Origin of the sequence: Streptomyces sp. NPDC059957 (assembly GCF_042730015.1) — a bacterium.
Lineage (GTDB): Bacteria > Actinomycetota > Actinomycetes > Streptomycetales > Streptomycetaceae > Streptomyces.
Genome location: NZ_JBHWMB010000020.1, coordinates 24,809 through 80,136 on the forward strand (window position 1 = coordinate 24,809; position 55,328 = coordinate 80,136).

Annotated in this window: 53 protein-coding genes, 1 tRNA gene and 1 riboswitch (1 of these 55 cut by a window edge); of the genes, 22 read left to right on the plus strand and 32 right to left on the minus strand. The window is 72.8% G+C overall.

Going from position 1 to position 55,328, the window contains the following annotated elements; genetic code table 11:
- Positions 1–111: 111 nt before the first annotated feature.
- Positions 112–852: a Tellurium resistance gene (locus ACFWBW_RS15745; RefSeq protein WP_250745558.1), complete on the plus strand. Its 741-nt coding sequence runs from the start codon at positions 112–114 to the stop codon at positions 850–852.
- A 93-nt stretch (positions 853–945) separates the two neighbouring features.
- Here ACFWBW_RS15745 and ACFWBW_RS15750 read toward each other — a convergent pair whose 3' ends face one another.
- Positions 946–1,698 (minus strand): TerD family protein, encoded by a 753-nt coding sequence (locus ACFWBW_RS15750; protein ID WP_385372867.1) that lies wholly within the window; start codon positions 1,696–1,698, stop codon positions 946–948.
- A 193-nt stretch (positions 1,699–1,891) separates the two neighbouring features.
- On the opposite strand from ACFWBW_RS15750, the gene ACFWBW_RS15755 reads away from it, so the two are divergent.
- Genes ACFWBW_RS15755 through ACFWBW_RS15770 form a run of 4 tightly spaced genes read left to right on the plus strand, consistent with a single transcriptional unit; the run spans position 1,892 to position 7,137 of the window.
- The gene (locus ACFWBW_RS15755) at positions 1,892–3,058 is read left to right on the plus strand and encodes an HpcH/HpaI aldolase/citrate lyase family protein (protein ID WP_385372711.1); all 1,167 of its coding nucleotides are present in this window, start codon (positions 1,892–1,894) and stop codon (positions 3,056–3,058) included.
- A 32-nt stretch (positions 3,059–3,090) separates the two neighbouring features.
- On the plus strand, positions 3,091–5,616 hold the full coding sequence (locus ACFWBW_RS15760) for a phosphoribosyltransferase (protein WP_385372869.1): 2,526 nt from the start codon (positions 3,091–3,093) through the stop codon (positions 5,614–5,616).
- On the plus strand, positions 5,613–6,443 hold the full coding sequence (locus ACFWBW_RS15765) for an HAD family hydrolase (protein WP_385372713.1): 831 nt from the start codon (positions 5,613–5,615) through the stop codon (positions 6,441–6,443). Before ACFWBW_RS15760 ends, ACFWBW_RS15765 begins: the two co-directional genes overlap by 4 nt.
- A 19-nt stretch (positions 6,444–6,462) precedes the next feature.
- Positions 6,463–7,137, plus strand: a complete 675-nt coding sequence (locus ACFWBW_RS15770; protein ID WP_385372715.1) for an O-methyltransferase — start codon at positions 6,463–6,465, stop codon at positions 7,135–7,137.
- A gap of 161 nt (positions 7,138–7,298) precedes the next feature.
- Here the strand turns inward: ACFWBW_RS15770 and ACFWBW_RS15775 are convergent, their stop codons facing one another.
- The 3 genes from ACFWBW_RS15775 to ACFWBW_RS15785 all read right to left on the minus strand — a co-directional run bounded on the left by ACFWBW_RS15775 (position 7,299) and on the right by ACFWBW_RS15785 (position 9,893).
- Positions 7,299–7,508 carry a zinc ribbon domain-containing protein gene (locus tag ACFWBW_RS15775; RefSeq protein ID WP_385372717.1) on the minus strand — a complete coding sequence of 70 codons (210 nt, stop codon included), beginning with the start codon at positions 7,506–7,508 and terminating at the stop codon, positions 7,299–7,301.
- 308 nt (positions 7,509–7,816) lie between these two features.
- Complete coding sequence (locus ACFWBW_RS15780) at positions 7,817–8,359, minus strand: DUF4383 domain-containing protein (RefSeq protein WP_385372871.1); 543 nt, start codon at positions 8,357–8,359, stop codon at positions 7,817–7,819.
- 286 nt (positions 8,360–8,645) lie between these two features.
- Positions 8,646–9,893, minus strand: coding sequence for a hypothetical protein (locus ACFWBW_RS15785; RefSeq protein ID WP_385372718.1), 1,248 nt, complete (start codon positions 9,891–9,893; stop codon positions 8,646–8,648).
- Positions 9,894–10,009: 116 nt separating this feature from the next.
- Here ACFWBW_RS15785 and ACFWBW_RS15790 point away from each other — a divergent pair.
- Together ACFWBW_RS15790 and ACFWBW_RS15795 are read left to right on the plus strand one after the other, a co-directional pair.
- Positions 10,010–10,084, plus strand: a tRNA-Val gene (locus tag ACFWBW_RS15790).
- A 572-nt stretch (positions 10,085–10,656) separates the two neighbouring features.
- A complete protein-coding gene (locus ACFWBW_RS15795; protein ID WP_385372720.1) occupies positions 10,657–10,887 on the plus strand; it encodes a DUF2277 domain-containing protein in 231 nt (76 codons plus the stop codon).
- A gap of 31 nt (positions 10,888–10,918) precedes the next feature.
- Here the strand turns inward: ACFWBW_RS15795 and ACFWBW_RS15800 are convergent, their stop codons facing one another.
- The 6 genes from ACFWBW_RS15800 to ACFWBW_RS15825 form a co-directional block, all read right to left on the minus strand.
- Positions 10,919–11,821, minus strand: a complete 903-nt coding sequence (locus ACFWBW_RS15800) for a universal stress protein (protein WP_385372722.1) — start codon at positions 11,819–11,821, stop codon at positions 10,919–10,921.
- Positions 11,822–11,978: 157 nt separating this feature from the next.
- The gene (locus tag ACFWBW_RS15805; RefSeq protein WP_385372724.1) at positions 11,979–12,494 is read right to left on the minus strand and encodes a hypothetical protein; all 516 of its coding nucleotides are present in this window, start codon (positions 12,492–12,494) and stop codon (positions 11,979–11,981) included.
- Between the two features lie 533 nt (positions 12,495–13,027).
- Positions 13,028–13,654 (minus strand): DedA family protein, encoded by a 627-nt coding sequence (locus tag ACFWBW_RS15810; protein ID WP_385372726.1) that lies wholly within the window; start codon positions 13,652–13,654, stop codon positions 13,028–13,030.
- 159 nt (positions 13,655–13,813) lie between these two features.
- Positions 13,814–15,466 (minus strand): alkaline phosphatase D family protein, encoded by a 1,653-nt coding sequence (locus ACFWBW_RS15815; RefSeq protein WP_385372728.1) that lies wholly within the window; start codon positions 15,464–15,466, stop codon positions 13,814–13,816.
- 165 nt (positions 15,467–15,631) lie between these two features.
- Positions 15,632–16,297: an HNH endonuclease family protein gene (locus ACFWBW_RS15820; protein ID WP_385372730.1), complete on the minus strand. Its 666-nt coding sequence runs from the start codon at positions 16,295–16,297 to the stop codon at positions 15,632–15,634.
- Between the two features lie 344 nt (positions 16,298–16,641).
- On the minus strand, positions 16,642–16,848 hold the full coding sequence (locus ACFWBW_RS15825) for a hypothetical protein (RefSeq protein ID WP_385372732.1): 207 nt from the start codon (positions 16,846–16,848) through the stop codon (positions 16,642–16,644).
- Positions 16,849–16,953: 105 nt separating this feature from the next.
- Between ACFWBW_RS15825 and ACFWBW_RS15830 the strand changes: the two genes are divergently transcribed.
- Positions 16,954–17,406: a VOC family protein gene (locus tag ACFWBW_RS15830; protein WP_385372733.1), complete on the plus strand. Its 453-nt coding sequence runs from the start codon at positions 16,954–16,956 to the stop codon at positions 17,404–17,406.
- A 225-nt stretch (positions 17,407–17,631) separates the two neighbouring features.
- Here the strand turns inward: ACFWBW_RS15830 and ACFWBW_RS15835 are convergent, their stop codons facing one another.
- From ACFWBW_RS15835 to ACFWBW_RS15845, 3 genes are all read right to left on the minus strand, one after another.
- Positions 17,632–18,003, minus strand: coding sequence for a hypothetical protein (locus ACFWBW_RS15835; protein WP_385372735.1), 372 nt, complete (start codon positions 18,001–18,003; stop codon positions 17,632–17,634).
- A 293-nt stretch (positions 18,004–18,296) separates the two neighbouring features.
- Positions 18,297–18,977 carry an HAD-IA family hydrolase gene (locus tag ACFWBW_RS15840; RefSeq protein WP_385372737.1) on the minus strand — a complete coding sequence of 227 codons (681 nt, stop codon included), beginning with the start codon at positions 18,975–18,977 and terminating at the stop codon, positions 18,297–18,299.
- A gap of 132 nt (positions 18,978–19,109) precedes the next feature.
- Positions 19,110–19,838 (minus strand): peptidoglycan-binding protein, encoded by a 729-nt coding sequence (locus ACFWBW_RS15845; RefSeq protein WP_385372738.1) that lies wholly within the window; start codon positions 19,836–19,838, stop codon positions 19,110–19,112.
- Positions 19,839–20,911: 1,073 nt separating this feature from the next.
- Here ACFWBW_RS15845 and ACFWBW_RS15850 point away from each other — a divergent pair.
- The gene (locus ACFWBW_RS15850) at positions 20,912–22,972 is read left to right on the plus strand and encodes a DHA2 family efflux MFS transporter permease subunit (RefSeq protein ID WP_385372740.1); all 2,061 of its coding nucleotides are present in this window, start codon (positions 20,912–20,914) and stop codon (positions 22,970–22,972) included.
- Between the two features lie 21 nt (positions 22,973–22,993).
- Here ACFWBW_RS15850 and ACFWBW_RS15855 read toward each other — a convergent pair whose 3' ends face one another.
- The gene (locus ACFWBW_RS15855; RefSeq protein WP_385372873.1) at positions 22,994–23,512 is read right to left on the minus strand and encodes a GNAT family N-acetyltransferase; all 519 of its coding nucleotides are present in this window, start codon (positions 23,510–23,512) and stop codon (positions 22,994–22,996) included.
- A 191-nt stretch (positions 23,513–23,703) separates the two neighbouring features.
- Between ACFWBW_RS15855 and ACFWBW_RS15860 the strand changes: the two genes are divergently transcribed.
- Positions 23,704–24,099 (plus strand): nuclear transport factor 2 family protein, encoded by a 396-nt coding sequence (locus ACFWBW_RS15860; RefSeq protein ID WP_385372742.1) that lies wholly within the window; start codon positions 23,704–23,706, stop codon positions 24,097–24,099.
- Between the two features lie 61 nt (positions 24,100–24,160).
- Here ACFWBW_RS15860 and ACFWBW_RS15865 read toward each other — a convergent pair whose 3' ends face one another.
- Positions 24,161–24,520 (minus strand): antibiotic biosynthesis monooxygenase family protein, encoded by a 360-nt coding sequence (locus ACFWBW_RS15865; protein ID WP_385372744.1) that lies wholly within the window; start codon positions 24,518–24,520, stop codon positions 24,161–24,163.
- Positions 24,521–24,654: 134 nt separating this feature from the next.
- Here ACFWBW_RS15865 and ACFWBW_RS15870 point away from each other — a divergent pair, with 134 nt between their 5' ends.
- Complete coding sequence (locus tag ACFWBW_RS15870; protein WP_385372746.1) at positions 24,655–26,685, plus strand: bifunctional glycosyltransferase 87/phosphatase PAP2 family protein; 2,031 nt, start codon at positions 24,655–24,657, stop codon at positions 26,683–26,685.
- A gap of 619 nt (positions 26,686–27,304) precedes the next feature.
- Here ACFWBW_RS15870 and ACFWBW_RS15875 read toward each other — a convergent pair.
- Positions 27,305–27,655 (minus strand): DUF6193 family natural product biosynthesis protein, encoded by a 351-nt coding sequence (locus ACFWBW_RS15875; RefSeq protein ID WP_385372748.1) that lies wholly within the window; start codon positions 27,653–27,655, stop codon positions 27,305–27,307.
- 169 nt (positions 27,656–27,824) lie between these two features.
- Positions 27,825–29,069, minus strand: a complete 1,245-nt coding sequence (locus tag ACFWBW_RS15880) for a cytochrome P450 (RefSeq protein WP_385372750.1) — start codon at positions 29,067–29,069, stop codon at positions 27,825–27,827.
- A gap of 274 nt (positions 29,070–29,343) precedes the next feature.
- Between ACFWBW_RS15880 and ACFWBW_RS15885 the strand changes: the two genes are divergently transcribed.
- Positions 29,344–30,513 (plus strand): steroid 3-ketoacyl-CoA thiolase, encoded by a 1,170-nt coding sequence (locus ACFWBW_RS15885; RefSeq protein WP_266877343.1) that lies wholly within the window; start codon positions 29,344–29,346, stop codon positions 30,511–30,513.
- Positions 30,514–30,700: 187 nt separating this feature from the next.
- Here the strand turns inward: ACFWBW_RS15885 and ACFWBW_RS15890 are convergent, their stop codons facing one another.
- From ACFWBW_RS15890 to ACFWBW_RS15920, 7 genes are all read right to left on the minus strand, one after another.
- Positions 30,701–31,105, minus strand: coding sequence for a transglycosylase SLT domain-containing protein (locus tag ACFWBW_RS15890; RefSeq protein WP_385372752.1), 405 nt, complete (start codon positions 31,103–31,105; stop codon positions 30,701–30,703).
- A 333-nt stretch (positions 31,106–31,438) separates the two neighbouring features.
- Complete coding sequence (locus ACFWBW_RS15895) at positions 31,439–32,341, minus strand: ECF transporter S component (protein WP_385372754.1); 903 nt, start codon at positions 32,339–32,341, stop codon at positions 31,439–31,441.
- Positions 32,338–34,266 (minus strand): ATP-binding cassette domain-containing protein, encoded by a 1,929-nt coding sequence (locus tag ACFWBW_RS15900; RefSeq protein WP_385372756.1) that lies wholly within the window; start codon positions 34,264–34,266, stop codon positions 32,338–32,340. Before ACFWBW_RS15900 ends, ACFWBW_RS15895 begins: the two co-directional genes overlap by 4 nt.
- A 5-nt stretch (positions 34,267–34,271) precedes the next feature.
- The gene (locus ACFWBW_RS15905) at positions 34,272–35,588 is read right to left on the minus strand and encodes an energy-coupling factor transporter transmembrane component T (protein WP_385372757.1); all 1,317 of its coding nucleotides are present in this window, start codon (positions 35,586–35,588) and stop codon (positions 34,272–34,274) included.
- Complete coding sequence (locus ACFWBW_RS15910; RefSeq protein WP_385372759.1) at positions 35,585–36,256, minus strand: SCO2322 family protein; 672 nt, start codon at positions 36,254–36,256, stop codon at positions 35,585–35,587. Before ACFWBW_RS15910 ends, ACFWBW_RS15905 begins: the two co-directional genes overlap by 4 nt.
- Complete coding sequence (locus ACFWBW_RS15915) at positions 36,256–37,518, minus strand: prenyltransferase/squalene oxidase repeat-containing protein (protein WP_385372761.1); 1,263 nt, start codon at positions 37,516–37,518, stop codon at positions 36,256–36,258. Before ACFWBW_RS15915 ends, ACFWBW_RS15910 begins: the two co-directional genes overlap by 1 nt.
- A 142-nt stretch (positions 37,519–37,660) precedes the next feature.
- Positions 37,661–37,740, minus strand: a riboswitch (cobalamin riboswitch).
- A gap of 79 nt (positions 37,741–37,819) precedes the next feature.
- Complete coding sequence (locus tag ACFWBW_RS15920) at positions 37,820–38,884, minus strand: MBL fold metallo-hydrolase (RefSeq protein WP_385372763.1); 1,065 nt, start codon at positions 38,882–38,884, stop codon at positions 37,820–37,822.
- 202 nt (positions 38,885–39,086) lie between these two features.
- On the opposite strand from ACFWBW_RS15920, the gene ACFWBW_RS15925 reads away from it, so the two are divergent.
- The 3 genes from ACFWBW_RS15925 (at position 39,087) to ACFWBW_RS15935 (ending at position 41,315) form a co-directional block, all read left to right on the plus strand.
- Entirely contained in the window at positions 39,087–40,565 is a 1,479-nt protein-coding gene (locus ACFWBW_RS15925; protein ID WP_385372765.1) for an aldehyde dehydrogenase, read from the plus strand.
- Positions 40,565–40,798: a ferredoxin gene (locus ACFWBW_RS15930; RefSeq protein ID WP_385372766.1), complete on the plus strand. Its 234-nt coding sequence runs from the start codon at positions 40,565–40,567 to the stop codon at positions 40,796–40,798. The genes ACFWBW_RS15925 and ACFWBW_RS15930 overlap by 1 nt, the downstream gene beginning before the upstream one ends.
- A gap of 208 nt (positions 40,799–41,006) precedes the next feature.
- Positions 41,007–41,315: a hypothetical protein gene (locus ACFWBW_RS15935; protein WP_385372767.1), complete on the plus strand. Its 309-nt coding sequence runs from the start codon at positions 41,007–41,009 to the stop codon at positions 41,313–41,315.
- Between the two features lie 22 nt (positions 41,316–41,337).
- Here the strand turns inward: ACFWBW_RS15935 and ACFWBW_RS15940 are convergent, their stop codons facing one another.
- Positions 41,338–42,006: a TetR family transcriptional regulator gene (locus tag ACFWBW_RS15940; RefSeq protein ID WP_385372769.1), complete on the minus strand. Its 669-nt coding sequence runs from the start codon at positions 42,004–42,006 to the stop codon at positions 41,338–41,340.
- A gap of 247 nt (positions 42,007–42,253) precedes the next feature.
- Here ACFWBW_RS15940 and ACFWBW_RS15945 point away from each other — a divergent pair, with 247 nt between their 5' ends.
- From ACFWBW_RS15945 to ACFWBW_RS15955, 3 genes are all read left to right on the plus strand, one after another.
- A complete protein-coding gene (locus ACFWBW_RS15945; protein WP_385372771.1) occupies positions 42,254–43,657 on the plus strand; it encodes a glycosyltransferase family 4 protein in 1,404 nt (467 codons plus the stop codon).
- 61 nt (positions 43,658–43,718) lie between these two features.
- Positions 43,719–44,477, plus strand: a complete 759-nt coding sequence (locus tag ACFWBW_RS15950) for a class I SAM-dependent methyltransferase (protein WP_385372773.1) — start codon at positions 43,719–43,721, stop codon at positions 44,475–44,477.
- Positions 44,474–45,562, plus strand: coding sequence for a prenyltransferase (locus ACFWBW_RS15955; RefSeq protein WP_385372775.1), 1,089 nt, complete (start codon positions 44,474–44,476; stop codon positions 45,560–45,562). Before ACFWBW_RS15950 ends, ACFWBW_RS15955 begins: the two co-directional genes overlap by 4 nt.
- Positions 45,563–45,719: 157 nt before the next feature.
- On the opposite strand, the gene ACFWBW_RS15960 is transcribed toward ACFWBW_RS15955, so the two are convergent.
- Entirely contained in the window at positions 45,720–46,022 is a 303-nt protein-coding gene (locus ACFWBW_RS15960; RefSeq protein ID WP_385372777.1) for a hypothetical protein, read from the minus strand.
- 319 nt (positions 46,023–46,341) lie between these two features.
- Between ACFWBW_RS15960 and ACFWBW_RS15965 the strand changes: the two genes are divergently transcribed.
- Complete coding sequence (locus ACFWBW_RS15965; RefSeq protein ID WP_385372875.1) at positions 46,342–46,839, plus strand: hypothetical protein; 498 nt, start codon at positions 46,342–46,344, stop codon at positions 46,837–46,839.
- 106 nt (positions 46,840–46,945) lie between these two features.
- On the plus strand, positions 46,946–47,410 hold the full coding sequence (locus tag ACFWBW_RS15970; protein ID WP_385372779.1) for a hypothetical protein: 465 nt from the start codon (positions 46,946–46,948) through the stop codon (positions 47,408–47,410).
- Here ACFWBW_RS15970 and ACFWBW_RS15975 read toward each other — a convergent pair.
- A complete protein-coding gene (locus ACFWBW_RS15975) occupies positions 47,407–48,402 on the minus strand; it encodes an AraC family transcriptional regulator (protein ID WP_385372781.1) in 996 nt (331 codons plus the stop codon). The genes ACFWBW_RS15970 and ACFWBW_RS15975 overlap by 4 nt on opposite strands.
- A gap of 81 nt (positions 48,403–48,483) precedes the next feature.
- Between ACFWBW_RS15975 and ACFWBW_RS15980 the strand changes: the two genes are divergently transcribed.
- Complete coding sequence (locus ACFWBW_RS15980) at positions 48,484–49,416, plus strand: NADP-dependent oxidoreductase (RefSeq protein ID WP_385372783.1); 933 nt, start codon at positions 48,484–48,486, stop codon at positions 49,414–49,416.
- A gap of 14 nt (positions 49,417–49,430) precedes the next feature.
- Here the strand turns inward: ACFWBW_RS15980 and ACFWBW_RS15985 are convergent, their stop codons facing one another.
- The 4 genes from ACFWBW_RS15985 to ACFWBW_RS16000 all read right to left on the minus strand — a co-directional run bounded on the left by ACFWBW_RS15985 (position 49,431) and on the right by ACFWBW_RS16000 (position 53,722).
- Positions 49,431–50,441, minus strand: a complete 1,011-nt coding sequence (locus ACFWBW_RS15985) for an LLM class F420-dependent oxidoreductase (RefSeq protein WP_385372785.1) — start codon at positions 50,439–50,441, stop codon at positions 49,431–49,433.
- 152 nt (positions 50,442–50,593) lie between these two features.
- Positions 50,594–51,409, minus strand: coding sequence for a hypothetical protein (locus ACFWBW_RS15990; RefSeq protein WP_385372786.1), 816 nt, complete (start codon positions 51,407–51,409; stop codon positions 50,594–50,596).
- A gap of 149 nt (positions 51,410–51,558) precedes the next feature.
- Positions 51,559–52,575, minus strand: a complete 1,017-nt coding sequence (locus ACFWBW_RS15995; RefSeq protein WP_385372788.1) for an N-acetylmuramoyl-L-alanine amidase — start codon at positions 52,573–52,575, stop codon at positions 51,559–51,561.
- A 505-nt stretch (positions 52,576–53,080) separates the two neighbouring features.
- Positions 53,081–53,722, minus strand: a complete 642-nt coding sequence (locus ACFWBW_RS16000) for a class I SAM-dependent methyltransferase (protein ID WP_327252521.1) — start codon at positions 53,720–53,722, stop codon at positions 53,081–53,083.
- 218 nt (positions 53,723–53,940) lie between these two features.
- On the opposite strand from ACFWBW_RS16000, the gene ACFWBW_RS16005 reads away from it, so the two are divergent.
- Positions 53,941–54,564, plus strand: coding sequence for a hypothetical protein (locus ACFWBW_RS16005; protein WP_385372790.1), 624 nt, complete (start codon positions 53,941–53,943; stop codon positions 54,562–54,564).
- Positions 54,565–54,576: 12 nt separating this feature from the next.
- On the opposite strand, the gene ACFWBW_RS16010 is transcribed toward ACFWBW_RS16005, so the two are convergent.
- Positions 54,577–55,328, minus strand: partial view of a protein kinase gene (locus ACFWBW_RS16010; RefSeq protein ID WP_385372792.1) — the end only. Its footprint extends 1,087 nt past the window's final position; only the last 752 of its 1,839 coding nucleotides appear in the window; the start codon falls outside the window, past its right edge — the gene reads right to left on this strand; its stop codon occupies positions 54,577–54,579.

Below are 55,328 nucleotides of genomic sequence, written 5' to 3' on the forward strand. Positions count from 1 at the left end.
GGTCCACGGACCTTCCGGACCGCCCCGTCCGCATGTCGGGACACCGGCGTCCCGACATCGTCGCCGGGGGATCAAGGGCGCAGGGCGCCAAGGGATCAGGGGGTTGTGGGGATGGGATTCTTCGACGGCATCAGGGGCAGCCGCGGCACGCAGTTCCAGTCGGGCAGTGCCTCGTCGAACGCGATCGAGCTGACCAAACGCCATCCGACGGTGTCGCTCACCAAACAGGGGGCGGTGCACGGCAATCTGCGCGTGAACCTCTCCTGGCGGATGCGGACCTCGGACATCGGCGGCCGCAGCGCCGGCCAGAGCGGGCAGCTCTTCCGGCACCCGTTCAAACTGTTCAAGCCCGACATGGTGCAGGCGCACACCCAGGGCATGGTCAATGTCGACCTCGACATCGGCTGTCTCTACGAACTGACCGACGGCACCCGGGGAGTGGTCCAGCCCCTGGGGAACCTGCACGGGGACATCAACAGCCCGCCATACGTGAAGCTCAGCGGGGACGACCGGTTCGGGGCGCCCTCCGGCGAGACGATCTTCGTCAATCTCGACCACGCCGAGGAGATCAAGCGGCTGCTGGTCTTCGTCTACATCTACGACCAGACCCCGGCCTTCGACCGGACGCACGCCCTGGTCACCCTCTACCCGATCACCGGGCCGCGCATCGAGATCCCGCTGGAGGAGCGCCACCCGCACGCCCGCTCCTGCGCGGTCGTCTCCCTGGAGAACGTCAAGGGGGAGCTGATCGTGCGGCGCGAGGTCACCTTCGTGTACGGGTTCCAGGCCGAGCTGGACCGGCTGTACGGGTGGGGCCTCCAGTGGGGCCGGGGCTACAAGACGAAGACCTGACGGGGCCGACGGGGCCGGCGGGGCCGACCGAGCCGACCGGGCCGGTCAGCCCGGTAGGGCCCACAGGTCAGGTCAGGCCGGCCCGGCCGCCGCTCACCGGCGGATGAACTGCGGGCCCTGCACCGGCAGCCGGAAGGCCGCGTCCGGTGCCGGGGCCGGCACCGGGGCCTGCGACACCGGCTGCGGGTAGCCGTAGGCGGGCTGGGAGGCCGGCGGGGCCTGGGTGGGCGGCGCCGGGGTCGCGGGGGAGGCCGAGGGAGCCTGTCCCTGCGCCTGCGCCTGCCCCTGGGCCTCGGCGGCGTTCTCGTCCACGGAGATCCCGTGGTCGGTGGCCAGGCCGACGAGCCCGTTGGAGTAGCCCTCGCCGAGCGCGCGGAACTTCCACGCGTCGCCGCGCCGGTACAGCTCGCCGCAGATCAGCGCCGTCTCGGCGCCCGTCTCGGGCCGTACGTCGAAGTAGGCCAGCGGTTCGGAGCCGCCGGTCGCGGTGGCGTCGTAGAGCAGGATCCGCAGGTCGTGGACCCGCTCGAAGGGGACGTCCTCGGCGGAGGCGACGACGAGGATCCGGTCCACGGCCGGGGTGACGGCCCTCAGGTCCGCCTGGACGGCGTCGGTGATCCCGTCGCCGAGCTGCTTCTTCCCGAGCCGCCACACGGCCCCCGAGGGGTGCCGGGGCTGGTTGTAGAAGACGAAGTCCTCGTCCGAGCGCACGCGCCCGTCCGCCCCCACGAGCAGTGCGGAGGCGTCCACGTCGGGCACGTCGGGCCCCCCGGTCCAGCGCAGCACCGCGCGGACCGCCAAGGCGGCCACGGGGATGTTGGAGCCCTTCTGCATCGCGTGCGTCATGCCGGTCATCCTGCCCTCCCGGGCGGGACCGGGACAATGCGGCCCCCCGTAGACCTTGTCCGGATCGCGAGACCTGGGCATGGTGCAAGAGGGTTACCTGGATTTCATGTGCTTGAGGAACTCTTGACTCACGTTCGTACGTACTATTACCGGCCATGCCAGATCGGCCGCCGAGCCTGTACGGGGGAAGCACATGCGTCACTTCGGGCACGTATCACCCACTGTCCGCAAGGACCTCTTCCACCAGGAGCCGGCCGAGTTCACCGCCGCCTCCCCCTCCGCTACGCTCGCGGCCGCGCTGGGGGCCACGCTCTACAGCCCGGCCACCCGGCCCCAGCTCGCCCGTGACATCCGCAAGCAGGCCGGCCTCGGGGTCGTCTCGATGGTCCTCTGCCTGGAGGATTCCATCAGCGACGCGGACGTCGCGGGTGGCGAGGAGAACCTCGTCCGGCAGTTCGCCGCCCTCCACGAGGACCCGGCGGAGCTCCCGCTGCTCTTCATCCGCGTCCGGGAGCCCGAGCAGATTCCCGACCTCGTGCACCGGCTCGGCGGCTCGGTGGAGCGGCTGGCCGGATTCGTACTTCCCAAGTTCAGCGAGAGCCGGGGCGTCGCCTTCCTGGACGCCGTGGCCCAGGCGGAAGCCGCGAGCGGACGCTCCCGGCTGTACGCGATGCCCGTCCTGGAGACCCCCGAGCTGCTCCACCTGGAGACCCGGGTCGAGGCCCTCGCCGGGATCTCCCGCACGGTCAACAAGTACCGCGAGCGGGTCCTGGCGCTGCGCCTGGGCGTGACCGACTTCTGCTCCGCGTACGGGCTGCGGCGCACCCCCGACATGACCGCCTACGACGTGCAGATCGTCGCCGGGGTGATCGCCGACGTGGTCAACGTGCTCAGCCGCGCCGACGGCACCGGCTTCACCGTCACCGGACCCGTCTGGGAGTACTTCCGCAGCCAGCAGCGCCTCTTCAAGCCGCAGCTGCGCCGCAGCCCCTTCCTGGAGGAGGGCGTCGAGGAGCTGCGCACCGCGCTGATCGAGCACGACCTGGACGGGCTGCTGCGCGAGATCGAGCTCGACCGGGCCAACGGGCTGCTGGGCAAGACCTGCATCCACCCCGCCCACGTCACCCCGGTCCACGCGCTCTCGGTGGTGTCGCACGAGGAGTTCAGCGATGCTCAAGACATCCTGCGCCCCGAGAGCGGAGGCGGCGGAGTGATGCGTTCCGCCTACACGAACAAGATGAACGAAGTGAAGCCCCACCGGGCCTGGGCCGAGCGCACCATGCTGCGCGCCGAGGTCTTCGGTGTGGCGAAGGAGGAGGTCGGCTTCGTCGATCTCCTCACGGCCGGGCTCCAGGTGTGAGCGGGCCGTTGACTGCGAAGAAGGGCAAGAAGATCGAAGCGGTGTGGTCGGGAACGTGGGTCGCGGACCGGCTGGGCGTGAGCCTGGAAGAGGGTGCGGGCGACGGCCCGCGGCTGGACGAACTCCTCGGGCTGGCGCTGCGGCGCAACCCCAAGCGGGCCCACCTGCTGGTCTCGCGGGTGCTGGGCAAGCACGTCCCGCAGTCCCCGGCGGCCGTGTACGCCGCCGGGTACGGGCTCGGCGAGCGGGTCCGGGAGCTGCTGGGCGAGGCGGAGGCGGCCTCGGCCGTGGTCCTGGGGTACGCGGAGACCGCGACCGGGCTGGGCCACTGCGTGGCCGACGGCCTGGGCAGCGCCCCGTACCTGCACTCCACCCGCCGCCCCGTGCCTGGCGTGGAGGCCGCCGGCGGCTTCGAGGAGGCCCACTCGCACGCCACCTCGCACCTGCTGCTGCCCGAGGACCCGAAGCTGCTGGCGGGCTCGGGCCCGCTGGTCCTCGTCGACGACGAGTTCTCCACCGGCAACACCGTCCTGAACACCATCGCCGACCTCCACGCCCGCCACCCGCGCGGCCACTACGTGGTCGTCGCCCTGGTCGACATGCGCTCCCCGGCCGACCGCGACCGCCTGACGGCCTTCGCCGCCGAGCTGGGCGCCCGTGTGGACCTCATATCCCTGGCCTCGGGCACGGTCTCCCTCCCGGAGGGGGTCCTGGAGAAGGGCCAGGCCCTGGTGGAGCGCTACGAGGCCGAGGCCGCCTCAGCGGCTGCGGCCACTTTGGGCGAGGAGCAGGCCGAGACGCTCGCTGATGCGCAGCCCGGGGATGGGCAAATCCAGCCCCTGCGGCGTTTGAGCAGCGGGGTCCGGGGCGGCGCCCCGGCAGACGGCCCGCACCCGACCACCCGCGTGGAACTGGGCTGGCCGGCCGGCATACCCGACGGCGGACGCCACGGCTTCACCCCCGCGCACCGCGCGGCCCTGGACGCGGCGCTGCCCGCCATGGCAACCCGGCTCAAGTCCGCGCTCGGCGCGGACCCCGCCAGGGTCCTCGTACTCGGCAACGAGGAGCTGATGTACGCCCCGCTGCGCCTCGCGCAGGCCCTGGAGGCGTCCGGCGCCGCGGCCGAGGTCCGCTTCTCCACCACCACCCGCTCGCCGGTGCTCGCCGTGGACGACCCCGGCTACGCGATCCGCACCCGCCTCGTCTTCCCCGCCCACGACGACCCTGCCGACGGCCCCGGAGACCGGTACGCGTACAACGTGGCGGGCGCCGGCTTCGACGCCGTGGTCGCCGTCGTGGACTCGGCCGGGGACACCGCGGAGCTCCGTACCGGTCTGCTCGCGGCCCTCGAGCCGCACACCGGCCGGGTCGTGCTGGCGGTCATACCTTCGTACGTACCCGACCGGCAGGAGCCGATCATGACCGAGCCCCTGCGCGGGCCCGCCTTCTCCTCGTACGCCGCCGAGGACGTCGGCTGGCTGCTCCAGGACCTCTCCGACGTGGAGCTGGAAGCCCCGACCGAGGAGCGCGAGGAGGCCATCCAGGCGGGCGGCGCGCACTACGCGGAATCGCTTCCGGTGGAGTTCCAGCCGTCCCCGGAGTACCAGCAGCTCTACCAGAGCGCGCTGATCGCCTCCGCCGCCCGGATGGCCCGCGCCGTCGGCACCGTCACCGAGACGGTCCTCGCCGAACGCTCCCCGTCCCCGGTCCTGGTCTCCCTGGCCCGCGCCGGCACCCCCGTCGGCGTGCTCATGCGCCGCTGGGCGCAGGCCCGGCACGGCCTGGACCTGCCGCACTACGCCGTCTCCATCGTCCGCGGCCGCGGCATCGACGCCAACGCGCTGCGCTGGCTGGCCGCCCACCACGATCCGGCCGACGTCGTCTTCGTCGACGGCTGGACCGGCAAGGGTGCGATCACGCGCGAACTGCGCGAGGCGCTGGGCGAGTTCGAGGGCTTCAACCCGGAGATCGTGGTCCTCGCCGACCCCGGCTCGTGCGTGGAGACGTACGGCACGCGCGAGGACTTCCTGATCCCCTCCGCCTGTCTCAATTCCACTGTTTCCGGACTGGTCTCGCGTACGGTTCTCAGGTCCGACCTGGTCGGGCCCGCCGATTTCCACGGCGCGAAGTTCTACCGCGAGCTCGCCGGAGCCGATGTCTCCGTCGCGTTCGTCGACACCGTCTCCGCGCACTTCGAGGAGGTGGCCGAGGCCGTGGACGCCGAGGTCAAGGAGCTCCTCGCCGCAGACCGCACGCCGACCTGGGTGGGCTGGCGGGCGGTGGAGCGGATCAGCGAGGAGTACGGCATCCACGACGTGAACCTGGTGAAGCCCGGCGTCGGCGAGACCACGCGGGTGCTGCTGCGCCGGGTGCCGTGGAAGATCCTCGCGCAGCGCGGCGCCGGGGCCGACCTGGACCACGTACGACTCCTCGCGGAGCAGCGGGGGGTGCCGGTGGAAGAGGTCGACGGCCTGCCGTACAGCTGCGTAGGACTCATCCATCCCCGATTCACGCGCGGCGCCACGGGCGCCGACGGAAAGGCTGTGGCCACCAAGTGACCGTTCTCGTAGCCAGTGACCTCGACCGTACGCTCATCTACTCGGCGGCCGCCCTCGGCCTGACCATGCCCGACCCGGTGGCCCCTCGGCTGCTGTGCGTGGAGGTGCACGAGAGCAAGCCGCTGTCGTACATGACGGAGACGGCGGCGGGGCTGCTGGCGGAGCTGTCCGCCGACCCGGACGCGGTGTTCGTGCCGACCACCACCCGGACCCGCAAGCAGTACCAGCGCATCCGCTTCCCCGGACGGCCGGCGAAGTACGCGATCTGCGCCAACGGCGGCCAGCTCCTGGTGGACGGGGTCCCGGACCGGGACTGGCGCCGCCAGGTCGCGGCGCGGCTCGCCGCGGAGTCCGTCCCGCTGGAGGAGATGCACGCGCACCTGATGTCCGTCACCGACCCGGCGTGGCTGCGCAAGGCGCGGGTGGCGGAGGACCTGTTCGCCTACCTGGTCGTGGAGCGGGCGCTGGTCCCCGCGGAGTGGATCAAGACGCTGACGGAATGGTCCGAGGCGCGAGGCTGGACGGTCTCCCTCCAGGGCCGCAAGATCTACGCCGTCCCGCGGCCCCTGACCAAGAGCGCGGCCATGCACGAGGTGGCACGGCGCACGGAGGCCACGAGCACGCTGGCCGCCGGCGACTCGCTGCTCGACGCAGACCTGCTGCTCGCGGCGGACACGGCCTGGAGGCCGGGCCACGGGGAGCTGGCCGACGCCGGCTGGACGGCGCCGCACGTGACGTCGCTGGCGCAGGCGGGCGTGCTGGCCGGCGAGGAGATCGTGCGCGCGTTCACCCGCGAGGTGGCGCGACTGGGCACACCGGCCGCCTGATCTTGGGCACACTGGGCCCATGACCAAGGGCAACAGCACGAAGATCACGGACGAGCTCTACCAGTACATGCTCGCGCACAACCCCCCGCTGGACGAGGTCCAGCGGGGGCTGGTGGCGACGACGTACGAGGTGTTCCCGGACTCGGCCGGCATGCAGTCGGCGGAGGAACAGGGGCCGCTGCTGGCCTTCCTGGTCCGGCTGACCGGCGCGCGGCACATCGTGGAGATCGGCACCTTCACCGGCTTCTCCTCCCTGTCGATGGCCCAGGCCATGCCGGCGGACGGACGCCTCATCGCGTGCGACGTCTCGGAGGAGTGGACGGCGTACGCCCGCGAGGCCTGGGCCAAGGCCGGCGTCGCGGACCGCATCGACCTGCGGATCGCGCCCGCACTGGAGACGCTGCGCGCGATGCCGGCGGAGCCGCACATCGACATGGCGTACATGGACGCGGACAAGCAGAGCCAGGTCGCCTACTGGGAGGAGCTCGTACCGCGGCTGCGCCCGGGCGGTCTCCTCGTCACGGACAACACGCTCTACCACGGCCAGGTCCTGGACCCGGCGGCGACGGGTGGAGCTGCGGGGGTCCAGGCCTACAACGACCACGTCGCGGCGGACCCCCGCATGGAGTCGGTGCTGCTCGCCATCTCCGACGGCATCACCCTCTCCCGCAAGCGCCAGGCCACCTCGGCCTAGGTCGTCTCTTTCGGATCTTGCCGGGCCCGCGACGCCTGGCACCGCGCCTGGCCGCACTGCCGAGGCGACCACGTACGTCCAGTACGCGAGCGCCCCGACAGCACGCCCAGGCACGGCACCAGACGCCGCGGGCTCGGCCGACAAGATCCGAAAGAGACGACCTAGCCGCAGCCGCCCCCACCACAGCAGCCTCCGCCACCCATGGGCGCGGCGGGGGCTGCACTGGTGCCGCCGACGGCGACGGCGGAAAGCAGCCTGACGGTATCGGCGTGCCCGGAGGGGCAGTCGGCAGGGGCGGAGGACTCGGCCATGGGCCGGCTGACCTCGAAGGTGTCTTCGCAGGTCCGGCAGCGGAATTCGTAACGGGGCATGCGGACAGGCTACGCAGTGGGCACGCCTCACCGGAATCCCCCGCGTACGGGGTGCGCCGCCGCGGCCACATCCACCCCCGCCGGCGTTTGAGGCGCGGGGTCCGGCCTCCGCCGACGGCTCCGCCCAGGCCCGGGAGAAGGGCGCCTTCCGCCGGGACATGGACTTCCTGCTCCGCCGGCGCCGCATCTGGGGCGTCTTCCTCGGCCAGTTCGCCGTCGCCTCGACGCTGTACCTCTTCCTGACCTGGTTCCCGACCTCCGTCTCACCGTCTCACCGTCTCACCGCCTCACCGACCGCCTCACCGCGCCTACGCCGGCCGGCCGACGGGCCTCGCCCTCGGACCCGTACGCGCCCGCTGCTCCCGAGCCGCCTGCTCGGGGTGGCGGGCACGCCAGTACGGATTGTCGTGCGGCAGGGCGCTGCCCACCCGCCCGTACATCCCGAACCACATCAGCATCACGCCCACCACGAAGCTGAACAGCACGTTGGGCATGCGGAAGGCCAGGACGTTCAGCTCCGTGTCGAGCAGCGCGAGGTTCACGAACCCGCTCGCGATGAACAGCACGCCCAGCACGATGTTGAGCGTCGAGGCGAAACTGCCGCCAATGACCATCCCCGTGAACAGCAGCAGCCCGATGCAGATCGACAGCACGCTCAGCGCGCCGTTGGTGTTCAGCGCGAGCACGGTGTCCCCGCCGGTGTCGAAGAACCCGATCCGGTCGATGAGCCCCAGGATCCCGAAGGCCACCAGCAGCAGTCCGGTCAGGCCGGCACCGACCCGGTAGACCTTGCTGAGCCGGTGATCGCTGGGCAGATGCTCGTCGAGGCGCGCGTTGACGGGACGCATCATGCGGCGCAGGATCCCGGGGGAGTTCCCGGGCGGTGCGGCCGTCGCGTACGGCTCGTGGGCCACGTAGGGCGCGTAATGCTCATGGGGCTCGTGGCACCCGTAGAGCGCGTGGGGCGCGTACGACTCCTGCGACTCCTGCGGTGCGGGTGAAGCGTGGGCGGCCATGGCGCCCTCCTCTGCTCCGTTCCTGGCCCCTCCAGCATCCGCCGATGCCCCCGGGCGGACAAGTCTGGACCGGAGTCGCTCGGACGCGGCTGCTCAGACATGGCTGCTCGGACGCGGCTGCTCAGGGGTGGCCGCGCTCGGTCCGGATGTCCGTCACCACCCGCTGCACGGAGGACCGTACGGCCTCCATCTCCTGGAGGAAGGCCCAGTAGTCCGGGTGGCGGTCCTCCAGCGCGGCCAGCGCCCGGGTCACCCGGGCCACCGCATCGTCCAGCGGGCGGGCGTGCCGGTCCTCGGGGACCGTACGGCCCTCCATCGCCAGGCGCTGCGCGTCCCGGATCGCGAACCGGGTGCGCTGCACCTCCGCCTGCGGATCCCGCGCCACCGCCTCCAGCCGGGTCAGCCGGTCCTGCGCCGCCGACACCGCCTCGTCGGTGGCGTCCAGCGAAGCCCGTACCGCCTCGACCAGGGCCGCTACGACGGCCCACTGCTGCAGGTCGCGCGCCCGGCCGGCCTCCGCGAGCCGGTCCTCCGCCTGCGCCACGTCCCGTACCGCCTGCTCCGGCACCTGCTGGAGGTCCTGCCAGCAGGCCGCGCTGAAACGCCGGCGCAGCTCGCTGAGCACCGGATCCACCCGGTCTGCCCGGTTGCGCAGCGCCTGCGCCCGGGTCCGCAGGCTCACCAGCCGCCGGTCGATCTCCGCGGCCCGCTCCGGGAGCCGCGCCGCCTCGGCCCGTATCGCCTCGGCGTCGCGCAGGATCCGGTCGGCCCGCTGCACGGTCTCCTGCACCCCGTGCAGGCCGGCGCCCTGGTTCAGCTTGGTCAGCTCCGGCGCGAGCGCCGCCAGCCGGGCGGCCAGGTCGTCGGCCCGGATCCCCTTGCCGCGCACCTCGTCCAGCGCCGTGCTCGCCGCCAGCAGCGCGGCCCTGGCCCGCTCCCGGGCCGGCGCCACCCGCGCCAGCTGCGTCTCGGCCCGGTCCAGCAACGGCTGCAGCCCGAGCGCGAACCGGTCGAGCTCGGCCTTGACCCGTACCAGCTCGTCCTTGGCCCGCGTGAGCTCCTCCCGGGCCCGCGTCGCGGCGGACGCCTCCAACTCCACCCGATCGAGATCGTGCGCGTCGACGGCGTCGATGTAGACATGGCTCACCTGGTCGATGCGCTGCCCGAGCGCGACGAACCCCTCGCCCACCCGACGCGCCTCCGGAGAGCCGTCCGCGGCCGCGATCGTCTCGATCGAGATCCGCAGATCCCGCTGCGCGGTGTCCAGCTCGTAGAACGCCGCCGCGGCAGCGTCCTTCGCCGCCTGCGCATCCGCCCGCCGACCCTCGTCTCGCCCGCCGCCGAACCACCGCCGGGGTGCCGTCGTCACAGTCGCCTCTCCCGTACCCGGTCCGTCCGCAATTCCCCTGCCCCGGTCCATTCTCCCCCACGGGAACGGGTTTGCGTGGGGGGTGTGCCCTGCATGTAGGCTGTCCACTCATCCACGGGTGCGTAGCTCAGGGGTAGAGCGCTGCTCTTACAAAGCAGATGTCGGCGGTTCGAAACCGTCCGCGCCCACCAGTGGAAAGCCCCCAACCGATCATGGTTGGGGGCTTTTGCGTGCCCTGTCGGCGCCCCATGGACGCCGCATGGCATCGGTCGGGCAGCGAGGGCGGACATGGGTGCCGCTGAGCTCCTGGTGCGTTCCTGTGCGCCCTTCCTGCTCCTTGCTGTTTCCGGCACCGTGCAAGGGGCGCTCACGTCGGGTGGGCGAGGAGGGGGCGAGGTGACGCAACCCAAGTGCGGAGCGGTGACGAAGCGCGGGGGACGGTGCCGGAACAAGGCGATCGTCGGGAGCGGTCAGTGCGCCAGGCATCAGGGGCGCTGGACGCAAGGAGGGGCCGCGCAGGGGGAGATCAAGGAAGCTCAAGCCAAGTTGCGGGAGTTGCGGAAGAAGAAGTGGGCCTGGTGGTGAGCGGCCTCTGACGTCCGTGGCTGACTGCTTGAGCAGTGGATCCCGGAGGTTCGGAGCCGTTCGGGTCCGCCGGGGAGAAGACCCCCTCGCCGTTCACGGCGAGGGGGTCTTCTGCGTGGGTGGGGGGAGGGGGATGTGAGGCGGTGACGGGGCGTTCGTGGGGCGGGATAGTGGGGGTATGTGCCGATCGATTAAGACGTTGCGTCCGCCCGCCATTCCGGAGAAGGCGACCGAGGAGGAGATCCGGGCCGCCGCCTTGCAGTACGTGCGCAAGGTGTCCGGTTTCAGGGTGCCGGCCGCGCACAACCAGGAGGTCTTCGAGGCCGCCGTCGACGCGGTCGCGGAGGCTACGCGGGAGCTGCTGGACGGGATACACGTGAGGGGAGCGGGGGCGGCCGTGGCCGGGTGAGGGCCGGGTGGATGGGCGGTCGGGCGGGTGGTCAAGCCGCTGCCGGGACGGCGTCTTCCTCCAGGGGGACCACCGCGACCGGGCAGCCGGTGTGGAGCAGTACCGCGTTGGTGACGGAGCCCAGGCGCGGGGAGAGCGGGCGCTTGCGGTGGCGGCCGATGACGATCAGGTCCGCGGCCTGGGAGGCGGCGACCAGGTGGCCGGCCGCGTCGCCCGGCGCCGACAGCTGCTCGCTCTCCACCTTCGGGAACCGCTCGGCGTACGGGCGCAGGTGCGCGGCGGTCAGGGCCGTGACCTCGTGGGCGTTGGCCGTCTCCTCGTGCGGGGCCGCGGCGATGGCGCCGGCGGTGGTGAACGGCATGCCGGGCCAGGCGTGTGCGGCGACGACCTGGAGCCGGGCCCCGCGCCGGGCCGCCTCGCGGAAGGCGAAGTAGGTGGTGCTCGGGTCGGGGGCCGCGCTGTTGAGGCCGAGTACGACCTGCCCGTACGGGTCGTGCGCGGGCGGCTCGGCGCGCGGGACGACCACCACGGGGCAGGCGGCCTGGCGGGCGCAGGCTATGCCGTTCGAGCCGAGGAGGAGGCTGGCGAAGCCGCCGCGGCCGCGCGAGCCGAGGACCATCAGGTGGGCGTCCTCGCCCAGGCCCGGCAGCACGTCGTCCGGAGCGCCGGGGTGCGAGGCGTACTCGATCGGGGGGATTCCGGCGCGGCCTTCGAGGGCCTCTCGGACCCGGATCAGTACGGGGTCGTCGTCGAGGCCCGGTTCGTCGAAGCCTCCGGACAGGGCCGCGCCGATGCTGTTCATGTAGAGGCGGGCGTGGACGATGCGCAGCGGGGCTCCGGCCATCAGGGCCTGGGAGATGGCCCATTCCAGTGCCCGGTTTCCGTTCGCGGAACCGTCTACGGCGGCGATGACGGGGCGCGGGCTCTGGTCCATGGCGGGCTCCTCGGGGGGCAGCGGTGCGTGGACTCAGCCTTGCGGGAGGGGGCCCCGGGCGGGAGTGGGGAAAGTCCCGAACGGGGCGGGACCATCGGCCACTCCCGTGTGGAGGGGGGAGGGGGCGAGGTGGGTGGGTGGGCTTGGTCGGGGCGGCTCAGGAGGCGTGGCCCGTGCGGCGGCGCAGGATCCAGGCGCCTGCGCCCAGTGCACCGGCTACGAGGGCGCCGCCGATGGCGATCTGGCCGGGGCTCATGGAGTCGACGCTGCCGCCGAGTCCACCGCGGGCGGCGCCCGGGGTGATGTTCAGCGCCACGGTGACGCGCTCGCCGCCGGGGCCGCCGCACTCGAAGGTGACGGGGTGTGAGCCCGCGCTGATGTTCCGGGAGGTGGTGGCGGCGCCGAAGAGGTTGGTGGCCTCGGCGTTGCCGGGGGTCAGCCAGACGTCGCCGAAGGCGCGGGAGGTGGCCTTGCCGGTGCGGGTGCCGCAGCCGGTGACGTTCAGGCTGACCCGGCCCCCGGGGGCGACGTTGGTCGGGGAGACGCTGCCGGAGGGCTGGGCCTGGGCGAGGGTCGGTGGAGCGGCCGCGGCGAAGGCGACGGTCGCGGCGGCGACGGCCAGCAGGCGGGGGAGGGAGCGGTACCGGCGGGGGCTGTGGGGGGTGGCGGGCATGGAGAGGACTCCTCGGGCTCCGGGAACGGCGCGGCGCGGATTCGAGTACGCGCCGTCCTCTGGACGCTAGGAGCCCGGCGCGGCCGCGGCGATCGCTGCCGGGTGAACGGGTGAGCCACTGCTCCGCTCGGGGGAGGCGGGGGCGCCCTCGGCGCCGTGGGCCGGGGAGCGGGGAGCGGGGGCCGGGGACGTGCCCGGGTGGGCCCGAACCCTGTCCCTTCGCGGGCGCGGCCAGGAGGCCCGGCCTGGTGGGCTTCCCGAGCCCGGGGGCTTTTGGCCGGGAGAGGGGGGAGAGGAGGGGAGGGGGCGGGTTCGAGAGGGGGCCTGGCGCCGGTCGGATGCTCGGTGAAGGTCTCCGTGGGCCGGGATCGGAGGTTGGACCCCTGAGGGCCTGGCACAGGTGGCCGAAGCCGGACAGGGGCCGGGGGAGGCAGCTCGGGCTGGCCTGCCGGAGTTGTGGGTGACTCGAAGCGTGCTGGTGCTGCACCCTGCGGCCCCTGCGGCCCCGGCGGTGCAGGGGCGGCCGGTGGAGGTTACGTGGTCGGGGTGGGGGTGGGGCGGCGGACCACGAAGGCGGCCAGGGAGCCGGCGGCGAAGAGGGCGATCAGGGAGATCGCGGTGCCGAGCCAGGTGGTGCCCAGCCACTGGGTGCCGAAGTAGCCGAGGGCGATGCTGTAGCCGGCCCAGGCGATGGCGGCCAGAACCGACCAGGGCAGGAACTCCCTGACCTTGCGTTGGGTCTTGCCCGCGCCGAGGGAGACCACCGAGCGGCCGGCCGGGGCGAAGCGGGCGACCACGACCAGGGCGCCGCCGCCGCGTGCGAGGGCGGTGCCGAGGCGCTCGTGGGCCCGGGTGAGCCGGCGGGAACGGGCGATGGCCCGGTCGAGACGGGCCCCGCCCCGCCGGGCCAGCCGGTACGCGGCCATGTCGCCCAGTACCGAGGCGGTGACGGCCGTCACCAGCAGCGCCAGGATGTCCGGTACCCGGGACTGCACGGGCACGGGTCCCGCGGCCCCGGCTGCCGCCGCTGCGGCTGCCGCAGCCGTGACCACCAGTACCCCGCTCGGCAGCACCGGCAGGAACACGTCGAGCAGGATGGACAGCGCCACGAGGGCGTAGATCCATGGGCTCGAAGTCAGCGAGCCCAGAGTCTCAAGCAAAACGGGACTCCCCAGTCCGGTTGACGTGCCTCGGCGTGAGGCGCCGCGACGTCGCGGGGAGCGGCAGGGGCGGCTGACAGCGGAACAGCGTACGCCGGGTGTCCACGGACCGGACGCCCGGGGCGGTGCTCCGGCCTGACGGGTCGCCCCGCCGCCGCGTCAGCGGGGAGGTGTGAGGTCGCGGTCCAGGACCGTCACCAGGCGGGGGCCCTTGCGTGCCTGGTCCAGGCGCAGCCGCGCGGAGCGCCCCGACAGCGCGAGCGTCATGAGCTGGTTGCCGAACCAGGGGCCGCCCGTGTGCCGCCAGCTCAGCGGGGGCCGGCCCGTCCGGCCGTGCCGGGAGAAGCCCCGGCCCAGCCACCGGCCCAGCCGTGACCAGCCCAGTCGGAAGCCCCATTTCACGGCTGTGTGGATGGAGTTGTGGACTGGGGAACAGGTGAGCTGGAACACCTGTGCCGTGCTCGGTATTCGGGGTTCGGCCACGTACGCGTGGTGGACGTCCCCGGAGAGCACGCACACCGTCGCCGGCGCCCGCGGGCCCGTGCCCACTTCCTCGATCAGGTCGCTGAGCATCGCGAACGAGGCCGGGAACGCCGCCCAGTGCTCGAGGTCGCTCCGCCGGCGCAGGTTCTCCCCGATCCGGGCCCACCTCGGGCCCCGCTCGCCGCGGCACAGCGCGGCATTCCACACCTCCGCGTCGTGTACGAGCGGCGGCATCAGCCAGGGCAGTGACGAGCCGATGAGGAGGTGGTCGTACCCTCCGTGTCCGGCCAGGGCGTTCTCTCGGAGCCACTGCCGCTCCTCCGGGTCGAGCATGGCCCGCCCGTCCTCGGCGAGCACCCGGGCGGCCCGGGTGTCCACCATCAGCAGCCGGGACCGGCCGAAGTCGCGGCGGTAGCTCCAGCGCACCGTGGCCGGGTCGACGTCCGCCGAGGTGGCGAAGGCCCGTAGCGCGTCGGTGCCGTCGGGGGTCGACCGGACCGCTTCGAGCACGGGGTCGGCCGCCAGCTCGGCGGGGGAGAGGTTGCCGAGGTGCTGGTACACCCAGTACGACATCAGGCCGCTGACCACCCGCTCCTGCCACCACGGGGTGGCGCGCATCTCCGCCAGCCATGCGGCGCTGGTGTTCCAGTCGTCGATGACGTCGTGGTCGTCGAACATGTGCAGGCTCGGGACGGTGGACAGGAGCCAGCGGATCTCCGGGTCGAGCCAGGACTCGTAGTAGAGCCGGGTGTACTCCTCGAAGTCCGCGACCTGGGCGCCGGGGGCCTCGCGGAGGTCCCGCCGGGCCGCCAGCCACTGGCGGGTGGAGCGGGAGAGGTGGTCCGCGTACACCTGGTCGCCGAGGAGGAGCAGGACGTCGGGCCGCACCGCCTCCGGGTCGGCGGCCAGATCGGCGGCGAGGGTGTCGAGCGCGTCCGGGCCGTGCGGTCCGCGCCGGTCGGCCGGCGGGGCGGCCTGACGGCAGGAGCCGAAGGTCAGTCGGAGGTCGGGAGCGGTCGTGGAGCCCGGCCTTCCGGCGGGAGGGGTGGTGATGGTGCTCGCGGGGAACCGGCTGTCGGGCAGGGGCCAGACCCTGAGCCCGTCGAGGAGGACCTCGTAGGCCGTGGTGGAGTCCGGAGTGAGGCCGGTGACCGTGATCAGCGCGTAGTGGTGGCCGGCTATCTGGAAGGTGTGGACGCTGCCGCCGGAGCCGTCGGCGCAGCGCACTTCGGCGGTGCACGGGCGGTCCGCCTCGATCCATACCGTGGCGGAGTCGCCCGCGTCCCAGTCGACGTGGCGCAGCAGCGGTCCCAGGCGCAATGCCCCCATGCAACTCCCCCTCCTTCTTCCAGCGTTGCCGTTCGATCACCGTACGACGGGGAGGGGGTGATCCACCTCCCCCTGGCGGGGGAAAGATCCTTGGCCAGGGGTGGGGTGGGGGAGCGGCGGGTGGGGAGTGAGGTGCGGGGGGTGCGTGGGGGGTGCGTGTGGGTGTCAGCAGGCGTTGAGGATGTTGACCAGGGCCGTCTTCTCCGTCGAGTCCATGCTCAGGGCCCAGTACTGCTTGACCCCGACCCACATGCGCGCGTAGGTGCAGCGGTAGGCGGTGCGCGGCGGCAGCCACTTGCCGGGGTCGAGGTCGCCCTTCGCCTGGTTCACGTTGTCGGTGACCGCGATGAGCTGGGGGCGGGTGAGGTCGTTGGCGAACTGCTGGCGCTTGGCGGTGGTCCAGGAGTTGGCGCCGGAACGCCAGGCCTCGGCGAGGGGGACCATGTGGTCGATGTCTACATCGGAGGCGGCCGTCCAGGTGGCGCCGTCGTACTCGGAGTACCAACTGCCGCTGACGGCGGCGCAGGCGGAGTCCTGGACCACACCCGAACCGTCGCGCTTGAGGACGGTCTCGCGGGTGTTGCAGGTGCCGGAGACGGTGCTCCAGTGGGGGAAGAGGTCGCGGCTGTAACCGGTGGTGGAGCCTTCGGTCTTCGGGGTGACGGTCGCGAGGTAGGAGCGGGCGGCCGCGGCGCTGATGGGGGTGGGAGGGGAGGCGGCGGCGGTGGGGGCGGTGAGGAGGGTGGTCAGGGAGGCCACCGCGAGTATGGAGGCGAGCGTGCCGAATCGACGCGCGTAGACGGAGGGCGTGGAGGGGTGCCTGGAGGACATGAGGGGCTCCTGAGTGGGGGTGAGGCAGGGGGGATCGGGTGAGTGGGTCGATGGGTGCGCTGCGGGGGCCTGGCCATGCTGGCCGCGCCGGGTTTCTGGGGGATGGGCGCGAGGTGACAGTTTGAAGGCATGGGCATGTCATGGCGAGGTGGGTGACGGGCTTTGGGGTGGGGGGAGTTGGGGTTCGGGGCGGGGTTGGGTGGGGATGGGGTCAATGTCCTATGCCTGGCCCGGCCCTGGCCCTGGCCCTGCCCTGCCCTGCCCTGGTCCTGGCCCTGGTCCGGCCGCGGACATGGCAACGGCGCCGCGCCCGGTCGTTCCGGGGGCGGCGCCGCGATCTGGAATCAGAGTCCGGTGGTGAAGGGGTTGTTGTGGACCGAACCGGAGCTGTAGGTGGTCCGGTCCTTGCGCAGCTGCTCGGTGCGCTCCAGCTCGATCAGGAGTCCCTCTGTCGTCTCCGAGCGACGGCGCCTTTCCCGGCGCATCACCTTGACGACGATGTACAGCCCCGAGATCCCCATCAGAGTGAAGAGGACGATCAGTTCGGTCATGACATTTCCCCCGTGGTCACGCTCTCGGCCCGCGCATTTCGGTGATCCGGTGCGTCATGGCCGACCGTGCCTTCCATTGTCAGACCTCCCTGCGAGGCTGAGTAGATGGAGACCACGTTGCAACTGACCATCGACTGCGCCGATCCGCGGGTGATGGTGACGTTCTGGACCGAAGCGCTGGGTTACGTGCCGGAGCCGGCACCGGGCGGGCATGCGACCTGGCGCGCGTACTGGGAGGCCATGGGGGTGCCCGCGGAGGAGCTGCCCGAAGGGGTGGGGGAGGTGCCGGAGTCGATCGTGGATCCGTCCGGGCGGGGGCCCCGGGTGTGGTTCCAGCAGGTTCCGGAGCCCAAGGCCGGCAAGAACCGGGTGCACCTGGATCTGAAGGTCAGCGGTGGGCGCGGGGTTCCGATGGAGCTGCGGACGCGCCGGGTCGACGAAACGGTGGAGCGGCTCACCGGGGCGGGGGCGACTGTGCTGCGCGTGCTGGACGAGTTGGAGACGCACTACGCGGTGGTGCTGCAGGACCCTGAGGGAAACGAGTTCTGCGTCGCTTGAGCTGGCTCGGGGTGGGGCGGGCTGCGGGGCGGTTTGGCTGGTGAGGCGGGCCCGGTGGGGTGGGTCCGCCCGGTAGGGCAGGGTTTGGTGGTCGGTGTCTGGCCGGATGGGCTCGGCCTCGCCGACCGGGGGCTGGTGTGCGTGAAGCGGGTCGCTCGGGCCGGTGGGTTTCCGGCTGTTGAGGTGCGGCTCGCGTGGTCGGCGAGGTGGCCCGGACCCAAGTGGCTAGACCCATCCCTCGTCGAGGTGGATCGTCCAGGTTTCCCGCACTGCTTTCTTCAGCTCGACCAGGACCGCGACGTCCGAGATGACTGCTGGTGCGTCGGACAGTCGCAACGGGCATTCGGGGACGCCGTTGCGGGTGTAGGTCGGCAACTCGCCGTTGCAGCCGAAGGCGTGGAGCGGCAGGGGATCAGGGTCGAACCATGCGGGGCGGTGGTCCTCCGCCCACCCGGCCGCGGCGTCGACGCGGTTCAGATGCGGCAGTAGGTACTCGGGGGCGGGCCCGCCGCTGAACTGCACGAGGAAGCCCTCGGTGTCGACGGCCCACCAGTCCCACGTGAATCCAGGTCGAGGGTGCCGCAGGGTCGTCACCATGCCGCCACCGTGTCCCCGCAAAAGCGTGGTGAAGATGATCCACAGGGAACGGCCTGGCCCCGGGGCAGGTTCGCTGGGGCGGGACGCCCGTATCGGGTCGCCTGGGGTCGGTCTCTGGGGGCGGTCTCTGGATTTGGTCCCCGGGTCTGGCCGTCAGGGGCGGGGTGTCGGGGCGGCCGGGCGTGCGCCGACCTCGGCGTTTTGGGTCTCGGCGGCCGGGTTCTCCCGTAGGGCGCCGGCGACCGGGCTGGGTCTGTCCGCCGGGGGCGGGTTGCCCGGTCGCGTCGTCCGGGTCAGGCCGTCTGGAGAGTGAGGGTGATGGAGCCGTCGGGGGAGGTGGTGACGGCGACGGCCGTCAGGTCGAGGACGTGGGCGGTGGGGGCGTGGGCGGCGGCGCGGGGGCCGACGCCGATGACCCGCATGCCCGCGGCGCGGCCCGCGGCGATGCCGGCGGCCGAGTCCTCGAAGACGATGCAGTCGGCCGGGTCCACGCCGAGGGCGGCGGCGCCCATCAGGAAGCCCTCCGGGTCGGGCTTGCTGGCCTGCACGGACTCGGCGGTGATCCGGACCTCGGGCATCGGCAGGGCGGCGGCCGTCATCCGGGCCGTGGCCAGGGCCGTGTCGGCGGAGGTGACCAGGGCGTGCGGGAGGGTGCTGAGGGCGGCCATGAAGGCGGGAGCGCCGCCGATCGGGACCACGCCGTCGGTGTCGGCGGTCTCGCGGGCGAGCATCACGGCGTTCTCGGCGAGGTTCTCCTCCATCGGGCGGTCCGGGAGGAGGATCGCCATCGTGGCGTAGCCCTGGCGGCCGTGGACCACCTTGAGGGCTTCCTCGGGGTCCAGGCCGTGGGTGACGGCCCAGTCGTACCAGCAGCGCTCGACCACCGCGTCCGAGTTGACGATGGTGCCGTCCATGTCCAGGAGCAGGGCCTTGGCGGTCAGGACGGCGGGGGTGGTGGTGGTGCTGGCCGGCATCGGAGGGGCTCCAGACGGGACGGGAAAGAGAACAAGTGGTTCCGTCCACCGGTCAGGGAGTGAGGACGGAACCACTTTGTTCCTGAACAATACAAAACGAGGAGGGGTGCTCGCCACCGGATCCGGTGTGTTCTATCCCTCCAAGGCGCGGCGGGTCGCCGGACCGTAGACGCCCCACGGGTCCTCGTAGATGCCGTTGTACGCCTGGAACGTGGAGACCGCCGATTCCGTACGGGCGCCGTACCGGCCGTCGTACTTCCCCCGGTAGATGCCTTGCGCTGCCAGCAGGCGTTGGAGCTTCTCCACCTCGGGGCCCGAGTCCCCGTACCGGAGGATCGGCGACGAGGGGGGCCGCGAGGTCGGCGCGGAGCGGCTCGGGGTGGGGGACGGGGTGGCCGAGGGGCTCGGCGAACGGCTCTGGGTACGGGACGGCGAGGGGGACGGGGAAGCGGACGCGGAGGCGGAGGGGGACGCGGACCGGGAGGGGCTGGGGGTGGGCGACGGGGGCCGGCCGGTGCTCTCGGCGGGGTGCGACGGGGCGACCTGGGTGAGGCTGCTCAAGGGGGAGGAGGGCTTCGCGTCGAGGAGGGTGGTCTCCGGTGCGCCGGAGCCCGAGAAGGCCTGCAGGACGAGGACGGCCGCGCCGATCACAGTGGCGGCGGCCGCGGTGATGGGGAGCGCGCGGATGCGGCGCCGCGGGGGATCGGAGGGGTGCGGCCCGTCCGCCCCGGCCATCCCGTGTGCTCCGTACCCGTCTGCCGGGCCGGCTTGGTCCCACGCAGGGGTCTCGGGCGACCCGTACGCGCCGTGGGGCCCGGGTGTCGCGTACGGCTCGTACGCCGGGATCGGGCGCAGCTGCATCGTTTCTTCGGGCGGGGAGGCTACGGGTGTCCCGTACGCCGGAGTCTCGGCCCCGGGCGGCAGTGGCGCGGTGCGGATGGGGTGGGTGGTGTGGTTGGGGCTGGTGTAGGGCGGCAGGGTGCCCGCCGGGTCGGGGTGTGGCGACGCGGTGCCCGTCGGGTCGGGGTAGGGCAGCCGGGTATCCGCCGGGTCGGTGTAAGGCGGCGGGGTGCCCGCCGGGTCGGGGTGCGGCGGCAGGTCGGCCGTTCGGCCCGGGGTGGTCGCGGGGTTCGGGGAGGCGGGGCGTGCCGTGCTGTCCGCCGGGTCCGGGTGGGGTTCGGCGGTGCCGGCAGGGCGAGGGCTCGCCGTGGTGCTCGCTGGACCGGGGTACGACTCCGAAGTGCCCGCCCCGTCGGGAGCAGTGGCCCTCGCGGGGCCGGGGTACGACGGCGGACCGGGCGTCCGGCCCGGGCGCGCCGCGGGATCCCGGGCGTCGGCGGGCGCTGTGATGCCCGCCGCGTCGGCGTGGGATGGCAGGCCGGATATCCGGCTGGGAGGTGCCGTGGCGCCCGCCCAATCGGGGTGCGGCGGACCGGCCAGGGCGGGGTTTGGTGTGGTGGCCGTCTGGGCGGGGTGCGGCGGTGTGGTGTTCGGCCGGGCTGCGTGTGGGGGTGTTGTGCCCGGCTGTCTGGGGCGTGGGGTGGTGTCCGACTGGTCTGGGTGTGCCGTGGCGCCCGCCTGCCCCGGGTGCTGCGGAGTGGCCGCCTGGGCGGGGTGCGGCGGTGTGGTGTTCGGCCAGGCTGCGTGCGGGGGTGTTGTTCTCGTCTGGGGCGGGGGTGTCTGGCCCGGGGGTGGGGTGGGGTTCGGGAGGGATACGTAGGGGCGGACGCGCAAGGGTTGGAAGCCTGGTGCGCAGTCGCAGGCCCCTCCTGTTGTGCTGCATTCCGGACATTGCTCGGTGCTCACTCGAATCCCTCCCCTGGGCGCTGCCTGCGATTATGCAGACCCCCGGTAACCCGCCCAACCCGCCCGACAGGCCATAACCGGACACACCGCTCAGGATGGAGGAGTCGATCAGGCCCGAGGAGGAGCCGATGGTGCAGGACGTGACCACGGAGCCCGACCCGCGGAAGCGGACATCCGGCCCCAGCGCCGAACACGCCTCACGCGAGGTGCTCGTTTCCATCGGTGCGCTGCTGCTGGGGCTGCTCATCTCTTCGCTCGACCAGACGATCGTGTCCACGGCCCTGCCGACGATCGTCAGCGATCTCGGCGGGATGTCGCACCTGTCGTGGGTGGTCACGGCCTACATGCTCGCCTCGACGGCCGCCACGCCGCTGTGGGGCAAGCTCGGGGACCAGTACGGGCGCAAGAAGCTCTTCCAGTCCGCCATCGTGATCTTCCTGATCGGGTCCGCCCTGTGCGGCCTGGCGCAGAACATGCCGCAGCTCATCGGCTTCCGCGCGCTGCAGGGACTGGGCGGCGGCGGGCTGATGGTGCTGTCGATGGCGATCGTCGGAGACATCGTCCCGCCGCGCGAACGCGGCAAGTACCAGGGGCTCTTCGGCGCGGTCTTCGGAGCGACCAGCGTGCTGGGTCCGCTGCTGGGCGGACTGTTCGTGGACCACCTGTCGTGGCGCTGGGTCTTCTACATCAACCTCCCCATCGGTCTCGTCGCCCTCGTCGTCATCGCCGCGGCCCTGAAGATCCCGGTGCGTACCGAGAAGCACACCATCGACTACCTCGGCACCTTCCTCATCGCCTCCGTCGCGACCTGCCTGGTGCTCGTGGCCTCGCTCGGGGGCACCTGGGGCTGGAGCTCCCCGGAGATCATCGGGCTCGCGGTACTCGGCCTGGTCCTGCTGGTCGCCTTCGTCATCGTCGAGCGCCGGGCCGTGGAGCCGGTGCTCCCGCTCAAGCTGTTCCGGATCCGGACCTTCACCCTCTGCTCGCTGATCAGCTTCATCGTCGGCTTCGCGATGTTCGGCGCGATGGTCTACCTGCCGACCTTCCTCCAGGTGGTCCAGGGCGTCTCCCCGACCATGTCGGGCGTCCACATGCTGCCGATGGTGCTCGGACTGCTGATCACCTCCACCGTGTCCGGCCAGATCGTCAGCCGCACCGGGCGCTGGAAGGTCTTCCCGATCGCGGGCACGGCACTGACCGCGGTCGGGCTGCTGCTCCTGCACCAGCTGGAGCGCACCAGCTCCACCTGGGAGATGAGCGTCTACTTCTTCGTCTTCGGCGCGGGCCTCGGACTGGTCATGCAGGTGCTCGTCCTGGTGGTGCAGAACTCGGTCAGCTACGCCGACCTCGGTGTCGCCACCTCCGGCGCCACCTTCTTCCGCTCCATCGGTGCCTCCTTCGGCGTCGCCATCTTCGGCACGATCTTCACCAACCGGCTCGACGACAAACTGGCCAGTGCGCTCAGGGGGATTCCGCTGCCGCCGGGGCTGGACGTGAACAAGCTGGAGGCCGACCCGCGCGCCATCGGCGCCCTCCCCGCCGTGCTGCGACCGCGCGTGCTCGACGCCTACGCCACCTCCATCACGGACGTCTTCCTCTACGCGGCGCCGGTGGTGCTGGTGGCCTTCGTCGTGGCCTGGTTCCTGAAGGAGGACAAGCTGCGCGGTTCGGTGACGGCGCCCGATGTCACCGAGACCCTCGCCTCCAACCCCGTCCAGCGCTCATCGCGGGAGGAGGTCGCCCGCGCCCTGACGGTGCTCGGGACCCTCCAGGGCCGCAAGCACGTCTACGAGAAGATCACCGCCAAGGCCGGCTACGACCTGCTGCCCGCCGCCAGCTGGATGCTGCTGCGGATCAACAAGTACGGAACCGTCGATCCGGCGGTGCTGGCGGAGAAGACCATGGTGCCGTTGCGGGCCATCACGGACGCGGGCCGCCAGATCGAGGAGCGGGGGCTGGCCGTCCGCGAGGGGCTGCCGCTGGTCCTCACGGCGAAGGGGCGTGAGAGCGCGCTGAAGCTGTCCGCCGCACGGGAGGAGTCGCTCGCCGAACTGCTCGGCGACTGGTGGACCGCGGACCGGCCGACCGACCTGTCCGAGCTGGTCGCGGAGATCAACTCGGAGCTCTGCGGTTCCGTCGACGAGGAGCCCTACGAGACCTTGCCCCGCCGGGACCACTCCGCAAGGTGAGCCGCCCCGCGGGGTGACCGGTCAGACCAGGCGCTTCTCGAACCAGTGCTCGGCGTAGGGACCGGAGCTGTACGCGGGTATCTCCGCGTACCCCTGCCGCGCGTACAACGCGCGGGCCTCCACCAGGTCGGACCGGGTGTCCAGCCGGACCCGCTCGGCGCCCAGCGCGCGGCCGGCGTCCTCCAGGACCCGGAGCAGGGCCGCCCCGCCGCCGGTGCCGCGGGCGCGCGGGTCCACGTACACCCGGGTGAGCTCGGCGGTGACGGGGTCCAGGAGGCGTATGCCCCCGCAGGCGAGGGGCCGGCCATCGAGCCTGCCGACCACGAACCGGCCCGTCGGCGCCGTGAGCTCGTCGTCCGGGAAGTCCAGGAGGCCCTGGTCGATCTCGGCCTCGGTGACGGACCGCCGCCAGTACCGGCCGGCGACCTCCGCGTAGTACGCGCGGCGCAGCAGCGTCGCGTCCGGGGTGTGGAACGGCTCGGCGGCAACCTGCCAGCCCGCGGTCCGCGCAGTCGGGGTCGGGGTCGGGGTCGGATGGATCGGCTGCGTGGCCTGCGTGGTCGGCGACGCGGTGGGCGTCGTGGTTTTCGTCGTGGCCTTCGTGGTGGGCTCTGTGCTGGTCATGGCGACATTGTGGAGCGGGGGCGAGGTTCCCCGCGTTGGAATATCCACAGGCTCGGACCGATGATAGGAAAAGTGGCAAACCGCACACATGAAGGGCGTGAACCGTCATGTCGGAGCATCCTGACTGTGCCCTGATCCGCCGAGGCTACGAGGCCTTCGGTCAGGGCGACATGGAGAAGCTGAGCACGATGATGACGGCCGACGTCATCCAGCACGTCCCAGGCAGCAGTCCCATCTCCGGGCACCACAAGGGTCGCGAAGCCGTCCTCGACCTCTACCGCCGGATGGGAGAGGAGACGCACGGCACGATGCGGCTTCACTTGGACAGACTGCTCGCGGACGGCCGCGGCCACGTCATGAGTTTCCACACGACGCGCGCCGATCGCGGCGACCGCGGGATCGAGATCCACGAGGGCATCTTCTTCACGATCGTCGGAGGGAAGATCAGTGACCTCGACGTCTGCATCGAGGACATCGACGAGATGAACGCCTTCTGGAGCTGAGCCGGGCCGAAGCGCAGGAGAGAGGGGCCCGGAGCCACGGCTCCGGGCCCCTCTCCCGACGTCAGCCCTGCTTCGGCGCCGCCTGCTGCACGACCTCGAACGACCACACCGACGAGCCCGTGGCAGCGGGCTTCGGCCGCTCCGCACCGCCCGCACCGGCCGCACCGCCCGCACCGGCCGGGCCGCCGCCGCCCTGGTGGGCCGCCTTCATGGGCCCGTCCATCCACGCCTGGAAGTCCTCCTCGGAACGCCACCGCGTGTACACGAGATACTGGTCCGTGCCCTCGACGGGACGCAGCAGCTCGAACCATTCGAAGCCGTCCGAGCTCTCCACAGAGCCTGCACGGGAGGCGAACCGCTGCTCCAGAACCTCCCGCTGTTCGTCCGGGACGGTGAGGGCGTTGATCTTCACGATGCTCATGCCCGCCATCCTAGGTATCGCGCGGGGGATATCGTCGTGCGGGTAAATGAAGCACGCGGTATGAAACGCGGTACGAAACGCGGCAGCCAGGCGAAGTCAGGGTTGCGGTCAACAGGGCGGGAGGCCGGCGAGGCGTGGCTAACGCGGCGGAGCACAGTGGTGCGAACGGACATGCCGGGGTCATAGGCGGTAGCGGCAGCGGCAGGCTCGGGGCGGCACGCCTCATGCTGTGGGCGCTGGCCTTGCTGCTCGCCGTCAGGCAGGCCGCGGTCGTGCTGCGCGTGCCACCGGGCGAGTGGCTCAGCGGTTTCCACCTTCCGGGCAGTCTCCCGGGCTCGCTCTACACGAGCGGCCAGTTCACCGGGACCCCCTTCGCGGGGCTGGTCCTCAAGCCGCTCCTGGGGCTCGCGGCGCCCTCCCTGGAGGTGGCCTGGACCTGCGTGACGCTGCTGCTCGTGGCCGCCGTCGGGCTGGTCGCCGCGCGCGCCCTGCCCGATCCCGTGCCGCGGCGCACCGCGCTGCTCGCCGCGCCCGTGCTGGTCGCGCTGATGATGGTCTCGCTGCCCGTCCGCGAAGCCGCCCTGCCCGGGCAGACCGCCGTACTGCCGGTGCTGCTGGTGCTCCTCGCCGTGTTCCGGGTCCCGAGCGAGCGCCCCTCCGGGTTCCTGCTCGGCCTGGCCGCAGCCCTGCAGCCCGCGCTGCTGCTCTTCGCGCCACTGCTGTGGCTGTCCGGACGCAGGGCCACCGCGCGTTCCGCAGCCCTGACCTTCGCCGGAGCCACGGCCCTGTCCTGGGCGGCCCTGCCCAGCGACTCGTGGACGTACTGGGTCCAGCACCTGGCCGGCACCGGCCTCGGCGGCGAACCCGGCAGCATCGCCAACCAGTCCGTGCACGGCGCCCTGCTGCGCCTGGGCCTCTCCGGCCCCGGCGAGATCCTCCTCTACGCCGCCCTCGCGGCCCCGATCGTCTGGATCGGCCTGCGCCGCGCCGCCCGCTACGCCCGTGACGGCCAGCTGCTGCTCGCCGTCGCGATCACCGGCTGCGTGGCCGTCGCCGTGTCCCCGACCGGCTGGCGCCACCAGATGCTGTGGGTGCTGCTCGCGGTCGCCGGCAAGGTCGGCAAGCGGGCCGCCGACCGGCCGGTGTGGCCGGTGGCCGTGGTCCTCGCCATGACCCTGCCGAGCGACGTGCTGCTGCCCAACCTGGTCGCGCTGGCCCCCGTACGGGACAACGTGCTGCTGCTCGCGGCCCTCGCGGCGGCCTGCGTCGTGCCGTTCCTGCCGCGCTCATCCCCGCACTGGCGCGAGCCGGTCCCCACCGCCTACGGGCGGCCCGCGCCCGCGCGGTGGTCGCGGGTGCCGCTGCTGCCGTTCTGGCGGCGCGTGCTGTCGCGTCCGAACCTGCTGCTGGAACTGCTCCTGATACGGGTCGGGTACTCGCTCTACTCGCACATCCGTGCCGCCGCGCCCACCAGTCGCACCCTCGCCGAGGGCAACGGCAGCCAGATCCACGGGATCGAGAAGGCGCTCGGCATCGACATCGAGCACGCGGTGAACCACGCGGTGGTGAACACGCCCTGGCTGGAGGCGTTCTTCAACTTCTACTACACCTCCTTCCACTTCGTGGTCCCGCTGGCGATACTCGCCGTCCTGTACTGGCGCAGGCCCAAGGACTACCGGTGGGCGCGGGCCTCGCTGGGGCTGGCGACCGTGCTGGCGCTCATAGGCTTCTGGCTGTATCCGCTCGCGCCGCCACGGCTGATGCCCGGCATGGGCTACGTCGACACCGTGCACGGGGTGCAGGACCTGGCGAACCCGAGCTACGGGGCCATGACCGCGATCTCCAACCAGTACGCGGCGATGCCCTCGCTGCACTTCGGCTGGTCGCTGTGGTGCGGGATCGTGATCGTGATGATCGCGCCGAAGGGGTGGCAGAAGCTGCTCGGTGCGCTGCACCCGACGATCACGGTGTGCGCGATCGTGGCGACGGCCAACCACTGGGTGCTCGACGCGGTCGGCGGGGCGATCGTCGTCGTGGCCGGGTTCGGGCTCGTCTACGTGCTGTCGGGGCCGCGGGGCGACGCGGTGGCGGCCGGGGTGGCCGTGCCTCGGCCGCGGCAGCCGGAGCGGGTCGGAGCGGGGTCCGCGGAGCGGACTCGGGCCTAGCGGTTCTGCGGGCCGGCCGCCCTGGCGCCTGGCCGCGCTGCCTCCTGGCCGCCTGGCCGCCTGGTTGCCTGTGCGGCGACGACGAAGGGGTGCCGGGGCGGTGTAGCAGCCCCCCCCGGCACCCCTTCGCGATGGATCGCCGCGTTCTGCCAGGATCCGCCCGCGGGGCGGCTTCCGCCACTCGGGGCGGGGGCGGGGTGGGGGCGGGTGCGGTGGCGGAGGGCCCTGCGGGGCTGTCCCCTACCCGCCCTTCGCCCGTTCCCCGGGGCTGCGCCCCGGACCCCCTCCGGGCTGCGCCCCGGACCCCCTCCGGGCTGCGCCCCGGACCCCCTCCGGGCTGCGCCCCGGACCCCCTCCGGGCTGCGCCCCCGGACCCGTTTGGGGCTGCGCCCCCGGACCCCTTGGGGCTGCGCTCGGACGCCCTCGGGGCTGCGCCCCCGGACCCCTTGGGGCTGCGCCCCCGGACCCCCTCGGGGCTGTGCCCCCGGACCCCCTCGGGGCTGCGCCCCCAGACCCCCTCGGGGCTGCGCCCCCAGACCCTCGCCGTGCGGGTGCGTTGCCGGGGGCGCTGCCCCGGGCACCCGCGGCTCAAACGCCGGCGGGGCTGGAATGGGCCGGGTTATTCGGCCGGTAGGTGGGATACGACCAGGGCTATCGCCGCCCGGGCTGTGTCCGCTTCGCCCAGGATCGTGGTCTGGCGGGGGCCGCGGACGCGGAAGCGGCCGTCCGGGAGGGGTTCTACGGCCGGGGCGGTCACGGCGAAGGGGTGGCCGGCGGAGGCGCTGAACCACAGGGTGAAGTGGCTGGTGTACGGGTAGAGGCGGCGCAGTTCCGGCTCTTCGCGGGCGGCCTCGATGAGGGCCAGGACCCCCTGGCTCATGGGCTCCGAACCGCCGTCGAGGTCGACCATCCGCTGCCACGTCGTGGGCAGGCGCTGCCACCGTCTCGCGCTGGGGTCCTCAAGGTTCATCCGGGCAGTCTGGGGGCCGGTCCGCCGCCAAGGCAATGATCTCGCAGGTGGCGAGACGGTAACGACCGGCGACCCGCCGGTAACAAGGGACGGTGGCCGAGGGACGGCAGGGGCCGGGCGTGGGAAGGTGGGGCCCCTGCCGTCCTGGATCACGGGTCAGTGGTGGCCGTCAGCCGTGGCTGACCCGCAGTTCCTTGATGCCGTTCAGCCAGGCCGCGCGCAGCCGGCGCGGGCCTTCCCCGACGAGGCGCAGGTCGGGCAGGGCGTCGGCCAGGGCGTTGAACATCAGGTCGATCTCCATGATGGCCAGCGACTTGCCGAGGCAGAAGTGCGGGCCGCCGCCGCCGAAGCCCAGGTGCGGGTTCGGGTCGCGGGTGATGTCGAAGACGTCGGGGTTCTCGAAGACCTCGGGGTCGTGGTTGGCCGAGGAGTAGAACATGCCGACGCGGTCGCCCGCCTTGATCTTCTGCCCGCCCAGTTCGGTGTCCTGGGTCGCGGTGCGCTGGAAGGACACCACGGGGGTGGCCCAGCGGACGATCTCCTCGGCGGCGGTGGAGGGCCGGGTGCGCTTGTACAGCTCCCACTGCTCGGGGTGGGTCAGGAAGGCGTGCATTCCGTGGCTGATGGCGTTGCGGGTGGTCTCGTTGCCGGCCACGGCGAGGAGGAGGACGAAGAAGCCGAACTCGTCGGAGCCCAGGTTGCCCTGGCCTTCGGCGGCCACCAGCTGCGTGACGATGTCCTTGGCCGGGCACTCCTTGCGGTCGGCGGCCAGGTTCATCGAGTAGCCGATGATCTCCGCCGCGGCGTTGCCGCCGACCTCGGCGGTGATCGCGTACTCCGGGTCGTCGTACGCGATCATCTTGTTCGACCAGTCGAAGATCCGGGACCGGTCCTCCTGCGGTACGCCGATCAGCTCGGCGATGGCCTGCAGCGGGAGCTCGCACGCCACTTGGGTGACGAAGTCGAAGCTGCCGTCGGCCGAGGCTTCGAGGGCTTCCGCGACGATCTTGCGGGCCCGGTCGCGCAGGGCGTCCTCCAGTCCGCGGATGGCCCGCGGGGTGAAGCCGCGCTGCACGATCTGGCGTACGCGGGTGTGTTCCGGCGGATCCATGTTCAACATGATCAGTCGCTGGGCATCTATCGCATCGCGCTGGATGTGCTCGTTGAAGCGGATGATCGCCGTGTTCGTCGTGGAGGAGAACAACTCCGGGTGCGTGGAGATGTACTTGACGTCCGCGTGCCGGGTGACGGCCCAGTACCCCTCGTCGTCGAAGCCGGTGATGCCCCGCGGCTGCGGGCACCACCACACGGGTGCGGTCTGCCGCAGTTCCGCGAACTCGGGGTAGGGGACCCGGTCTTGGAGTACGTCCGGGTCGGTGGCATCGAAGCCTTCGGGCAGTGCGGGGCAGGTCATCGGGCGGCTCCAAAGTCTGACGGCCCATCAGAAGTTGGCTTGAAGGTAGTAACGAGTTCTAGAAGTGACAAGGGGCCCCGCGCCAACTGTTGCGTGTGGAATCCGTGTAAGCCGCGTGCAAGACCCTTGCGTACCGGGTGTTCTGGTCATAAGACTGCGGGGAGAACTAGAACGCGTACTAGTTCGGGTGGGGCGCCGGGACGGCCCGCCCGTCGCTGAGGCGCGCTAGCCGATGCGCGCTGTGCGCTACGCAGGAGCAGGAGAGGACGAGCTCATGGCCGCGGAACCCGTCATCGTCGAAGCCGTACGCACCCCCATCGGCAAGCGCGGGGGCGCGCTCGCCAATCTTCACCCCGCCTACCTTCTCGGCGAGACCTACCGCGAGCTCCTCGCCCGCACCGGCATCCAGCCCGACTGCGTCGAGCAGATCGTCGGCGGCACCGTCACCCACGCCGGTGAGCAGTCGATGAACCCGGCCCGCAACGCCTGGCTGGCCATGGGCCTCCCGTACGAGACCGCCGCGACCACCGTGGACTGTCAGTGCGGCAGCTCCCAGCAGGCCAACCACATGGTCGCCAACATGATCTCGGGCGGGGTCATGGACATCGGCATCGCCTGCGGGGTCGAGGCCATGAGCCGCGTGCCGCTGGGGTCCGGATCGAAGCACGGACCCGGCAAGCCCTTCCCGGACGAGTGGAACGTCGATCTCCCCAACCAGTTCGAGGCCGCCGAGCGCATCGCCCGCCACCGGGGCCTGACCCGCGAGGACGTGGACAAGCTCGGAGTCCTGTCCCAGCAGCGGGCCGCCGCCGCGTGGGCCGAGGAGCGGTTCAAGCGCGAGACCTTCGCCGTGCAGGTGCCCACCACGGAGGCCGAGCAGGCCGCGGGGCAGGGCATGTGGCGGCTGGTCGACCGGGACGAGGGCCTGCGCGACACCTCCATGGAGGCGCTCGCCCGGCTCAAGCCGGTCATGCCGACCGCCGTGCACACCGCCGGGAACTCCTCGCAGATATCCGACGGCGCCGCCGCCGTGATGTGGGCCTCGCGCAAGATGGCCCGCGCGCTCAAGCTGCGGCCGCGCGCCCGGATCGTCGCCCAGACCCTGGTCGGCTCCGACCCGCACTTCCACCTGGACGGGCCGATCGACGCGACGCGGGCCGTGCTGGGCAAGGCCGGCATGTCCCTCAAGGACATCGACCTCGTCGAGATCAACGAGGCCTTCGCCTCCGTCGTCCTCAGCTGGGCCCAGGTCTTCGACCAGGACCTGGAGAAGGTCAACGTCAACGGCGGCGGCATCGCGCTCGGCCACCCCGTCGGCGCGACGGGAGCCCGCCTGATCACCACCGCGCTGCACGAGCTGGAGCGCCGGGACAAGGAATTCGCGCTGATCACCATGTGCGCGGGCGGCGCGCTGGCGACCGGCACCATCATCCAGCGGCTGTAGCACCTGCTGCGCCGCCTTTGGACCCTGTGGGATGGGATCGCGAAGGCCCCGGAGGCCGGACCTGGGGAGGTCGGCCGCCGGGGCCTTCGCATGCGCTGTGCGGGTACTGCGTGAGCACCGCTCTGGTACTGCGTGAGCGCCGCTCGGGTGCTGCCGCGGTACCGCTTCGTCTGCTGCCGCTGGTGGTTTAGTACCAGTGGTGGTTCTGCCAGAACGTCCAGGCGCCGGCGGGGCTGCCGTAGCGGGAGTTCATGTAGTCCAGGCCCCACTTGATCTGGGTGGCCGGGTTGGTCTTCCAGTCCGAGCCGGCCGAGGCCATCTTCGAGGCCGGCAGGGCCTGGACCAGGCCATAGGCGCCCGAGGAAGAGTTCGTGGCGGTGTGGTTCCAGCCGCTCTCGCGGGACACGATGTTGTTGAACGCCGCGAACTGCGCCGGGTCCTTGATCATCTGCTGGGCGATCGCCTTGGCGCTCATCGGGGCGGCCTGCGCGGGAACCGCGGCCAGCATGGAACCGGCGACGCCCAGGGCGAGGACGGTACCCGTGAGGGTCTTCTTCGAAGCGGCGATGCGGCGGATGACGGCGTTGGACACGGACAAACCTTCCGAAGGGGACAAGGGCGGTCGCAGACGTGCACGAGCCACTCACGTGAAAGAGAGGGGTTCATCGGCGGGATCAGAAGACCCGGAGGTCTCCGTCCGCCCTGCGACTCATCCAGTTCTACGGGGGTAGAGCGCGCCTGGCAACGACCCCTCTTACTAGTGGTCCTCGCAGCCGGGGCGCAACGGCCCCTCTTGGGGCGGGCGGGTATCACCGCTGGTGGGGGGCTGTGCGCGGGGGTCGATGTGGACCGCTCAAGGACTACTATCCCGGGTCGTATGTGACCTGGGTCCTGTGGGGCGGCTCACCGCCGGACGGCCCGGATCTCACCCTCCGTGGCGGCCCGTACGCCTTTCAGGGGAAGGTTTGGGTTGATTTGTTCCCTCAGGATCGAAGGCCACGGGTGCATCGAACGCCGCTTTCCGGGTCGCCCGCCGCAACGCCTTCAGCAGGGTCCCGCCGAGCGTGAGGGTCAGTACGACGGTCAGCGCGGCCCGGCCCAGGTCCCAGCCCATCGAGGTCACCAGGCAGTACAAGAGGAAGCGCGCGAGGTTCGCCGGGACCGGGTCCCCGGGGTGGAAGGAGATGCCCTGGTTCGTGCTCTGAATGATCACCCACCCCTGAAGGTTCATGATCGTGCCGTACGCGAACGAGCCGAGGAACCCGTACAGCGCGAGCATCGCCAGCTCGGCCCGCCCGCGGATCCGGTCCGGCCCCGGCAGCAGCCCGGCGCCCAGCGAGAACCAGCCCATGGCCAGCATCTGGAACGGCATCCACGGCCCGACACCACCCGTGAGCAGGGCCGACGCGAACATCGTCACCGCGCCCAGGACGAAGCCGAAGCCCGGGCCGAGGACCCGGCCGCTCAGCACCATCAGGAAGAACATGGGCTCCAGGCCGGCCGTACCGGCGCCGAGGGGGCGCAGCGCGGCCCCGACCGCGGCCAGTACGCCGAGCATGGCGACGGCCTTGGCGTCCATCCCGTCGTCGGCGATGGACGCGACGACCACACCGACCAGGAGCGGGAGCAGGGCCGCGAAGAGCCAGGGGGCGTCCTGGGCATGGGCGAAGCCGGACTGGCGGTCGGCGAGGAGCGGCCAGCCGAAGGCGGCGAGACCGATGAGGGTGACGAGGACCAGGGCGGCGGCGGCGCGGGGGCCGATGCGGAGGGGGCGGGAACGGGGGCGGCCGGCCGGGGTGGCCGGGACGGCCGGGGTGGGGGTGTTCATGAGCCGGCCCGGGTGGAGAGGGCCGCCGCGACCTGGGAGACCGTGAGCCAGTGGCCCGGGGCCAGGATCTTGGCCACCTGAGGGGCGAAGGCGGGGGAGGAGACGACGACCTCGGCGGTCGGGCCGTCCGCGACGATCTCGCCGCCGGCCAGGATCACCACGCGGTGGGCCAGCTCGGCGGCGAGCTCCACGTCGTGGGTGGCCAGGACGATGGCGTGGCCGTCGGCGGCGAGCCCGCGCAGGATCTCCACGAGTCGGGCCTTGGCGGCGTAGTCCAGACCGCGGGTCGGCTCGTCGAGGAGCAGCAGGGCCGGGCGGCCGGTCAGGACCAGCGCCAGGGCGAGGGCCAGGCGCTGGCCCTCGGAGAGGTCGCGCGGGTGGGTGTCGTCGGGGACGTCGGGCAGGAGCGCGGCGACGAGGGCACGGCAGGTGCCGGGCGCCTGGCCGGCGTCGTGGTCGGCGGCGGTGCACTCGGCTGCGACGGTGTCGGCGTAGAGGAGGTCGCGGGGCTCCTGGGGGACGAGGCCGACGCGGGTCACCATCTCGGGGGGCGGCGTGCGGTGGGGGGTGCGGCCGCTGACCGTCACCTGGCCCGTGGTGGGCTCAAGGGTGCCGATGAGGGTGGCGAGGAGGGTGGACTTTCCTGCGCCGTTGCGGCCCATCAGGGCGATGGTCTCGCCCCTCGACACGGTGAGGTTGATGTCGCGGAGGACTTCGGCGCGGCCGCGGCGGAGGGAGACGGCCTTGACCGTGGCCGGGGTGGGCGCGGTTGCCCCCGTGGGGCCGGTGGCTCCGGAGGCTCCGGTGGTGTCGGCCTGGGCCGACTGAGGGGTGCGGAGGCCGGGGCGGCGCAGCCGGGCGAGCAGGCCGGGGCGGGGTGCGGGTGCGGTGCCGCCGTCGGGGCGGGGGCCCTGCGGGCGGCCGTCCCCTACCCACCCTTCGCCCGTTCCCCGGGGCTGCGCCCCGGACCCCTTGCGGGGCTGCGCCCCGGAACCCGCCGGGGGCTGCGTCCCGGTACCGGCATGGGGCTGCGCCCCGGCCTCGGGCTGTGTTCCGGCCCCCGCCACGGTCTGGGGCTGCGCCCCCCGGCCCGTCGGTGTCGGGGCGGTCGTGGTCAGGCGGGTGCGGAGGGGGGCTGCGCGGCGGCGGGCGTCGCGGATGGAGAGGGGGAGGGGGGACCAGGCTGCGAGGCGGCCCAGGGCCACTACCGGGGGGTGGACCGGGGAGATGGCCATGATGGCGGAGGGGGTGCCCAGGACGGGGGGTGCGCCCGGGGAGGGGAGGAGCAGCACGCGGTCGGCGTACTGGACGACCCGCTCCAGGCGGTGTTCCGCCATCAGGACGGTCGTGCCCAGGTCGTGGACCAGGCGTTGCAGGACGGCCAGGACCTCTTCCGCCGCGGCCGGGTCGAGGGCGGACGTCGGCTCGTCCAGGACCAGGACGCGCGGATGCGGGGTCAGGACGGAACCGATCGCCACCCGCTGCTGCTGGCCTCCGGACAGGGTGGCGATGGGGCGGTCGCGGAGGTCGTTCAGGCCGAGGAGGTCGAGGGTCTCCTCGACGCGGCGGCGCATGACGGAGGGCGGCAGACCCAGGGACTCCATGCCGTAGGCGAGCTCGTCCTCGACGACGTCCGTCACGAAATGGGCGAGCGGGTCCTGGCCGACCGTGCCGACCACGTCCGCGAGCTCCCGCGGCTTGTGCGTGCGCGTATCGCGGCCGGCGACCGTGACCCGGCCCTTGAGGGTGCCCCCGGTGAAGTGCGGGACCAGACCCGAGACCGCGCCGAGGAGCGTGGACTTGCCGACGCCGGAGGGGCCGACCAGAAGGGTCAGCTCGCCTTCCGGGAGCGTGAAATCGGCGTGCGCGAGGGAGGGGGCGGCCGCGCTCTCGTACGTCACCGATACGTCTTCGAAATGGATCACGGGGCTCATGACTCCTTCGGGAGCGGGGCCACCAGCGCCGGGAGGAGGCCGATCAGGATCGCCGCGGCCGGCCAGAGCGGGAGGGTCGGGACGACGAGGGGGACGACGCCGGGGCGCAGGGCCTCCGGGTCCAGGGATGCGGCCCGGATGAGGAGTGCTGCCACCGCCGCGCCCGACCCGGCGACCAGCCAGGCCCGTACGCCCCACCGGTCAGGCCGGTACCGGGTCCGGATCGACCGGCGGCCGCCGAGGCGCAGCCCGGCCAGGGCCAGGAGCAGGGAGAAGAGGAGGAGGGTGAGGCCGTAGCCGGCGCCCTCCGCCGCCAGCAGCCCGTACGTACCCGCGCACATGCCGAGCAGCCCGCCGAGGGTGAGCACGTTGGTGGTGTGTCGGACGGCGGCGGGAACGTGTGCGGTGCGGCCGTAGCCGCGGGCGTCCATGGAGGCGGCGATGGCCACCGAGCGTTCCAGCGCGCCCTCCAGGACCGGCAGGCCGATCTGGAGGATCGCCTTGATCCCGCCGGTGGGACGCCCGCGCAGGCGGCGGGCCGTACGCAGGCGCACCACGTCCGCGACCATGTTCGGCGCGAAGGTCATCGCGACGACCACGGCGACACCGACCTCGTACAGGGCCGCGGGCAGGGACTTCAGCAGCCGCGCCGGATTCGCCAGGGCGTTGGCGGCGCCCACGCAGATGAGGAGCGTGGCCAGCTTCGCGCCGTCGTAGAAGGCGAAGACGAGCTGCTCGGCGGTGACCCGGCCACCGAGCCGGATGCCCTGCGTCCAGTCCGGGAGCGGGACCTCGGGGAGGGTGAAGAGGATGTGCGCGCCGGGGATGGGGGAGCCGAGGAGCATGGAGAAGACGAGGCGCAGGCCGATGACGAAGAGCCCGAGCTTGACGAACGCCCCGTAGGAACGCGCCCACGGGGCGTCGGTACGGCGGGCCGCGACCACGTACCCGGCGACGCCGACGATCAGGCCGAGGAGGAGCGGGTTGGTGGTGCGGGAGGCGGCGGTGGCGAGCCCGAGGGCCCAGAGCCACCAGGCACCCGCGTGCAGGGCGTTGCCACGCGTGGCCTCGGGGGCATGCCAGATTCTTTTGTACGTCGGCACGTGCCGGGTGCCGGTTGCCCTGTCGGGGGCGTGGCCGGTCAGGGGTGGGACGTCGCCTGACGCGCCGTGGGGCGTGCGCCCGGCCTGCGGCCGGGCGGGGTTCCCGCCCGCACCACCCGTGCGGGTGGACGGGCGGGTGCGGGTGGCCCTGGTGGTGGGTTGCCCGCCGTCGGCGTCCGTCCCGCCGTTCTCCTTGGGGCCGTCCGTCATCGGGTGCGGCGGCGGCGGGACTGCCAGAAGGCCGCCGCGCCCAGGGCGGCCACCGCTGCGATGCCCGCGAGGAGGCCCGCCGACGGGCCCCCGCTGTCGGAGTCGGCGGACGTGTCGGCGGGCTTGTCCGGGGCCGGGGTGGCGGCCGTGTCCGCGATGGGTTCGCCGCAGCCCTGCTTCGGGTAGCCCGAGACCGCGCACAGCAGCGCCGCGCTGTTGTAGCGCAGCGGTTTGGCGACCTCGGCCAGCGCTTCGGCCGTCGTGGCGTCCGGGCCGACCTGTGCGCAGGCCGTCCGCGGAGCGTCCTGCGGCGGGGTCTCGCCCGCCTGGGCTTCGGCGGGCGTGCCGAAGTCGATGACCAGGGCGATCCGCTTCTTGCCCGCCACCGGGGCGGTGCCCGAGCAGATGGCTGCGAAGTCGGCGTCCGCGCGCGGCGGGGCGGCCTGATCGGCCGCGTCCTTGCTCACCGCGAAGTGGAAGCCCTGCACGGAACCGTCCGCCGGGCGCAGCGAGGAGGGGCCCTGGGTGGCGTACGCCCACTTCCCGCCCGCGCCGTCCCAGAACGACCAGTAGCGGTAGGTCGAGGCCAGGGCGGGGGAGGCGGCCAGCACCGTCAGGATGACACCGAGGACGAGGACCGGCAGAGCCGGACGGCTGCGGCGGCGCATCAGAGCTGGTTCCGCTTCCGGCGGCCGCTCAGCACGATGCCGATGCCCATGCCGGCCGCGGCGCCCGCGAGGATCATCCACCAGACGTTGCTGCCGGAGTCCTTCTCCTTCTTCTCGTCCTTCTTCTCCGCCGGCTGGTCGGACGCCTTCGCGGAGGCGCTCTGCGGCGCCGGGCCCGTCGCGTTCAGCGCCGCGACCAGGTCGGTGCCGCCGAAGGACTTCGGGTCGGTGCCCGTCGCGTGCGCGGCCAGGACCAGGGTGCCCAGGGCGGCCGGGCTGCCCTTGGACCATTCGGCGGAGTTGGTCTTCAGCCACTCCAGGGCGCCCGCCGCGGACTGCTTGTGCCCGGCCGCGGCCAGCGCGATGACCGCGTCGGCGGTGTTGCCGGTGTCCGGGGTCGGCTGGTCGGCGCCCGGGGTGAGGGCCGTGAGGTGGCCGTCCTTCTTCAGGGCCTGCGCCAGGTATCCGGCCGCGCCCTGGGCCGCCGCCGCCGGGTCACCGGCGGTCGCCGGGCAGGCGAGCGCGGCCGCGGGGGTGTCCGTAGGAGAGGAGGAGGGGGAGACGAGCGCGCCCTTGCCGAGGCCGGCCAGTACGGCGGCGGCCGTCGCGTCGGCGTTGGCGGGGAGCTTGCCGTCGGCCGTCGGCTGGTAGGCGAAGGCACCCCGGTCGGCGGCCGGCTCGGCCGAGCAGCCGAGCTGGAAGGCGAGCAGCCCCTCGTACGCGGACTTGCCGGTCTTGGACTTGACCTCGGCCGGCTTCTCGCCCGCCGTCGCCAGCGCGCTGATCACCACGGAGGTGGAGCTGGCCTCGCTGGGGGAGCCGGGGACGTAGGCCCAGCCGCCGTCCGCGTTCTGGACGGACTTCAACCAGTCCACGCCCTTCTTCACGGCCGCGTCCTGGCCGCCGAGCGCCTTCAGCGCCTGCACGGCCACCGCGGTGGCGTTCGTGTCGAGCATCGTCTTCGCGTCGCAGGCGACGGCCGTGTCCGCGCGGAAGGACGCGTAGCCGCCGTCGGCGCACTGCTGGCCGACGAGCCAGTCCACGGCCTGCTGCGCGGGCTTCACGCCCACGGTGTGCTGGGCGAGCAGCGCGAACGACTGCCGCCACACGCCGTCGTACGTCGGGTCGTTCTTGCCGTAGAGCCCGGAGGGGACGACGGGCGCCGGGGAGGGCGTGGCGACATCGGCGAGGGCCGCGGGGGCCGCGCCCACGCAGAGCACGGCGGAGACGGCGAGCGTGGCGGCGCTGCGGCGGACGTTCATGGCGGGGCGGGTGCCTCTCGTGCTGGGGACCCGGAGGCAGGCAGCACAGCGGTGGAGGCTGGCACCGGGCTCCGGCTCCGTTTACCTCGACGGTGCCGGCCGCCGGAGGACCCGGCGGCACGAGCCGCGCACCTCCGGCACGGGGCAATCCGGCTCCCCGCCCCGGTGCTGCCGGGGTGGGTCACGGTTGCGGGTCAGCGCCGGATTCGCACCGGCTTCCCCCCGTACGGAAGTGTGGACGACGCCCATACTCTACCGGCCCGTAGCTCCGCTGCCGGGTGGCGCCGCCCACCCGCACCCCTTACACGGCCCGGTACGTCACGGGGTCGCTGCCCGGCACCGCCTCCGCGCGGCCCTGCTTCACCAGGCGCCGCAGGTGGGCCTCGGCTTCGGAGACGGCGATGTTGCGGGAGCCGTACGGGATCTGCTCCCAGGGCCGGTTCCACTCCATCCGCTCCGCCAGCGCCCACGGGGTCAGCGGCTCGGATGCGAGCAGTTCCCGCAGCCCGGTCAGCCGGTCCTCGTGGTGGTCCAGGAGCTCCCGTACGCGGCCCTGGGCGTCGGTGAAGGCGTGCTGGTGGGCCGGCAGCACCTCGGCGGGCTGGAGGCGGCCGATGCGTTCGAGGGAGTCGAGGTAGTCGCCGAGGGGGTCGGTGATCCGCTCGGAGGAGGGGTCCTCGTAGAGGCCGATGTGCGGGGAGATCCCCGGGAGCAGGTGGTCCCCGGAGAAGAGGCGGCCGTTGCCGGGCAGGTTCGCCGGGTGCTTCTCCTCCAGGTGCAGGCAGACGTGGCCGGGCGTGTGTCCGGGGGTCCAGATCGCCCGCAGCCGGCGGCCGGACAGCGGCAGCAGCTCGGCGGGCACGATCTCCCGGTCGGGGACGGCGGCGCGCAGCCCGGGGAGGGTGCTCATGCGGCCGCTCGCGCGGGCGGCGCGCAGCGGGGCGATGTGCTCCTCGGGGGCGCCGGAGGTGGCCAGCTTCTCGGCCATGTAGTCGAACCAGACGCCGGGTTCGGAGGACCGGGTCCGCACCACGATCTCGGTGTCGGCGGCGTGCATGGCGATCCAGGCGCCGGAAGCCTCGCGGACCTGCCCGGACAGGCCGTGGTGGTCGGGGTGGTGGTGGGTGATGACCACGCCGTGCACGTCGGCGACGGCGATGGAGAGGGCGCCGAGGCCGGCGACGAGGGTGTCCCAGGACTCGGGGTCGTCCCAGCCGGTGTCGATGAGGACCGGGCCGCGGTCGGTGTCGAGGACGTGGACGAGGGTGTGGCCGAGCGGATTGTCGGGGATGGGGACCTTGATGCCCCACACGCCGCCGCCGTGATCGGTGACGTGAGGTGCCACGTCAGGGGTGTCCTCTGCCATGAGGGGCTCCGCTCTTACGGGCTCTAACAGGAACGTGTTGCATTAGTCGCCCAAGTCGACCACTTCTGCGGGCTCCTGACTAGTCGTTGGATCTTCGAGGTCTCGGCAGAACCGATGCACGGGCGGTTCGGTCAGTGCCGTGGACTCCTAGAACTAGAACTGGTATCAGTTCTGCAACGCCAAGCCGCAGGAGGCATCAGCCATGACCGAGCTCGTGGAACACGGAAAACTGTTCATCGGCGGGGAGTGGACGGATCCGCTGGGCTCCGACACGATCAAGGTCGTCTCGCCCCACACCGGGCAGGTCATCGGCAGCGTCCCGCACGCCTCGAAGGCGGACGTCGACCGGGCCGTGGCCGTGGCCCGCAAGGCCTTCGACGAAGGCCCCTGGCCGCGCACCACGCTCGAAGAGCGCATCGCCGTCGTCACCCGGATCAAGGACGCCATAGCCGTCCGCCACGAGGAGATCGCCCGCTCGATCAGCTCCCAGAACGGGTCCCCGTACTCCTGGAGCATCCTCGCCCAGGCCCTCGGCCCGATGATGGTCTACGACGCCGCGATCACCGTGGCCCGCGACTACCCCTACGAGGAGTTCCGCCAGGGCGTCCTCGGCCCGATCCTCGTCCGGCGCGAGGCCGTCGGCGTCGTCGCCGCCGTCATCCCGTGGAACGTCCCGCAGTTCGTGGCCGCCGCCAAGCTGGCGCCCGCGCTGCTCACCGGCTGCACGGTGATCCTCAAGCCGTCCCCGGAGGCGGTCCTCGACTCCTACATCCTCGCCGACATCGCCCGCGAGGCCGGACTGCCCGAGGGCGTGCTGTCGATCCTGCCCGCCGACCGCGAGGTCAGCGAGTACCTCGTCGGCCACCCGGACGTGGACAAGGTCGCCTTCACCGGCTCCGTGCCCGCCGGCCGGCGGGTCATGGAGGTCGCCTCGAAGAACCTCACCCGCGTGACCCTCGAACTCGGCGGCAAGTCCGCGGCCGTCATCCTCCCGGACGCCGACCTCGACACCGCCATCGCCGGCATCGTCCCCGCGGCCTGGATGAACAACGGCCAGGCCTGCGTGGCCCAGACCCGCGTCCTCGCCCCGCGCAGCCGCTACGAGGAGATCGCCGAGGCGCTCGCCGCCGCGGCCTCGGCGCTGGTCGTCGGCGACCCGATGGACCCCGCGACGCAGCTCGGCCCGCTGGTGGCCAGGCGGCAGCAGCAGCGCTCGCTCGACTACATCCGGATCGGCCAGGAGGAGGGCGCCAAGGTCCTGTCCGGCGGCGGGCGTCCGGGCGCCTCGGGCCTGGACCAGGGCTGGTACGTGGAGCCGACCCTCTTCGGAGACGTCGACAACTCGATGCGGATCGCCCGCGAGGAGATCTTCGGCCCGGTCGTCTGCCTGATCCCGTACGGGGACGAGGCGGAGGCTCTGCGGGTCGCCAACGACTCGGAGTTCGGGCTCAGCGGCAGCGTCTGGACCGGCGACGTCGAGCACGGCATCGACTTCGCGCGGCAGGTGCGGACCGGCACCTTCAACGTGAACACCTTCAGCCTCGACATGCTCGGACCGTTCGGCGGCTACAAGAACAGCGGCGTCGGGCGGGAGTTCGGCCCCGAGGGGCTGAGCGAGTACCTGGAGCACAAGATGATCCACCTCCCGGCAGGCTACGCACCCCCCGCGGCCGGTGCGTGATGGGTGACCGGTGGCACGTCGAGGTGGACCGTGGGGTCTGCATCGGCTCGGGGATGTGCGTGAACCACGCCCCGGACGGCTTCACCCTCGACTCGGCGCGGCAGTCGCATCCGCGGGTGGCGGAGACGGACGCGAGCGAGCCGGTGCTCGCGGCGGCCGAAGGGTGCCCGGTCGAGGCGATCGCGATCACCCTGCTGGGGAGCGGCGAGGCGGTGTTCCCTCCGGAGGAGTGAGCGGGCCGCCGGGGCGGGGGCCAGGGGCGGGCCCTTGGCTCCCGGTCCAGGCCCCCGGCGAGTTGCCGCGTGCGGCGCCGTTGCCGGGGGCCAGTCCCCGGACCCCTGCGCCTCAAACGCCGGCGGGGCTGGATGTGGCCGGCCCCGGCCCGCGGCCACCGCGCCGCCGGACCCGAAGGGCCGGCGCCGCGCCGAGATGCTGGCCTGCGTGGCGCCCTGGCAGGCGAGCGTGCTCGCCCGCGATGCCGTGAAGGGGTACGAGGCCACCATCGCGACGCTGGAGCGGCGCGGGTGGAAGCGCGGGGAGCGCCGGCAGGTCGACATGCTCACCCACACGACCCTGACGAAGCAGGGCTGGACGGTGCTCGCCCGCCGCTACGACTTCTCCGGCGGCAAGGGGCCCGGGCTCGGCATGCCCGACATGCTGTCCTTCATGGCCACGGACCAGGCGTGCGGGGAACGTTTCACGGACGCCGAGCTCGAAGAGGCCTTCGAGGACGACGAAGCACAGGGGTAGCCCCGCCCCCGCTACGGCGGGATCAGGACTTTTTCGGAACCGCCGCAGGGGTCGCCGTAGGGGGCTGCGGGGCCGTGAGGTCGATCAGGCGGCAGACCGTTTCGATGTCTATCTTCACCTGCGCGATCGAGGCCCGGCCCGACAGCCAGGTGATCAGGGCCGAGTGCCAGGTGTGCTCGATGACCCGGACCGCGGACAGCTGTTCCGCCGTCGGCGGGGCGTCCAGGCCCATGGCGTCCAGGATGATCGCCGTCGTCAGCCGGGAGACCGTGTCCACCTCGGGGCTCACGCTGCGGTCCGCGAAGGTGAGGGCCCGGACCATCGCGTCCGCCAGGTGCGGCTCGCGCTGCAGCGCGCGGAAGGCGCGCATCAGGGTCTCCGCGACCCGGGCCGCGGGCTCGTCCCCGGCCGGCGGGCGCTTGCGCAGCGTTCCGTGCATGTGCTGGAGCTGGTCCTGCATGGTGGCGACGAGCAGGTGCACCTTGGAGGGGAAGTACCGGTAGAGGGTGCCCAGGGCCACGCTGGAGGACTCCGCCACCTCGCGCATCTGCACCGCGTCGAAGCCGCCGCGGCTCGCGAGCTGGGCGCTGGCGTGCAGGATCCTCCTGCGGCGTGCCTCCTGGCGCTCCGTCAGGGGCGGAGACGCCGGTGTGGTGACGGCTGGGGTCACGGCCTTCGCTTCCGCTGTCATCTGTCCCGTTCCGGTTCCAAGGCGTTCCAGTTCCAAGGCGTTCATGCGTGTGCGGGGCTGCCGCCAGGTGCTCGCGCGCCCAGCATGGCAGGCGCCCGAGCCGTGGCGCGAATCACCCGCCACCCCTCTTACGGTGTGGTTTCCGGCCGGTAGATTCAATGCTCTTCAACGGATCAAGTCTGAAACTTGTTCTACATTATCCGAGCGGTTACGCTCCGGCGAAAGTGCAGGGAGAAGGGGGCCGAGAGTGACCGCAGAGGCCATGGTGACGAGCCCTCTCACGGGTCCGGCCGCCGACGGCAGCCGCCCGTTGCGGATCGCACTCCTCACCTATAAGGGGAACCCGTTCTGCGGTGGCCAGGGCGTCTACGTCCGCCACCTCGCGCGCGAGCTCGTGAAGCTGGGCCACACCGTCGAGGTCATCGGCGCGCAGCCCTACCCGGTGCTCGACACCGACGCCCTCACCGGCGCCGGCGCCACGCTCACCGAGCTGCCCAGCCTGGACCTCTACCGCAGCCCCGACCCGTTCCGCACCCCCAAGCGCGACGAGTACCGCGACTGGATCGACGCCGTCGAGGTCGCCACCATGTGGACCGGTGGATTCCCCGAGCCGCTGACCTTCTCGCTGCGGGCGCGCCGTCATCTGGCGGCCCGCGCAGGTGAGTTCGACGTGATCCACGACAACCAGACCCTCGGATACGGGCTGTTGGCGGACCTCGGTGCCCCGCTGGTCACCACCATCCACCACCCCATCACCGTCGACCGCGAGCTGGACCTGGCCGCCGCCAAGGACCGCAGGAAGCGCGCCTCCGTGCGGCGCTGGTACGGGTTCACGCGCATGCAGGGCCGCGTCGCACGCCGGCTGCCCTCCGTGCTCACCGTGTCCGGCTCCTCCAAGAAGGAGATCGCCGAGCACCTCGGCGTCCGGGGCGAGCGCATCCACGTCGTCCACATCGGAGCCGACACCGACCTCTGGTCGCCCGATCCCGCCGTGGCCGAGGTGCCCGGGCGGATCGTGACCACCTCCAGCGCCGACGTCCCGCTCAAGGGGCTCGTGCACCTCGTCGAGGCGCTCGCGAAGCTCCGTACCGAACAGCCCGACGCCCACCTCGTCGTCGTCGGCAAGCGCGCCGAACAGGGCCCGGTGGCCCGCGCGATCGAGACGTACGGACTCCAGGACGCCGTCCGCTTCGTCAAGGGCATCACCGACACCGAGCTCGTCGACCTCGTCCGCAGCGCCCAGGTCGCCTGCGTGCCCTCGCTGTACGAGGGCTTCTCGCTCCCGGCCGCCGAGGCCATGGCCACCGGCACCCCGCTGGTCGCCACCACCGGCGGCGCGATTCCCGAGGTCACCGGCCCCGACGGCGAGAGCTGCCTCGCGGTGCCGCCCGGCGACGCGGGCGCGCTGGCCGCCGCCCTGGGCCGGCTGCTGGGCGACGCGGAACTGCGCACCCGGCTCGGCGCCGCCGGCCGCGAGCGGGTGCTGTCCCGCTTCACCTGGGCCAAGGCCGCCGAGGGGACCGTCGTCCACTACCGCGCCGCCATCGAGCGGGCGGCGGCGGGCGCGCAGGCACCGAAGGCGCCCAAGGGCCCCAAGGCTGCGCATGCCGTGCCGGCCGCGCAGGCCCCGAAGGCCGCAACGACCCGGTGAACTCCACCTTCCGTCCGAAGCAGTTCCCCTCCCCACTCCGCGACCGCGAAGGCAGGACCACGTGCTGACCGTCGATTTCTCCCGGTTCCCGCTCGCCGCAGGCGACCGCGTACTCGATCTGGGCTGCGGCGCAGGCCGGCACGCCTTCGAGTGCTACCGGCGCGGCGCCCAAGTGGTCGCCCTCGACCGCAACGGCGAGGAGATCCGCGAGGTCGCCAAGTGGTTCGCCGCGATGAAGGAGGCCGGCGAGGCCCCGGCCGGCGCCACCGCCACCGCGATGGAGGGCGACGCCCTCGCGCTGCCCTTCCCCGACGAGTCCTTCGACGTCGTCATCATCTCCGAGGTGATGGAGCACATCCCCGACGACAAGGGCGTCCTCGCCGAGATGGTCCGCGTCCTGAAGCCCGGCGGGCGCATCGCCATCACCGTGCCGCGCTACGGCCCCGAGAAGATCTGCTGGGCGCTCTCCGACGCCTACCACGAGGTCGAGGGCGGCCACATCCGCATCTACAAGGCGGAGGAACTGCTCGGCAAGATGGAGTCCGCGGGCCTCAAGCCGTACGGCACCCACCACGCGCACGGCCTGCACTCGCCGTACTGGTGGCTCAAGTGCGCCTTCGGCGTCGACAACGACAAGGCGCTGCCCGTCAAGGCGTACCACAAGCTCCTGGTCTGGGACATCATGAAGAAGCCCGCGCTCACCCGGCTCGCGGAGCAGGCACTGAACCCGGTCATCGGCAAGAGCTTCGTCGCCTATGCCACCAAGCCGCACCTCCCCGTCGGCGCGGCCGCCGCCGAGGCCGTGGGCGCCGCGCAGTGAGCTCTCCCGAGCGCACCGCACCCGAACACCTGGTCCTGGACGGCGTACTGACCGCCGAGCAGGCCGCCGCCACCGTCGCCGGGATCCTCGCCGCGCAGCGCTCCGACGGGGCCATCCCCTGGTTCCGCGGGCACCACCTCGACCCGTGGGACCACACCGAGGCCGCCATGGCCCTCGACGCGGCCGGCGAACACGAGGCCGCCGAGCGGGCCTACGACTGGCTGGTGCGCCACCAGAACGAGGACGGCTCCTGGTACGCGGCCTACGCCGACCGCGAGGACGGGGTCGACACCCGCGAGCCGCAGGACGCGAGCCGGGAGACCAACTTCGTCGCGTACCTGGCCGTCGGCGTCTGGCACCACCACCTGTCCACCGGCGACGAGGCCTTCCTCGACCGGATGTGGCCCGCCGTGTACGCGGCCGTCGAGTTCGTCCTGCGGCTCCAGCAGCCCGGCGGCGAGATCGGCTGGAAGCGCGAGCCCTCCGGCGCGGACGTCGCCGACGCGCTGCTCACCGGGTCCTCCTCCATCCACCAGGCGCTGCGCTGCGCACTGGCGATCGCCGAGTACCGGGGCGATCCGCAGCCCGACTGGGAACTGGCCGCGGGCGCCCTCGGGCACGCGATACGCCGGCACCCGGAGCGGTTCCTGGACAAGTCCCACTACTCCATGGACTGGTACTACCCCGTCCTCGGCGGGGCGCTGACCGGTGCGGAGGCCAAGGCCCGGATCGAGGAGCGGTGGGAGGAGTTCGTCGTCCCGGACCTCGGCGTACGGTGCGTGCTGCCGAACCCCTGGGTGACCGGCGGGGAGTCCTGCGAACTGGCGCTCGCGCTGTGGGCGACGGGGGAGTCGGACCGGGCCCTGGAGATCCTGCGCTCCATAGGCCACCTGCGGGCCGACAACGGCATGTACTGGACCGGGTACGTCTTCGACGACCGGGCGGTCTGGCCCGTGGAGCAGACCACCTGGACGGCGGGCTCGCTGCTCCTCGCGGTGGCCGCCCTCGGCGGCGACGAGGCCACCGGCACGGTCTTCGGCGGCCTGACGCTGCCGGCCGGCCTGGAGCCGGACTGCTGCGGCTGAGCCGCCTCTTCTGATCTTGCCGGGCCCGCCCGAGTACGGATCGTCCCCCGGCCCGTGCCGGGGGACGGACACCGGCACGGGCCTGTCAGAGGCCGTGGGCGTGCCGGTCAGGGGGCGCGGGGGTGCGGGCGCGCCGGTCAGCGGCGGTCAGCGCCGGTCAGCGGCGGTAGAGACGGCCGGCAATGGCGTGGCCGATGACGAGGTAGGCGACGGCCGCGATGCCGTAGCCGACCACCACCTGGATCCAGTCTCGGTCGAAGGTGAACAGGTCGTAGGACCAGCCGGCCAGCCAGCTCGCCGCACCGTGGATGAAGTCGACCAGTCCGTTCCCCTGGTTGGCGTCCAGCAGGTACAGCAGGATCCACAGGCCGATGATGAAGGCCATGACGTCCGCCACGACCGCGACGGCGCGGCCCGCCTGGCTGCTTCCTCTGGTGTGCACTCGCGTGTGTGTGGGCATGCCGCTCGTGTTGCCGCATTCGGGCCGGGTAAACCCGAAGAAGTCGGAGACCTGAAGGCGGAGACCCGAAGGCGGAGACCCGAAGGCGTAGACCCGAACGGGTCGCCCGGGTGGCGGAGTCGGGTGGCCGGGGTGAGGCTGCGGGGGACGCCTCAGTCCCCGGAGGAAACCCGTGTCCGTACCCACCACAGCCGTCCGTTTCCGCCGTGCCCTCACGGCGGTGCTCCTGTCCTGTGCCCTGCTCGGCGGTGCCACCGCCTGCGGCTCGGGCGGTGGCGACAAGACCGCCGCCGGTCAGGCCGACGAGGTCTCGGTGGCCATGGCCGCGTTCGCCGAGGCCGACGCCGCGGCTTCCGCCGAGGACGCGGAAGCGGCCGCCGCCACGCCCTCGGCCAGCACCCCGGAAGAGAAGCAGAAGTTCGCCAAGACCCGCTTCGTCGCCAACGCGGGGCTCGCGGCCGGTGCCACTTACCAGTGGATCATCAAGCCGTACAAGGCCGGCAAGTTCAAGAAGGGCGCCAAGGGCCGCACCTTCGCCCTGGTCAAGGCGGGGCTCGCGGGCGCCTTCGCCTACAACCGGCTGAAGGCGGCGAGCGAGAACGCCAAGGGCGACCCGCTGCTGTCGAAGGCCGTGGGCCCGCTGACGGCGGGCATCGACTCCCTCAAGGGGCTCGGCTCCAAGCTGCGCAAGGGCCAGGCGGGCGACGGCGACATCGGTGCCTTCGAGGACGTCATCAACAGCGTGAAGGAGGCCGGGAAGAGCGCGGGCGCCACGGTGACCGACAAGATCCCGAGCGCCGGGCAGCTGACCGGCTGAACCAGCTGAGCGCAGCCGGCGGCTCCTCGGAGCCGCCGCCCTGGAACAGGCCGGACCGGAGCATTCCGGTCCGGCCTGTTCCTGTTCCACCTGTTTGAATGGGGCGGTGATCGAGTACGTGGTCCTCGCCGGCGCCGCCGCCGGAACCGCCTGGCTGATGCGCCGCAAGCACCTCCGGCGCCAGGCCGTCGCGCCCGTTCCCGGCATCCCGTGCATGGCGCGACGGCCCGCGGGCACCGGCCGCTGGCGCAGCGGCCGGGTCTACGCGGACCGGGGCGCGGCCCGCTGGGTGCCGAGCCGGGGCGAGCCGGTGTCCCTGACCGGCGGCCGGGCCGCCGGCGTACGGGCTCCCTCCGTGAAGGAGGGGATCTCCATCAACCCCGGCTCGCGGATCGTGACCTGCGAGTTCGAGGCCGACGGCATCGCGGGCGGCATGGAGATCGCCGTGATGCCGCTGGACCTGCGGGAACTGCTCGCCGCGGTGGAGCAGTCGGACGCGGGGGCGGCGGGGGCGGCGGGGGCGGCGGGGACGACAGGAGCGACAGGGACGGCAGGGACCGACTCGGACTAGGCCGTCCCTTCGTCGCGCCGCCCGCCGCGGAAGCGCCCGGGCGGGATCCCGTGGGCCCGTTTGAAGGCGTGGGCGAAGGCGTACTCCGAGGTGTAACCGGAGCGGGCCGCCAGGACCGACAGGGGCGTGTCGGTGGTGCGCAGCAGGCGCGCGGCCGTGGTCATGCGCCACCACGTCAGGTAGGCGAGTGGCGGCTGCCCGACGCGTTCGTGGAACCGGCGGGCGAACGCGGCCCGCGACAGCCCGGCCCGTGCCGCCAGGGAGGCGACCGTCCAGGGGTGCTCCGGTTCGCCGTGGACGGCCGCCAGCGCGGCGCCGACGGCGGGGTCGGCGAGCGCCGCCGCCCAGCCCGTCCGCCCGGCCTTCCCGTCGGGACCGCCGGCTCCATCGGCTCCACCGGCTCCACCGGCCCCATCGGCCCCGCCCGGTCCGGAAATCCCGCCCACGTGTGCCCGCAGGACGTACAGCAGCAGCACGTCCAGCAGGGCCGGGAGCAGCGTGTCCGTCCCCAGCCCGGGCTCCTCGGCCTCCCGGGCCAGCAGGGCCACCGCCTCGGTCGCGCCGGGCTGCCCGCCCGGCAGGTGGAGCACCTCGGGGAGCTCGCGCAGCAGCGGGTGAGCGAACTCCGCCTCGATCCGGTACCCGCCGCACAGGGTCACGGTGACCGGCCCGGCGCCCGGTTCCCCGACGGTGTCCCGGACGAGCAGGGCGGGTTTGCGGGTGGGGTCCCAGCGGGGTTCGGCCGGTTCCGCCGACGGCTCGCCGAGCAGGGTGTACCCGTGCCCGTGCGGCAGGAACAGCACGTCCCCGGGGTTCAGGCGGACCGGCCCCGAGGCGGTCTCCAGCAGGCAGCTCCCGCTGAGCACCACCTGGAACCCGGCGGACCCGGGGACCGCGGGGAACCGTTGGCCCCAGGGCGCGTGCCACCGTACGAGCGCCGACGTGGGCCTGCCCGTACGCATGAGCGCGATGACATCGCTGAGTACGTCCACGCCCGGCAGCTTAGACGGGTGCGCAGGAAACATGGATCCTCGCACATGGATCGTCTTCCTCCCGGCTCATAGCGTGGGGTCATGAACGCACCCCGACAGTCCGCCGCCACGATGCTCGCGGCCCGCATCCACGCCTACGGCGGCCCCGCCGTCATCCGCCACGAGGAGGTGCCGGTCCCCGTCCCGGCTCCCGGCGAGGTCCTCGTGGAGGTGGCGGCCACCTCCTTCAACCCGTCCGAACTCGCCCTGCGCGCCGGGTGGCTGCGGGAGGTCCTGCCCCTGGACCTGCCGTACGTCCCGGGCTGGGACCTGGCCGGCACGGTCGTCACCACCGGGGAACGGGTGATCGGCCGGCTGGACGCGGGCGGAACCGCCGCCCCGTACGTGTCCGTCGCCCCCGGACTGCTGGTCCCCGCCCCCCGCTCCCTCCCCCTCACGGCGGCGGCCGCGATCCCGGTGGCCGGACTGACGGCCTGGCAGGCGCTGTTCGAGGCGGCCGGGATCGGCCCGGGCAGCCGGATCCTGATCAACGGGGCCGGCGGCGGTGTGGGCGCCTTCGCCGTGCAGCTCGCGCGCTGGGCCGGGGCCACCGTCGTGGCGACCGCGAGCCCGCGCAGCGCCCCGGCGGTGTGGCGGTACGGGGCCCGGCGGGTGATCGACCACACGGCCGGTCCGCTCCACGCGGCCCTGGAGGGCGAACTCCTGGACGCCGTGCTCAATCTGGCCCCGATCGCCCCGCAGGCCGCCGCCGCCCTGCCGGCCCTCCTCGGACCGGGCGGCGTGGCGGTCTCCGTGGCGACCCCGATCCCCGGCGGCATCCACCTGGTGGCCCGCCAGGACACCGGGCAGCTCGCGCGCCTGGTCGAGCTGGTCGACGCGGGCGACCTGGAGGTCGGCCCCGCCGCGGTCCGTCCGCTGGCCGACCTGGCCGACGTACACGCGGAAGCGGAAGCGGGAACCCTCGTCCGCGGAAAGACGATCCTGGTTCCGGACCCGAGCCGGCGCACCGCCTAGTGCTCTCTTCCGGCCTAGGTGTTCAGCTCCGCCAGGACCCGCAGGGTGTGCGGGTCGGGGGCGGTCAGGAGCAGGTCGGTCACCGGGCCCTTGCGCCACAGCTCCAGGCGTTCGGCGATCCGTTCCCGCGGGCCGACCAGGGAGATCTCGTCCGCGAAGGCGTCCGGGACGGCCATGACGGCCTCTTCCTTGCGTCCGGCCAGGAACAGCTCCTGGATCCGGTGCGCCTCCTCCTCGTAGCCCATCCGGCCCATGAGGTCGGCGTGGAAGTTGCGTGCCGCGTGCCCCATTCCGCCGATGTAGAAGCCCAGCATCGCCTTGACCGGGAGCAGTCCCTCGGAGACGTCGTCGCAGACCTTGGCCCGCGCCATCGGGGCGATCATGAACCCCTCGGGGAGCTCGGACAGCGAGGCCTGGTAGACGTCCGTGCGGGTCGGCGACCAGTAGAGGGGGAGCCAGCCGTCCGCGATGCGGGTGGTCTGGGCGATGTTCTTCGGGCCCTCCGCGCCGAGCAGGAGGGGCAGGTCCGCCCGCAGCGGGTGGGTGATGGGCTTGAGCGGCTTGCCGATGCCGGTGCCGTCCGCGCCCCGGTACGGATGGCTGTGGAAGCGGCCGTCCAGCTCGACCGGGGCCTCGCGGCGCAGCACCTGGCGGATGACGTCCACGTACTCCCGGGTCGCCGTCAGGGGGCTGGAGGGGAAGGGGCGCCCGTACCAGCCTTCGACCACCTGCGGCCCGGACAGGCCGAGGCCCAGCATCATCCGGCCGCCGGACAGGTGGTCCAGGGTCAGGGCCTGCATGGCGGTGGCGGTGGGGGTGCGGGCGGCCATCTGCGCGATGGCGGTGCCCAGGCGGATCCGCGAGGTGTGCGCGGCGATCCAGGTGAGCGGCGTGAAGGCGTCCGAGCCCCAGGCCTCGGCGGTCCACACGGAGTCGTAGCCGAGGTTCTCGGCTTCGGCGGCGAGGTCGAGGTGGTCCGGATTGGGGCCGCGGCCCCAGTAGCCGAGTGCGAGTCCGAGGCGCATGTGACGGTCCCCTCCACGAATCTGACGATGCGTCAGGTGACTGTAGGGCAACGGCCCCCCGCCCGGAAGGGCGGGGGGCCGTCGTCACGTCGTACGGGCCAGTCGTGCGGGCCGAGTCGTACGGGCTGCGTCGTGCGTGCGGGCTCGCGGGATCAGCCGCGCTGAATGCCCGAGGTGTCGTTCAGGACGCCGCGGCGGCCGTCCTGGGTCTGGGCGATCAGGGTGGCCGGACCGCGCTGTTCCACGGCCAGGTACCAGGTGCCGGGCGCGAGCTCCGCGATCGGGGCGGGGTTGCCGTCCTCGGCGAAGAGCGGACGGGCCACCGGAACGGCGAACCAGAACGGAGTGAAGTCCGCCGCCGGGGCCGGCTGCGGGGCGGCGTCCTGCGGGGTCTGGGGCTGCTCGTGGCCGCCGCCGTAGGGCGGGACCGGCTGCGGGGCGGCCCCGTACGGCTGCGGCTCCTGGCCGCCCGGGTATCCGTACCCGGCGCCCGGCTGCGGCTGGCCGCCGTACGGCGGGACGGCCGCGGCGGCGGGCTTCGGGTCCGGCACGAGCTGCGCGGCGAGCGCGGGGATCTTCGGGCCGAAGAGGGTCACGCCGGCCAGCGCCGCCGTGGCGAGGAAGGCGATGACGGCGCCCGCGCCGAGGTCGTTCCCCGTCGGGCAGATGATCAGCCCCCACAGCGCGGACCAGGCGGCCGCGACGGAGAGCACCGTGCCCCAGGCCTGGAAGGGAAGGCCCAGGAGCTGGCGTCCGGCGGGCTGCAGGCGTCCGGCGACGAGCAGGCCGACGGCGATGAACGCGATCAGGAAGATGCTCGGCAGCACCAGGCCGTACGAGTCGGTGTCCCACGCGCTCTCTGTGTCGACGTTGGTCACGGAATAGAAATCGAGGAACGAGGCGATGAACAGCAGCGCCGCTGCTCCGATCACCACGCCGTCGCCTCGAGTGAGGGAGCGGATGTTCACGTCTTAGGTGTCCTTCTCGGTCTCGGTCGTCTCGTGGTGCCGTGGGCGCCCGCCGTGAAGCAGGGGGCGGGCGGCACCATGGTACGGAGCTTTGCCGCGGCCGAGAGGAGCGGGGCTGCGGGCCGTCCGGAGGGACGGTCCTGGTGGCCCTACCCGCCGAGGAAGCCGACGATGCCGTCCGCGATGCCCTGGGCCGCTTTCTGGCGCCACTCCGGACTCGACAGCTGCGCCGCGTCCTTGGCATCACGCATGTTGCCGCATTCGATGAACACCTTGGGCCGGGTCGAGAGGTTCAGTCCGCCCAGATCGTCGCGGACGACCAATCCGGTACCGCCGCCCAGGTAGTTGGCGGGCGCGGAACCGGTGGTTCGGGCGAAGTTCCCGGCGATCCGCTCGCCGAGCTGCCGGGACGGTCCGACGATCTTCGCGGTGTCGGCGCCGCCGCCCTTGACCTTGGCGGGGAGGATGACGTGGAAACCGCGGCTGCCGGACGAGACCCCGTCCGCGTGGACGGAGACCACGGCGTCGGCGGCGGCCTCGTTGCCGATGCGGGCGCGCTCGTCGATGCACGGGCCGAAGGGGCGTTCCTTGCCGGCCTCGTGGGTGAAGACCACCTTGAGGCCCTTGGCCTCCAGGACGGTGCGCAGGCGCCGGGACACGTCCATGCTGAACTCGGCTTCCATGTAGCCGGAGTTGGTGGTCGTGCCGGTGGTGTCGCACTCCTTGCGGTTGGTGCCGATGTCCACCTGGCGGTTGATCTCCGTGGTGTGCTTGAAGTTGCCCGTGTTGTGGCCGGGGTCGATGACGACGGTGCGGCCCGCGAGGCCCTTGGCGGCGGCGGGACTCGGAGCGCTGCCGGTCCCTCCGGGGGTCGCACCGGGGGCCGGGCTCCCGGCCGGAGCCGATGCGGAGGGCGTCGACGCGGAGGGTGCCGGTGCGGAGGGCGCCGCCGCCGACGCCGAGAGCGGCATCACGATCCGGGGCGGCCGCGAGTCGTCGCCGGCGCCCCCGCCCAGCGCCTCGGTCAGTACCCACCCGGCGAGAGCGGCCGGGGCGATCGCGGCCGCCGCGACGACCAGGGTCGACCGGCGGGCGTACCAGGGCCGGTCCGGACTGATGGACGTCGAGGACTCGGGGAGCGGCGGGGAGCTTTCGTCGTAGCGCACCCGGCGATGCTAGACCGGAGGTCGGTCGGGTGTACGGACCCTGGGCCATCCGGGGGCGCGGTGCGCTTATATGCTCCGCGAACCTGCTGCACCCCGGGGCTGGTGCATCCGGGGGGCCTGTCCACCCCGGGACCTGTCCACCCCGGGGCCTGTCCACCCCGGGACCTGTCCACCCCGGGACCGGGTGTGCCCCGGCCCTGGCGTGCCCCGGCCCTGGCGTGCCCCGGACCTGGCGTGCCCGGGGCCTGGGGTGTCCAGGGCCTGTCTTGCCCGGGCCTGTTGTGCCCGGGACCTGGCGCGCCCGGGCCTGCCTCGCCCGGGACCTGGCGCGCCCGGGCCTGCCTCGCCCGGGACCTGGCGGGCCCGGACCTGGCGTGCCCGGGACCTTGAGTGCCGTGTGCGGGTGCGCCGCAGTTGCCGGGGGTGCTGCCCCCGGACCCGGCCCCCGGACCCTGCCCCCGGACCCCCGCGACTCGAACGCCGGCGGGGCTGGGTTTCGCTCGGGTCAGATGCCCTCGCCCGTGCGGCGCAGCACGCGCAGGGAGTCGGTCACGGAGACCTCCTCGAAGGCGCCGGATGCCAGGGCGCGCACGTAGATGCGGTACGGGGCCTGGCCGCCGTCGGCCGGGTCGGGGAACACGTCGTGGATCACCAGCGTGCCGCCCTCGGCGACGTGCGGGGCCCAGCCCTCGTAGTCGCCCGTGGCATGCTCGTCGGTGTGGCCGCCGTCGATGAAGACCAGGCCGAGCTTGCCGCCCCAGGCCGCGGCGACCTGCGGGGAGCGGCCGACGATCGCGATGACGTGGTCCTCCAGGCCGGCCTTGTGCAGGGTTCGGCGGAAGGTGGGCAGGGTGTCCATCAGCCCGATCTCCGGGTCGACGACGCTCGGGTCGTGGTACTCCCAGCCGGGCTGCTGCTCCTCGCTGCCCCGGTGGTGGTCCACGGTGAGCGCGCTCACCCCCGCCTCGCGGGCGGCGTCGGCGAGCAGGATCGTGGAGCGCCCGCAGTAGGTCCCGACCTCCAGCAGCGGCAGCCCGAGCCGCGCGGCGGAGGCCGCGGCCTCGTACAGGGCGAGCCCTTCCCCTACGGGCATGAACCCCTTGGCGGCCTCGAAGGCGGCGAGGGTCTCCGGCTTGGGGCTGGCCATGGTGTTCCTCCTGCGGGGTGGGCGGCATACGGCGTACGTACGTCGCCGCACACCGGCGGCCCATCGTGCCTTACCCGCTGGTAGGACGCCATGCCCGGGCCTGCTCACGCCGCCGGGAGGTGGCCGGGAAGGTCGGGCAGACGACATAAACCACTGTCGTCTATCCAGTCGCGACAGTTTTACTTGTCATTCCGAACCTCGGCAGGTAAACATGTCGCATGGATGAATCGGCATCGATCCCGACCCCCGACAGGAACGACGAGGACTTCTGGGCCACTGTCATGGCCCTGGTGGAGCCCGCCTGGAGCGAGCCCGCCGCGAACGAGGCGTTCGACATGGACGACCAGGTGCTCGACGCGGTCCGCCCGCTGGCGCAGCGCATCTCCACGCGCGCGCAGGCCTACCGGGCCGCCGGCCAGCCCTTCGACTCCGCCCTCATGGCCGCCCCCGACGTACAACTGGCCATGCTGCGGGCGCTCTACGAAGCCAAGCGGTCCGTCGACCGGATGGCGGAGAGCGCCGCGACCGTCGCCGGCCGCAGCGGGGCCAGCTATACGCAGCTCGGCGCGGCCTGGGGCGGCATCAAGCGCCAGTCCGCCCGCCTCAAGTGGCCCCACGCGGTGGCGAAGCGGTCCGCCAGCGAGTCCATCCCGCTGCGCTATGCGGGCGGCACCGCCGTCATCCACCACGACCCGGACGCCGAAGCCTGGTGGTACACGGCCGCCGCCGCGGACGGACAGGAGGAGGAGTCGGAAGCCGTGCACCCCACGTACGCCGAGGCCATCGCCGGGGCGACCGAATTCCTCCTGAGCCGCGCCCGGCCGGACGGGCCGGCTTCCTGACCCTCCTTCCGGTCAGCGGCCGAAGAGGCGGGAGAGGGTGCCGCTCCCCGGACCGGCGTCGCGGCGGCGCTCGCGCAGTGCGCGGCGCAGGTACGCGCGGGTGTCTGTGACCTCCTGGGTCAACCAGTCGCCGCTGCCGAAGACGAAGGGGAGCCGGTGCAGCAGCGGGTTGACGAGGCTCAGGGCGCGCTCGGGGTCCCCCGCCTCGCCGATGCTGCGGATCACGCGGTGCGCCACCTCCGGGTCGCCGTGCTCCACGAGCTCCTCCACGTCCGGAAACAGTCGTAGGTACAGCGGTGCGGCCGCCGCGAGGTCACCGACCAGCCACGCGTCGTGCGCCAGCCGGCGCCGTACGTCGAGCAGGATCGGACTGTCGGAGGGCAGGGCCCGTTCCAGCCCGGGCAGTAGCGGCCCCAGCAGGGCGCGTTCCCCCTCAGCCCGTTCGGGGGTACGGGCGTCCCACTGGCCGTCGCGGTCGTGGGAGCCCCGCTGCATCGCCGACGCCAGGTAGTACCGTGCGGTCATGGTCACCGGGTCGTGGGGGCCGAGCACCCGGACCGCCTGCTCAATGATCTCGTGCAGCTCCCCCTCGTGGCGGTGGCCGTCGCCGGGGCCGTGGGCAGCGGCTTCCCCGACGTACGCGACGCGCGCGGTGATCGTGTCGTGGTGTTCCAGGCCGAGGACCCGCACCATGCGGGGCAGGATGCGCTCCAACTCGACTCCGGCCTGCCCTCGTACGCGCACCGCCCGGTGGTACGCGGCCC

Bases quoted from the DNA above. Each gene is read 5' to 3' on its own strand.
- ACFWBW_RS15745 (WP_250745558.1), top strand. From the start codon at position 112: ATGGGATTCTTCGACGGCATCAGGGGCAGCCGCGGCACGCAGTTCCAG.
- ACFWBW_RS15750 (WP_385372867.1), bottom strand. From the start codon at position 1,698: ATGACGCACGCGATGCAGAAGGGCTCCAACATCCCCGTGGCCGCCTTG.
- ACFWBW_RS15755 (WP_385372711.1), top strand. From the start codon at position 1,892: ATGCGTCACTTCGGGCACGTATCACCCACTGTCCGCAAGGACCTCTTC.
- ACFWBW_RS15770 (WP_385372715.1), top strand. From the start codon at position 6,463: ATGACCAAGGGCAACAGCACGAAGATCACGGACGAGCTCTACCAGTAC.
- ACFWBW_RS15775 (WP_385372717.1), bottom strand. From the start codon at position 7,508: ATGCCCCGTTACGAATTCCGCTGCCGGACCTGCGAAGACACCTTCGAG.
- ACFWBW_RS15780 (WP_385372871.1), bottom strand. From the start codon at position 8,359: ATGATGCGTCCCGTCAACGCGCGCCTCGACGAGCATCTGCCCAGCGAT.
- ACFWBW_RS15795 (WP_385372720.1), top strand. From the start codon at position 10,657: ATGTGCCGATCGATTAAGACGTTGCGTCCGCCCGCCATTCCGGAGAAG.
- ACFWBW_RS15800 (WP_385372722.1), bottom strand. From the start codon at position 11,821: ATGGACCAGAGCCCGCGCCCCGTCATCGCCGCCGTAGACGGTTCCGCG.
- ACFWBW_RS15805 (WP_385372724.1), bottom strand. From the start codon at position 12,494: ATGCCCGCCACCCCCCACAGCCCCCGCCGGTACCGCTCCCTCCCCCGC.
- ACFWBW_RS15815 (WP_385372728.1), bottom strand. From the start codon at position 15,466: ATGGGGGCATTGCGCCTGGGACCGCTGCTGCGCCACGTCGACTGGGAC.
- ACFWBW_RS15820 (WP_385372730.1), bottom strand. From the start codon at position 16,297: ATGTCCTCCAGGCACCCCTCCACGCCCTCCGTCTACGCGCGTCGATTC.
- ACFWBW_RS15825 (WP_385372732.1), bottom strand. From the start codon at position 16,848: ATGACCGAACTGATCGTCCTCTTCACTCTGATGGGGATCTCGGGGCTG.
- ACFWBW_RS15830 (WP_385372733.1), top strand. From the start codon at position 16,954: ATGGAGACCACGTTGCAACTGACCATCGACTGCGCCGATCCGCGGGTG.
- ACFWBW_RS15835 (WP_385372735.1), bottom strand. From the start codon at position 18,003: ATGGTGACGACCCTGCGGCACCCTCGACCTGGATTCACGTGGGACTGG.
- ACFWBW_RS15840 (WP_385372737.1), bottom strand. From the start codon at position 18,977: ATGCCGGCCAGCACCACCACCACCCCCGCCGTCCTGACCGCCAAGGCC.
- ACFWBW_RS15845 (WP_385372738.1), bottom strand. From the start codon at position 19,838: ATGCAGCTGCGCCCGATCCCGGCGTACGAGCCGTACGCGACACCCGGG.
- ACFWBW_RS15850 (WP_385372740.1), top strand. From the start codon at position 20,912: ATGGTGCAGGACGTGACCACGGAGCCCGACCCGCGGAAGCGGACATCC.
- ACFWBW_RS15860 (WP_385372742.1), top strand. From the start codon at position 23,704: ATGTCGGAGCATCCTGACTGTGCCCTGATCCGCCGAGGCTACGAGGCC.
- ACFWBW_RS15865 (WP_385372744.1), bottom strand. From the start codon at position 24,520: ATGAGCATCGTGAAGATCAACGCCCTCACCGTCCCGGACGAACAGCGG.
- ACFWBW_RS15875 (WP_385372748.1), bottom strand. From the start codon at position 27,655: ATGAACCTTGAGGACCCCAGCGCGAGACGGTGGCAGCGCCTGCCCACG.
- ACFWBW_RS15880 (WP_385372750.1), bottom strand. From the start codon at position 29,069: ATGACCTGCCCCGCACTGCCCGAAGGCTTCGATGCCACCGACCCGGAC.
- ACFWBW_RS15885 (WP_266877343.1), top strand. From the start codon at position 29,344: ATGGCCGCGGAACCCGTCATCGTCGAAGCCGTACGCACCCCCATCGGC.
- ACFWBW_RS15895 (WP_385372754.1), bottom strand. From the start codon at position 32,341: ATGAACACCCCCACCCCGGCCGTCCCGGCCACCCCGGCCGGCCGCCCC.
- ACFWBW_RS15905 (WP_385372757.1), bottom strand. From the start codon at position 35,588: ATGACGGACGGCCCCAAGGAGAACGGCGGGACGGACGCCGACGGCGGG.
- ACFWBW_RS15910 (WP_385372759.1), bottom strand. From the start codon at position 36,256: ATGCGCCGCCGCAGCCGTCCGGCTCTGCCGGTCCTCGTCCTCGGTGTC.
- ACFWBW_RS15915 (WP_385372761.1), bottom strand. From the start codon at position 37,518: ATGAACGTCCGCCGCAGCGCCGCCACGCTCGCCGTCTCCGCCGTGCTC.
- ACFWBW_RS15920 (WP_385372763.1), bottom strand. From the start codon at position 38,884: ATGGCAGAGGACACCCCTGACGTGGCACCTCACGTCACCGATCACGGC.
- ACFWBW_RS15925 (WP_385372765.1), top strand. From the start codon at position 39,087: ATGACCGAGCTCGTGGAACACGGAAAACTGTTCATCGGCGGGGAGTGG.
- ACFWBW_RS15930 (WP_385372766.1), top strand. From the start codon at position 40,565: ATGGGTGACCGGTGGCACGTCGAGGTGGACCGTGGGGTCTGCATCGGC.
- ACFWBW_RS15940 (WP_385372769.1), bottom strand. From the start codon at position 42,006: ATGACAGCGGAAGCGAAGGCCGTGACCCCAGCCGTCACCACACCGGCG.
- ACFWBW_RS15960 (WP_385372777.1), bottom strand. From the start codon at position 46,022: ATGCCCACACACACGCGAGTGCACACCAGAGGAAGCAGCCAGGCGGGC.
- ACFWBW_RS15965 (WP_385372875.1), top strand. From the start codon at position 46,342: ATGGCCGCGTTCGCCGAGGCCGACGCCGCGGCTTCCGCCGAGGACGCG.
- ACFWBW_RS15980 (WP_385372783.1), top strand. From the start codon at position 48,484: ATGAACGCACCCCGACAGTCCGCCGCCACGATGCTCGCGGCCCGCATC.
- ACFWBW_RS15985 (WP_385372785.1), bottom strand. From the start codon at position 50,441: ATGCGCCTCGGACTCGCACTCGGCTACTGGGGCCGCGGCCCCAATCCG.
- ACFWBW_RS16000 (WP_327252521.1), bottom strand. From the start codon at position 53,722: ATGGCCAGCCCCAAGCCGGAGACCCTCGCCGCCTTCGAGGCCGCCAAG.
- ACFWBW_RS16005 (WP_385372790.1), top strand. From the start codon at position 53,941: ATGGATGAATCGGCATCGATCCCGACCCCCGACAGGAACGACGAGGAC.